65 protein-coding genes and 1 tRNA gene (1 of these 66 only partly in view) are annotated in these 55,731 nt (G+C 60.5%); 64 read left to right on the forward strand and 2 right to left on the reverse strand.

Annotated features, from left to right (window positions below; translation table 11 throughout):
• The 63 genes from NH14_RS29535 to dsbD all read left to right on the forward strand — a co-directional run.
• Positions 1–199: EF-Tu C-terminal domain-related protein (locus NH14_RS29535; protein WP_168727168.1), on the forward strand; the 199-nt coding region annotated here is incomplete at its 5' end.
• A gap of 70 nt (positions 200–269) precedes the next feature.
• Positions 270–345, forward strand: a tRNA-Trp gene (locus NH14_RS29540).
• Positions 346–382: 37 nt separating this feature from the next.
• Complete coding sequence (gene secE, locus NH14_RS29545; RefSeq protein WP_028222169.1) at positions 383–763, forward strand: preprotein translocase subunit SecE; 381 nt, start codon at positions 383–385, stop codon at positions 761–763.
• A 1-nt stretch (position 764) separates the two neighbouring features.
• The gene (gene nusG, locus NH14_RS29550; protein ID WP_027821101.1) at positions 765–1,322 is read left to right on the forward strand and encodes a transcription termination/antitermination protein NusG; all 558 of its coding nucleotides are present in this window, start codon (positions 765–767) and stop codon (positions 1,320–1,322) included.
• 189 nt (positions 1,323–1,511) lie between these two features.
• The gene (rplK, locus tag NH14_RS29555; protein ID WP_027821100.1) at positions 1,512–1,943 is read left to right on the forward strand and encodes a 50S ribosomal protein L11; all 432 of its coding nucleotides are present in this window, start codon (positions 1,512–1,514) and stop codon (positions 1,941–1,943) included.
• Positions 1,944–2,639, forward strand: a complete 696-nt coding sequence (rplA, locus tag NH14_RS29560; RefSeq protein ID WP_035534645.1) for a 50S ribosomal protein L1 — start codon at positions 1,944–1,946, stop codon at positions 2,637–2,639.
• A gap of 342 nt (positions 2,640–2,981) precedes the next feature.
• A complete protein-coding gene (rplJ, locus tag NH14_RS29565; RefSeq protein WP_035534644.1) occupies positions 2,982–3,479 on the forward strand; it encodes a 50S ribosomal protein L10 in 498 nt (165 codons plus the stop codon).
• Positions 3,480–3,554: 75 nt separating this feature from the next.
• Entirely contained in the window at positions 3,555–3,929 is a 375-nt protein-coding gene (gene rplL / locus NH14_RS29570) for a 50S ribosomal protein L7/L12 (protein WP_027821097.1), read from the forward strand.
• Positions 3,930–4,292: 363 nt separating this feature from the next.
• The gene (rpoB, locus tag NH14_RS29575) at positions 4,293–8,399 is read left to right on the forward strand and encodes a DNA-directed RNA polymerase subunit beta (protein WP_035534640.1); all 4,107 of its coding nucleotides are present in this window, start codon (positions 4,293–4,295) and stop codon (positions 8,397–8,399) included.
• A 21-nt stretch (positions 8,400–8,420) separates the two neighbouring features.
• Positions 8,421–12,671: a DNA-directed RNA polymerase subunit beta' gene (gene rpoC / locus NH14_RS29580; protein ID WP_035534638.1), complete on the forward strand. Its 4,251-nt coding sequence runs from the start codon at positions 8,421–8,423 to the stop codon at positions 12,669–12,671.
• A 240-nt stretch (positions 12,672–12,911) separates the two neighbouring features.
• The gene (locus NH14_RS29585; protein WP_035534636.1) at positions 12,912–13,187 is read left to right on the forward strand and encodes a hypothetical protein; all 276 of its coding nucleotides are present in this window, start codon (positions 12,912–12,914) and stop codon (positions 13,185–13,187) included.
• Between the two features lie 576 nt (positions 13,188–13,763).
• A complete protein-coding gene (gene acpS / locus NH14_RS29590) occupies positions 13,764–14,129 on the forward strand; it encodes a holo-ACP synthase (RefSeq protein WP_035534633.1) in 366 nt (121 codons plus the stop codon).
• A 20-nt stretch (positions 14,130–14,149) separates the two neighbouring features.
• Entirely contained in the window at positions 14,150–14,905 is a 756-nt protein-coding gene (fabG, locus tag NH14_RS29595) for a 3-oxoacyl-ACP reductase FabG (protein WP_035534630.1), read from the forward strand.
• A 15-nt stretch (positions 14,906–14,920) separates the two neighbouring features.
• Positions 14,921–15,517 carry a 3-hydroxyacyl-ACP dehydratase FabZ family protein gene (locus NH14_RS29600; RefSeq protein WP_035534628.1) on the forward strand — a complete coding sequence of 199 codons (597 nt, stop codon included), beginning with the start codon at positions 14,921–14,923 and terminating at the stop codon, positions 15,515–15,517.
• A 12-nt stretch (positions 15,518–15,529) separates the two neighbouring features.
• On the forward strand, positions 15,530–15,835 hold the full coding sequence (locus NH14_RS29605; RefSeq protein ID WP_035534626.1) for an acyl carrier protein: 306 nt from the start codon (positions 15,530–15,532) through the stop codon (positions 15,833–15,835).
• 42 nt (positions 15,836–15,877) lie between these two features.
• Positions 15,878–17,077 (forward strand): aminomethyltransferase family protein, encoded by a 1,200-nt coding sequence (locus NH14_RS29610; RefSeq protein WP_035534624.1) that lies wholly within the window; start codon positions 15,878–15,880, stop codon positions 17,075–17,077.
• Positions 17,078–17,281: 204 nt separating this feature from the next.
• Positions 17,282–19,150, forward strand: coding sequence for a beta-ketoacyl-[acyl-carrier-protein] synthase family protein (locus NH14_RS29615; RefSeq protein ID WP_084226012.1), 1,869 nt, complete (start codon positions 17,282–17,284; stop codon positions 19,148–19,150).
• Positions 19,151–19,191: 41 nt separating this feature from the next.
• Positions 19,192–19,779, forward strand: a complete 588-nt coding sequence (locus tag NH14_RS29620; RefSeq protein ID WP_161790904.1) for a beta-ketoacyl-[acyl-carrier-protein] synthase family protein — start codon at positions 19,192–19,194, stop codon at positions 19,777–19,779.
• The gene (locus NH14_RS29625; protein WP_035534619.1) at positions 19,760–20,827 is read left to right on the forward strand and encodes a hypothetical protein; all 1,068 of its coding nucleotides are present in this window, start codon (positions 19,760–19,762) and stop codon (positions 20,825–20,827) included. Before NH14_RS29620 ends, NH14_RS29625 begins: the two co-directional genes overlap by 20 nt.
• Before the next feature lie 100 nt (positions 20,828–20,927).
• Positions 20,928–21,599: an ABC transporter ATP-binding protein gene (locus tag NH14_RS29630; protein WP_237179820.1), complete on the forward strand. Its 672-nt coding sequence runs from the start codon at positions 20,928–20,930 to the stop codon at positions 21,597–21,599.
• Positions 21,583–22,269: a hypothetical protein gene (locus NH14_RS29635; RefSeq protein ID WP_152617363.1), complete on the forward strand. Its 687-nt coding sequence runs from the start codon at positions 21,583–21,585 to the stop codon at positions 22,267–22,269. Before NH14_RS29630 ends, NH14_RS29635 begins: the two co-directional genes overlap by 17 nt.
• Positions 22,266–23,594, forward strand: a complete 1,329-nt coding sequence (locus NH14_RS29640; protein ID WP_035534617.1) for an ABC transporter permease — start codon at positions 22,266–22,268, stop codon at positions 23,592–23,594. The genes NH14_RS29635 and NH14_RS29640 overlap by 4 nt, the downstream gene beginning before the upstream one ends.
• Positions 23,551–24,390, forward strand: a complete 840-nt coding sequence (locus NH14_RS29645; RefSeq protein ID WP_244143493.1) for an SDR family oxidoreductase — start codon at positions 23,551–23,553, stop codon at positions 24,388–24,390. Before NH14_RS29640 ends, NH14_RS29645 begins: the two co-directional genes overlap by 44 nt.
• A gap of 10 nt (positions 24,391–24,400) precedes the next feature.
• A complete protein-coding gene (locus tag NH14_RS29650) occupies positions 24,401–25,264 on the forward strand; it encodes an outer membrane lipoprotein-sorting protein (protein WP_035534611.1) in 864 nt (287 codons plus the stop codon).
• 40 nt (positions 25,265–25,304) lie between these two features.
• Positions 25,305–26,699 (forward strand): hypothetical protein, encoded by a 1,395-nt coding sequence (locus tag NH14_RS29655; RefSeq protein ID WP_035534609.1) that lies wholly within the window; start codon positions 25,305–25,307, stop codon positions 26,697–26,699.
• A complete protein-coding gene (locus NH14_RS29660; RefSeq protein WP_052148605.1) occupies positions 26,674–27,648 on the forward strand; it encodes an ACP S-malonyltransferase in 975 nt (324 codons plus the stop codon). Before NH14_RS29655 ends, NH14_RS29660 begins: the two co-directional genes overlap by 26 nt.
• Positions 27,649–27,698: 50 nt before the next feature.
• Positions 27,699–28,706, forward strand: coding sequence for a YcdU family protein (locus NH14_RS29665; RefSeq protein WP_035534608.1), 1,008 nt, complete (start codon positions 27,699–27,701; stop codon positions 28,704–28,706).
• 144 nt (positions 28,707–28,850) lie between these two features.
• Positions 28,851–30,698: a DNA helicase RecQ gene (recQ, locus tag NH14_RS29670; RefSeq protein WP_035534605.1), complete on the forward strand. Its 1,848-nt coding sequence runs from the start codon at positions 28,851–28,853 to the stop codon at positions 30,696–30,698.
• 347 nt (positions 30,699–31,045) lie between these two features.
• Complete coding sequence (rpsL, locus tag NH14_RS29675) at positions 31,046–31,426, forward strand: 30S ribosomal protein S12 (RefSeq protein ID WP_027797953.1); 381 nt, start codon at positions 31,046–31,048, stop codon at positions 31,424–31,426.
• 185 nt (positions 31,427–31,611) lie between these two features.
• On the forward strand, positions 31,612–32,082 hold the full coding sequence (rpsG, locus tag NH14_RS29680) for a 30S ribosomal protein S7 (protein WP_006053291.1): 471 nt from the start codon (positions 31,612–31,614) through the stop codon (positions 32,080–32,082).
• A gap of 149 nt (positions 32,083–32,231) precedes the next feature.
• A complete protein-coding gene (gene fusA / locus NH14_RS29685) occupies positions 32,232–34,334 on the forward strand; it encodes an elongation factor G (RefSeq protein ID WP_035534602.1) in 2,103 nt (700 codons plus the stop codon).
• Between the two features lie 86 nt (positions 34,335–34,420).
• Complete coding sequence (tuf, locus tag NH14_RS29690; protein WP_168727169.1) at positions 34,421–35,611, forward strand: elongation factor Tu; 1,191 nt, start codon at positions 34,421–34,423, stop codon at positions 35,609–35,611.
• Positions 35,612–35,791: 180 nt separating this feature from the next.
• Positions 35,792–36,103 (forward strand): 30S ribosomal protein S10, encoded by a 312-nt coding sequence (rpsJ, locus tag NH14_RS29695; RefSeq protein ID WP_027819357.1) that lies wholly within the window; start codon positions 35,792–35,794, stop codon positions 36,101–36,103.
• Between the two features lie 200 nt (positions 36,104–36,303).
• Positions 36,304–36,963 (forward strand): 50S ribosomal protein L3, encoded by a 660-nt coding sequence (gene rplC / locus NH14_RS29700; RefSeq protein ID WP_052148398.1) that lies wholly within the window; start codon positions 36,304–36,306, stop codon positions 36,961–36,963.
• Positions 36,963–37,583 carry a 50S ribosomal protein L4 gene (gene rplD / locus NH14_RS29705; RefSeq protein ID WP_028213350.1) on the forward strand — a complete coding sequence of 207 codons (621 nt, stop codon included), beginning with the start codon at positions 36,963–36,965 and terminating at the stop codon, positions 37,581–37,583. Before rplC ends, rplD begins: the two co-directional genes overlap by 1 nt.
• Positions 37,580–37,894 carry a 50S ribosomal protein L23 gene (rplW, locus tag NH14_RS29710; RefSeq protein WP_028206513.1) on the forward strand — a complete coding sequence of 105 codons (315 nt, stop codon included), beginning with the start codon at positions 37,580–37,582 and terminating at the stop codon, positions 37,892–37,894. Before rplD ends, rplW begins: the two co-directional genes overlap by 4 nt.
• Before the next feature lie 2 nt (positions 37,895–37,896).
• Complete coding sequence (gene rplB, locus NH14_RS29715) at positions 37,897–38,724, forward strand: 50S ribosomal protein L2 (protein WP_028222626.1); 828 nt, start codon at positions 37,897–37,899, stop codon at positions 38,722–38,724.
• A gap of 10 nt (positions 38,725–38,734) precedes the next feature.
• Entirely contained in the window at positions 38,735–39,010 is a 276-nt protein-coding gene (gene rpsS, locus NH14_RS29720; protein WP_027797286.1) for a 30S ribosomal protein S19, read from the forward strand.
• A 12-nt stretch (positions 39,011–39,022) separates the two neighbouring features.
• Complete coding sequence (rplV, locus tag NH14_RS29725) at positions 39,023–39,352, forward strand: 50S ribosomal protein L22 (protein ID WP_004199272.1); 330 nt, start codon at positions 39,023–39,025, stop codon at positions 39,350–39,352.
• 11 nt (positions 39,353–39,363) lie between these two features.
• A complete protein-coding gene (rpsC, locus tag NH14_RS29730) occupies positions 39,364–40,155 on the forward strand; it encodes a 30S ribosomal protein S3 (RefSeq protein WP_035531726.1) in 792 nt (263 codons plus the stop codon).
• A gap of 2 nt (positions 40,156–40,157) precedes the next feature.
• Complete coding sequence (gene rplP, locus NH14_RS29735; protein ID WP_035531725.1) at positions 40,158–40,574, forward strand: 50S ribosomal protein L16; 417 nt, start codon at positions 40,158–40,160, stop codon at positions 40,572–40,574.
• Between the two features lie 10 nt (positions 40,575–40,584).
• Positions 40,585–40,779, forward strand: coding sequence for a 50S ribosomal protein L29 (rpmC, locus tag NH14_RS29740; protein WP_035531722.1), 195 nt, complete (start codon positions 40,585–40,587; stop codon positions 40,777–40,779).
• A complete protein-coding gene (gene rpsQ / locus NH14_RS29745; RefSeq protein ID WP_028213346.1) occupies positions 40,776–41,048 on the forward strand; it encodes a 30S ribosomal protein S17 in 273 nt (90 codons plus the stop codon). Before rpmC ends, rpsQ begins: the two co-directional genes overlap by 4 nt.
• Positions 41,049–41,413: 365 nt before the next feature.
• On the forward strand, positions 41,414–41,782 hold the full coding sequence (rplN, locus tag NH14_RS29750; RefSeq protein WP_028213345.1) for a 50S ribosomal protein L14: 369 nt from the start codon (positions 41,414–41,416) through the stop codon (positions 41,780–41,782).
• A gap of 9 nt (positions 41,783–41,791) precedes the next feature.
• Positions 41,792–42,100, forward strand: a complete 309-nt coding sequence (rplX, locus tag NH14_RS29755) for a 50S ribosomal protein L24 (protein WP_035531718.1) — start codon at positions 41,792–41,794, stop codon at positions 42,098–42,100.
• 16 nt (positions 42,101–42,116) lie between these two features.
• Entirely contained in the window at positions 42,117–42,656 is a 540-nt protein-coding gene (gene rplE, locus NH14_RS29760; protein ID WP_035531716.1) for a 50S ribosomal protein L5, read from the forward strand.
• Between the two features lie 7 nt (positions 42,657–42,663).
• Positions 42,664–42,969: a 30S ribosomal protein S14 gene (rpsN, locus tag NH14_RS29765; protein WP_035531713.1), complete on the forward strand. Its 306-nt coding sequence runs from the start codon at positions 42,664–42,666 to the stop codon at positions 42,967–42,969.
• A 14-nt stretch (positions 42,970–42,983) separates the two neighbouring features.
• Complete coding sequence (gene rpsH, locus NH14_RS29770; protein ID WP_027819345.1) at positions 42,984–43,379, forward strand: 30S ribosomal protein S8; 396 nt, start codon at positions 42,984–42,986, stop codon at positions 43,377–43,379.
• Positions 43,380–43,397: 18 nt separating this feature from the next.
• On the forward strand, positions 43,398–43,928 hold the full coding sequence (rplF, locus tag NH14_RS29775) for a 50S ribosomal protein L6 (protein WP_027819344.1): 531 nt from the start codon (positions 43,398–43,400) through the stop codon (positions 43,926–43,928).
• A 12-nt stretch (positions 43,929–43,940) separates the two neighbouring features.
• The gene (gene rplR / locus NH14_RS29780) at positions 43,941–44,306 is read left to right on the forward strand and encodes a 50S ribosomal protein L18 (RefSeq protein WP_035531711.1); all 366 of its coding nucleotides are present in this window, start codon (positions 43,941–43,943) and stop codon (positions 44,304–44,306) included.
• A 14-nt stretch (positions 44,307–44,320) separates the two neighbouring features.
• Positions 44,321–44,839 carry a 30S ribosomal protein S5 gene (rpsE, locus tag NH14_RS29785; RefSeq protein ID WP_028206522.1) on the forward strand — a complete coding sequence of 173 codons (519 nt, stop codon included), beginning with the start codon at positions 44,321–44,323 and terminating at the stop codon, positions 44,837–44,839.
• A gap of 11 nt (positions 44,840–44,850) precedes the next feature.
• Positions 44,851–45,033: a 50S ribosomal protein L30 gene (gene rpmD, locus NH14_RS29790; RefSeq protein ID WP_006400644.1), complete on the forward strand. Its 183-nt coding sequence runs from the start codon at positions 44,851–44,853 to the stop codon at positions 45,031–45,033.
• A gap of 35 nt (positions 45,034–45,068) precedes the next feature.
• The gene (gene rplO / locus NH14_RS29795) at positions 45,069–45,503 is read left to right on the forward strand and encodes a 50S ribosomal protein L15 (protein WP_028222618.1); all 435 of its coding nucleotides are present in this window, start codon (positions 45,069–45,071) and stop codon (positions 45,501–45,503) included.
• A gap of 59 nt (positions 45,504–45,562) precedes the next feature.
• Complete coding sequence (gene secY / locus NH14_RS29800) at positions 45,563–46,909, forward strand: preprotein translocase subunit SecY (RefSeq protein ID WP_035531707.1); 1,347 nt, start codon at positions 45,563–45,565, stop codon at positions 46,907–46,909.
• An 8-nt stretch (positions 46,910–46,917) separates the two neighbouring features.
• Positions 46,918–47,136 carry a translation initiation factor IF-1 gene (gene infA, locus NH14_RS29805; protein ID WP_004521905.1) on the forward strand — a complete coding sequence of 73 codons (219 nt, stop codon included), beginning with the start codon at positions 46,918–46,920 and terminating at the stop codon, positions 47,134–47,136.
• A gap of 20 nt (positions 47,137–47,156) precedes the next feature.
• Complete coding sequence (gene rpmJ / locus NH14_RS29810; protein ID WP_027819338.1) at positions 47,157–47,273, forward strand: 50S ribosomal protein L36; 117 nt, start codon at positions 47,157–47,159, stop codon at positions 47,271–47,273.
• A gap of 35 nt (positions 47,274–47,308) precedes the next feature.
• Complete coding sequence (gene rpsM / locus NH14_RS29815) at positions 47,309–47,674, forward strand: 30S ribosomal protein S13 (RefSeq protein WP_035531705.1); 366 nt, start codon at positions 47,309–47,311, stop codon at positions 47,672–47,674.
• 28 nt (positions 47,675–47,702) lie between these two features.
• Entirely contained in the window at positions 47,703–48,107 is a 405-nt protein-coding gene (gene rpsK, locus NH14_RS29820) for a 30S ribosomal protein S11 (RefSeq protein ID WP_006052224.1), read from the forward strand.
• A 164-nt stretch (positions 48,108–48,271) separates the two neighbouring features.
• Positions 48,272–48,895, forward strand: a complete 624-nt coding sequence (gene rpsD, locus NH14_RS29825; protein WP_035531703.1) for a 30S ribosomal protein S4 — start codon at positions 48,272–48,274, stop codon at positions 48,893–48,895.
• Positions 48,896–49,019: 124 nt separating this feature from the next.
• Positions 49,020–49,997 (forward strand): DNA-directed RNA polymerase subunit alpha, encoded by a 978-nt coding sequence (locus tag NH14_RS29830; protein WP_035531702.1) that lies wholly within the window; start codon positions 49,020–49,022, stop codon positions 49,995–49,997.
• 153 nt (positions 49,998–50,150) lie between these two features.
• Complete coding sequence (gene rplQ, locus NH14_RS29835) at positions 50,151–50,543, forward strand: 50S ribosomal protein L17 (RefSeq protein ID WP_027797304.1); 393 nt, start codon at positions 50,151–50,153, stop codon at positions 50,541–50,543.
• Positions 50,544–50,800: 257 nt separating this feature from the next.
• The gene (gene cutA, locus NH14_RS29840; RefSeq protein WP_035531782.1) at positions 50,801–51,133 is read left to right on the forward strand and encodes a divalent-cation tolerance protein CutA; all 333 of its coding nucleotides are present in this window, start codon (positions 50,801–50,803) and stop codon (positions 51,131–51,133) included.
• A complete protein-coding gene (gene dsbD / locus NH14_RS29845) occupies positions 51,126–53,099 on the forward strand; it encodes a protein-disulfide reductase DsbD (RefSeq protein ID WP_052148395.1) in 1,974 nt (657 codons plus the stop codon). The genes cutA and dsbD overlap by 8 nt, the downstream gene beginning before the upstream one ends.
• Positions 53,100–53,192: 93 nt before the next feature.
• Here dsbD and hemB read toward each other — a convergent pair whose 3' ends face one another.
• Positions 53,193–54,191, reverse strand: a complete 999-nt coding sequence (gene hemB, locus NH14_RS29850) for a porphobilinogen synthase (RefSeq protein ID WP_035531700.1) — start codon at positions 54,189–54,191, stop codon at positions 53,193–53,195.
• 327 nt (positions 54,192–54,518) lie between these two features.
• The gene (gene yihA, locus NH14_RS29855; RefSeq protein WP_035531698.1) at positions 54,519–55,163 is read right to left on the reverse strand and encodes a ribosome biogenesis GTP-binding protein YihA/YsxC; all 645 of its coding nucleotides are present in this window, start codon (positions 55,161–55,163) and stop codon (positions 54,519–54,521) included.
• Positions 55,164–55,399: 236 nt separating this feature from the next.
• Between yihA and NH14_RS29860 the strand changes: the two genes are divergently transcribed.
• On the forward strand, positions 55,400–55,731 hold the 5' portion of the coding sequence (locus tag NH14_RS29860) for a c-type cytochrome (protein ID WP_035531697.1). The gene runs 340 nt beyond the window's last position; the window shows 332 of its 672 coding nt (coding positions 1–332); its start codon is at positions 55,400–55,402; the stop codon falls past the right edge of the window.

The raw sequence follows: 55,731 nt of genomic DNA on the forward strand, positions 1-55,731 counted from the left end.
GCAGTTCTACTTCCGTACGACGGACGTGACGGGCTCGATCGAGCTGCCGAAGGACAAGGAAATGGTGATGCCGGGCGACAACGTGTCGATCACGGTGAAGCTGATCGCTCCGATCGCGATGGAAGAAGGTCTGCGCTTCGCAATCCGCGAAGGTGGCCGTACCGTCGGCGCCGGCGTGGTTGCAAAGATCATCGAGTAAGTTTTTGCCAGTCTCGTTGATCGACTGAGTGGTTTCGGGGTTGGCGATGCCGCCAACCCCAAAATGGTTTAGGGGTATAGCTCAACTGGCAGAGCGTCGGTCTCCAAAACCGAAGGTTGGGGGTTCGATTCCCTCTGCCCCTGCCAACTTCTCGCGCTTCGGCGCGTTGTTCTTTAAGGTGTTATGGCGAATCCTTCCGTCGAAACTGTTAATACTTCCAGCGACAAGCTGATGCTTGCGGCGGGTGTATTGTTGGTTGTGGCCGGGTTCGTAGGGTTCTACTGGCTCGGTAGCCAGGAGTGGTATGTCCGCGGTGCAGCGCTCGCAGTGGGCGTGATCGCGGGGGTGGTAGTCGGTCTTCTCTCCGCGCCCGGCAAGAGCTTCATCGCGTTTGCCAAAGACTCGTACAAGGAAGTTCGCAAGGTCGTCTGGCCGACCCGCAAAGAGGCCACGCAAACGACTTTGGTGGTCTTCGGTTTTGTGCTGGTAATGGCCATCTTCCTCTGGGTTTGCGATAAATCCATTGAGTGGGTGATTTTCTCGGCGATTCTGGGTTGGAAATGATATGAGCGATACACCGGCATCCCCGAGCGGAAAACGTTGGTATGTGGTGCACGCCTACTCCGGCATGGAGAAGAGCGTGCAACGTGCGCTTCAGGAGCGCATCGATCGTGCCGGCATGCAGGACAAATTTGGCCAGATTCTCGTTCCGACTGAAGAAGTGGTCGAGGTGAAGGGCGGTCACAAATCGGTGACCGAACGTCGTTTCTTCCCGGGCTATGTCCTGGTTGAGATGGAAATGACGGACGAAACGTGGCACCTCGTGAAGAACACGGCAAAGGTGACCGGTTTTGTCGGCGGGGCGCGCAATCGCCCGAGCCCGATTTCGCCGCGCGAAGTCGAAAAGATCATGTCGCAGATGCAGGAAGGCGTTGAGAAGCCGCGCCCCAAGACCCTGTTCGAAGTCGGCGAGATGGTTCGTGTGAAGGAGGGTCCTTTCACGGATTTCAACGGCAGCGTCGAAGAAGTCAACTACGAAAAATCGCGCGTCCGGGTCTCCGTCACCATTTTTGGTCGCGCCACACCAGTCGAACTCGAATTCGGTCAGGTCGAAAAGCTGTAAATCGAATACGACGGATCGCATCTTTGGTGCGGTCCGTTTTTCCGCGCTTACGGTCCGCGTTATGACCGTAGAGGAGCGCCAGTAGTCAAGTCCGGCGGATGTGCCCGGTAGTTGGCACAGCGAAGATTGCGGTGAAAGCGCGCTATCACTCACCTGAACGCTCACGCGTTCCAATGAGGTTTTTTCAACATGGCAAAGAAAATCATTGGCTTTATCAAGCTGCAGATTCCTGCAGGTAAAGCCAACCCGTCGCCGCCGGTCGGTCCGGCACTGGGCCAGCGCGGCCTGAACATCATGGAGTTCTGCAAGGCGTTCAACGCGCAGACTCAAGCGATGGAACCGGGTCTGCCGATTCCGGTCGTCATCACGGCATTCGCGGACAAGAGCTTCACGTTTGTCCTGAAGACGCCGCCGGCTACGGTTCTGATCAAGAAGGCAGCGAAGGTCGACAAGGGTTCGGCCAAGCCGCACACCGACAAGGTCGCTACGATCACGCGTGCGCAAGCCGAAGAAATCGCCAAGACCAAGATGCCGGACCTCACGGCAGCCGATATGGATGCAGCGGTCCGCACGATCGCTGGTAGCGCCCGCTCGATGGGCATCGTCGTGGAGGGCGTGTAAATGGCTAAGGTTTCGAAGCGTCAAAAGGCACTCGCAGCCAAGATCGACCGCCAGAAGCAGTACCCGATCGGCGACGCACTGTCGCTCGTGAAGGAATGCGCCACGGCGAAGTTCGACGAGTCGATCGACGTCGCAGTCCAGCTTGGCATCGATGCCAAGAAGTCGGACCAGGTCGTTCGCGGTTCGGTTGTGCTGCCCGCAGGTACGGGTAAGTCGGTTCGCGTCGCTGTGTTCGCACAGGGCGAGAAGGCTGAGCAAGCCAAGGCTGCTGGTGCAGAGATCGTCGGCATGGAAGACCTCGCCGAACAGATCAAGGGCGGCAACCTGAATTTCGACATCGTGATCGCTTCGCCGGACACGATGCGCATCGTCGGTACGCTCGGCCAGATCCTCGGCCCGCGCGGCCTGATGCCGAACCCGAAGGTCGGCACCGTGACGCCGGACGTCGCTACCGCAGTCAAGAACGCGAAGGCTGGTCAGGTGCAATTCCGTGTCGACAAGGCCGGTATCATTCACGCGACCATTGGCCGTGCATCGTTCGAGCCGACCGCGCTGCGCAGCAACCTGGACGCGCTCCTCGAAGCGCTGACCAAGGCGAAGCCGGCCACGAGCAAGGGCGTGTACCTGCGCAAGATCGCTGTCTCGAGCACGATGGGCGTCGGCGTTCGCGTCGATCAGTCGTCGCTGGCTGCCTGATTGCCGCAATAAGCGTCGCAACAGTTTTGCCGCGCTGAGGTCTGGAACGAATTTTGCTGCAGATCGCAGCGCGGATTTAAAGGGCTTTGGGCGGTTGTGAGATGGCAGTTTGCATCGCACGACCGGTTGTCAAAGACCGTTGGTGGAGGCGCAGTAGTTGGGTGCTTCCTTAATGCAAGCCAACGCAGATGGCGAACCCGAAAAGGTTTTGAAGTGTTGATGTGAGCAAGGCAGGCGGCAACGCCTGACGATGCAAGCTGATTTACTCCGGACTGGTCGGTCGCCGTTGTTGAACGCGGCACTTGGCGCGAGAGCGTTGGGTGTCGAATCTGGAGGTTAACCGTGCCACTGAACAAAGAAGGTAAGCAGGCCGTCGTGGCTGAAGTCTCCGCGCAAGTCGCGAAGGCTCAGACCATGGTGCTGGCCGAGTATCGTGGAATCGCGGTTGGCGATCTGACCAAGCTGCGCGCGAAAGCGCGCGAGCAGCAGGTGTACCTGCGCGTGTTGAAGAACACGCTGGCGCGTCGCGCTGTCGAAGGTACCCCGTTTGCTCCGCTGGCAGAGCAGATGACTGGCCCCCTGATCTACGGCATCTCGGAAGATGCAATTGCTGCTGCGAAGGTCGTCAATGACTTCGCAAAGAGCAATGACAAGTTGGTCATCAAGGCTGGTTCCTACGAAGGCAAGGTGATGGACGTGGCAGGCGTGCAAGCGCTGGCCAACATCCCGAGCCGCGAAGAACTGCTCTCGAAGCTGCTGTTCGTTATGCAAGCTCCTGTCTCCGGCTTCGCGCGTGCTCTCGCCGCGCTGGCAGAGAAGAAGCAAGCAGAAGCTGCCTGATTTCAGGCAGTCGAACAAGCAAGAGCGAGCGAAGATCGCTAGCTGTTTCCGAATTCAAATCTGGAGTAATTTCAAATGGCAATCGCAAAAGAAGACATCCTCGAAGCCGTTGGCTCGATGTCGGTTCTCGAACTGAACGAACTGGTCAAGGCATTCGAAGAGAAGTTTGGCGTGTCGGCAGCTGCTGTGGCAGTCGCTGGCCCGGCAGGCGGCGGCGCTGCTGCTGCGGCTGAAGAGCAGACCGAATTCACGGTCAACCTGCTCGAAGCCGGCGCGAACAAGGTTTCGGTCATTAAGGCCGTTCGTGAACTGACGGGTCTCGGCCTGAAGGAAGCGAAGGACCTGGTCGACGGCGCACCGAAGCCCGTGAAGGAAGCGGTGCCCAAGGCTGCTGCTGAAGAAGCGAAGAAGAAGCTGGAAGAAGCCGGCGCGAAGGCTGAAATCAAGTAAGTTTCAGTGCGCTGTGCGAAGGCTGGCGGTTTTTACACCGCCGGCCTTTTTGTGCTTTGTGGAGACTGCGTTTTTGTGCTCGATTTTTGAGAATTGGGGGCGGGATGCGGGACCTAGAAGCCAAAGAAAAACGTCTTTCGCCGGGTGAAAACCCGCGGGCGCACGACGCTTCTCTTTGTCTTCTGAAGCGACTGCAGAAGGCAAGTTTGGTCGGGCAGCGGGCAAGTTATGACAAGCCGGTATCCGCTGCCGTCAGCCAGCGGTTGGTAGAGGCCAACCACCAAGCTTCCAGGGCTCGCGCAGCCATCGGGTCTCAGTCGGTGAACACTCGGGTCGTCCTACCCGCCGTGATTCGGAGATCGTATGCAATATTCCTTCACCGAGAAGAAGCGTATTCGCAAGAGTTTCGCGAAACGCCCCATCGTTCACCAAGTTCCTTTCCTGCTGGCTACCCAGCTTGAATCATTCAGCACGTTTCTGCAAGCAGAAACGGCGACCGCACAACGCAAACCGGAAGGTCTGCAGGCTGCGTTTTCGTCTGTTTTTCCCATTGTTTCCCATAACGGCTTTGCTCGTCTAGAGTTCGTGAGCTACATGCTCTCGCCGCCGGCATTCAACATCAAGGAATGCCAGCAGCGGGGCCTCACGTACTGTTCGGCGCTGCGTGCCAAGGTGCGTCTCGTTCTGCTCGACAAGGAATCGCCGAGCAAGCCGGTCGTGAAGGAAGTGAAGGAGCAGGAAGTGTACATGGGCGAAATTCCGCTCATGACGCCTACGGGCTCGTTCGTCATCAACGGCACTGAGCGTGTCATCGTCTCGCAGCTGCACCGCTCGCCTGGCGTGTTCTTCGAACACGACAAGGGCAAGACGCACAGCTCGGGCAAGCTGCTGTTCTCGGCACGTATCATTCCCTACCGCGGTTCGTGGCTCGACTTCGAGTTCGACCCGAAGGATGTGCTGTACTTCCGCGTCGACCGTCGCCGCAAGATGCCGGTCACGATCCTGCTGAAGGCCATCGGTCTCACGCCGGAACAGATCCTCGCGAACTTCTTCGTGTTCGACAACTTCTCGCTGATGCCGGAAGGCGCGCAGATGGAGTTCGTGCCGGAGCGTCTGCGTGGTGAAGTCGCGCGCTTCGACATTAGCGATCGCGAAGGCAAGGTCATCGTCCAGAAGGACAAGCGGATCAACGCGAAGCACATCCGCGACCTCGAAAACGCGAAGACCACGTTTATTTCGGTTCCCGAAGATTATCTGCTCGGCCGCGTGCTGGCGAAGAACGTCGTCGACGGCGACACGGGCGAAGTCATCGCGAACGCGAACGACGAAGTCACCGAAAGCGTGCTCGACAAGCTGCGCGAGGCGAAGATCAAGGACATCCAGACGCTCTATACGAACGATCTGGATCAGGGTCCGTACATCTCGTCGACGCTGCGTATCGACGAAACCGTCGACAAGATGGCTGCGCGCATCGCGATCTACCGCATGATGCGTCCGGGCGAACCGCCGACCGAAGAAGCGGTCGAGGCGCTGTTCAACCGCCTGTTCTACAGCGAAGAAGCGTACGACCTCTCGAAGGTGGGTCGTATGAAGTTCAACCGCCGCGTGGGCCGTGACGAAATCGTCGGCCCGATGACGCTGCAGGACGACGATATCCTCGCGACCATCAAGATCCTCGTCGAGCTGCGTAACGGCAAGGGCGAAGTGGACGACATCGACCACCTCGGCAACCGCCGCGTGCGTTGCGTGGGCGAACTCGCGGAGAACCAGTTCCGCGCGGGTCTCGTACGCGTCGAGCGTGCAGTGAAGGAACGCCTCGGCCAGGCCGAAAGCGAAAACCTGATGCCGCACGACCTGATCAACTCGAAGCCGATTTCGTCGGCGATTCGCGAGTTCTTCGGTTCGTCGCAGCTGTCGCAGTTCATGGACCAGACCAACCCGCTCTCGGAAATCACGCACAAGCGTCGCGTTTCCGCACTGGGCCCGGGCGGTCTGACGCGTGAGCGCGCAGGCTTTGAAGTCCGCGACGTGCACCCGACCCACTACGGCCGCGTGTGCCCGATTGAGACGCCGGAAGGTCCGAACATTGGTCTGATCAACTCGCTCGCTCTGTACGCGCACCTGAACGAATACGGCTTCCTCGAAACGCCGTATCGCAAGGTTGCAGACGGCAAGGTGACCGACCAGATCGACTACCTGTCGGCAATCGAAGAAGGCCGTTACGTGATCGCTCAGGCGAACGCGGCAGTGGCTGACGACGGCACGCTGACCGACGAACTGGTTTCGTCGCGCGAAGCGGGCGAAACGCTGATGGTCACGCCGGACCGCATCCAGTACATGGACGTGGCGCCGTCGCAGATCGTCTCGGTTGCAGCATCGCTGATTCCGTTCCTCGAGCACGATGACGCGAACCGCGCACTGATGGGTTCGAACATGCAGCGTCAGGCCGTGCCTTGCCTGCGTCCGGAAAAGCCGGTCGTCGGTACGGGCATCGAGCGCACCGTTGCGGTCGACTCGGGCACGACGGTTCAGGCGCTGCGTGGCGGCGTGGTCGACTACGTCGACGCAGGCCGTATCGTGATTCGCGTGAACGACGATGAAGCCGTCGCCGGTGAAGTCGGCGTGGACATCTACAACCTCATCAAGTACACGCGTTCGAACCAGAACACGAACATCAACCAGCGTCCGATCGTGAAGATGGGCGATAAGGTTGCGCGCGGCGACGTGCTGGCTGACGGCGCATCGACCGATCTGGGCGAGCTCGCGCTCGGCCAGAACATGCTGATCGCGTTCATGCCGTGGAACGGCTACAACTTCGAAGACTCGATTCTGATCTCGGAGAAGGTGGTTGCGGACGACCGTTACACGTCGATCCACATCGAAGAACTGAATGTCGTTGCACGCGACACGAAGCTCGGACCGGAAGAAATCACGCGCGATATTTCGAACCTTGCGGAAGTGCAGCTTGGCCGTCTCGACGAGTCGGGCATCGTGTACATCGGCGCGGAAGTCGAAGCGGGCGACGTGCTCGTGGGCAAGGTCACGCCGAAGGGCGAAACCCAGCTCACGCCGGAAGAAAAGCTGCTGCGCGCGATCTTCGGCGAGAAGGCGTCGGACGTGAAGGATACGTCGCTGCGCGTGCCCTCGGGCATGAGTGGCACGGTCATCGACGTGCAGGTGTTCACGCGCGAAGGCATCACGCGTGACAAGCGCGCGCAACAGATCATCGACGATGAACTGAAGCGCTATCGCCTCGACCTGAACGACCAGCTGCGCATCGTGGAAGGCGACGCGTTCCAGCGTCTCGCCCGCATGCTCGAGGGCAAGGTCGCGAACGGCGGTCCGAAGAAGCTCGCGAAGGGCACGAAGATCGACCAGGCTTACCTGGAAGACCTCGACCACTACCACTGGTTCGACATCCGCCTCGCGGACGAAGAAGCAGCGGCGCAGCTCGAAGCCATCAAGAACTCGATCGAAGAAAAGCGTCACCAGTTCGATCTGGCGTTCGAAGAGAAGCGCAAGAAGCTCACGCAAGGCGACGAACTGCCGCCGGGCGTGCTGAAGATGGTCAAGGTGTACCTCGCGGTGAAGCGCCGTCTGCAGCCTGGCGACAAGATGGCAGGCCGTCACGGTAACAAGGGCGTGGTGTCGAAGATCGTCCCGATCGAAGACATGCCGTACATGGCCGATGGCCGTCCGGCAGACGTCGTGCTGAACCCGCTGGGCGTGCCGTCACGGATGAACGTGGGTCAGGTTCTCGAAGTGCACCTCGGCTGGGCCGCGAAGGGTCTGGGCTGGCGTATCGGCGAGATGCTTGCGCGTCAGACGAAGATTGCAGAACTGCGTGAGTTCCTCACGAAGATCTACAACGAGTCGGGCCACAAGGAAGACCTCGACAGCTTCAGCGACGACGAAATCCTCGAACTCGCGAAGAACCTGCGCGAAGGCGTGCCGTTCGCAACGCCGGTGTTCGACGGTGCGACCGAAGAGGAAATGGGCAAGATGCTCGATCTGGCGTTCCCGGACGACATCGCACAGAACCTCGGCATGACGCCGTCGAAGAACCAGGTGCGTCTGTACGACGGCCGCACGGGCGAAATGTTCGAGCGTACGGTGACCGTGGGCTACATGCACTACCTGAAGCTGCACCACCTTGTCGACGACAAGATGCACGCGCGTTCGACGGGTCCGTACTCGCTCGTCACGCAGCAGCCGCTGGGTGGTAAGGCGCAGTTCGGTGGCCAGCGCTTCGGTGAAATGGAAGTGTGGGCGCTCGAAGCGTATGGCGCTTCGTACGTGCTGCAGGAAATGTTGACGGTGAAGTCGGACGACGTGACGGGCCGCACGAAGGTGTATGAGAACCTCGTCAAGGGCGATCACGTGATCGATGCAGGCATGCCGGAATCCTTCAATGTGCTGGTGAAGGAAATCCGCTCGCTCGGTATCGACATCGACCTCGACCGCAACTAATCGGACTACGGAGAGAAGGCAATGAAAGCTCTGCTCGATCTATTCAAGCAAGTCCAACAAGAAGAAGTTTTTGACGCGATCAAGATCGGTCTGGCCTCGCCGGACAAGATCCGCTCGTGGTCGTTCGGCGAAGTGAAGAAGCCGGAGACCATCAACTACCGTACGTTCAAGCCGGAACGCGATGGCCTGTTCTGCGCGAAGATCTTCGGGCCGATCAAGGACTACGAGTGCCTGTGCGGCAAGTACAAGCGCCTGAAGCACCGTGGCGTGATCTGCGAGAAGTGCGGTGTGGAAGTCACGCTGGCGAAGGTGCGCCGCGAGCGCATGGGCCACATCGAGCTGGCCTCGCCGGTCGCGCACATCTGGTTCCTGAAGTCGCTGCCGTCGCGTCTGGGCATGGTGCTCGACATGACGCTGCGCGACATCGAGCGCGTGCTGTATTTCGAAGCATACGTGGTGATCGAACCGGGCATGACGCCGCTGAAGGCGCGGCAGATCATGACCGAAGAGGATTACTACAACAAGGTCGAAGAGTACGGTGACGAATTCCGCGCCGAGATGGGCGCGGAAGGCGTGCGCGAGCTGCTGCGTGCGATCAACATCGACGAACAGGTCGAGACGCTGCGCACCGAGCTCAAGAACACCGGCTCGGAAGCGAAGATCAAGAAGTACGCGAAGCGCCTGAAGGTGCTCGAGGCCTTCCAGCGTTCGGGCATCAAGCCCGAATGGATGGTGCTCGAAGTGCTGCCGGTGCTGCCGCCCGAACTGCGTCCGCTCGTGCCGCTGGACGGTGGCCGTTTCGCGACTTCGGACCTGAACGACCTGTATCGCCGCGTCATCAACCGTAACAACCGTCTGAAGCGTCTGCTCGAGCTGAAGGCGCCGGAGATCATCGTCCGCAACGAAAAGCGGATGCTCCAGGAAGCGGTTGACTCGCTGCTCGACAACGGCCGTCGCGGCAAGGCGATGACGGGCGCGAACAAGCGTCCGCTGAAGTCGCTCGCCGACATGATCAAGGGTAAGGGCGGCCGCTTCCGTCAGAACCTGCTGGGCAAGCGCGTGGACTACTCGGGCCGTTCGGTCATCGTGGTGGGTCCGACGCTCAAGCTGCACCAGTGCGGTCTGCCGAAGCTGATGGCGCTCGAACTCTTCAAGCCGTTCATCTTCAACAAGCTGGAAACGATGGGCGTTGCCACGACCATCAAGGCTGCGAAGAAGGAAGTCGAGAACCAGACGCCGGTGGTGTGGGACATTCTGGAAGAGGTGATCCGCGAACATCCGGTCATGCTCAACCGTGCGCCTACGCTGCACCGTCTCGGCATTCAGGCTTTCGAGCCGGTGCTGATCGAAGGTAAGGCAATCCAGCTGCACCCGCTCGTTTGCGCGGCGTTCAACGCCGACTTCGACGGTGACCAGATGGCTGTTCACGTTCCGCTGTCGCTCGAAGCGCAGATGGAAGCGCGTACGCTCATGCTCGCTTCGAACAACGTCCTGTTCCCGGCCAACGGCGATCCGTCGATCGTGCCGTCGCAGGATATCGTGCTGGGCTTGTACTACGCCACGCGTGAAGCGATCAACGGCAAGGGCGAAGGCATGACGTTCACCGGCGTGTCGGAAGTGCTCCGCGCGTACGAGAACAAGGAAGTCGAGCTGGCCTCGCGCGTGAACGTGCGTATTACCGAAATGGTCCATAACGAGGACAAGTCGGAAGGCGCACCGGCATTCGTGCCGAAGATCTCGCTCTACGCGACCACGGTTGGCCGCGCGATCCTGTCGGAAATCCTGCCGCCGGGCCTGCCGTTCTCGGTGCTGAACAAGCCGCTGAAGAAGAAGGAAATTTCGCGTCTGATCAACACGGCATTCCGCAAGTGCGGTCTGCGCGAAACGGTGATCTTCGCCGACCAGCTGATGCAGTCGGGCTTCCGCCTCGCAACGCGCGCCGGTATTTCGATCTGCGTGGACGACATGCTCGTGCCGCCGCAGAAGGAAACCATCGTCGGCGAAGCCGCGAAGAAGGTGAAGGAGTACGACCGCCAGTACATGTCGGGTCTCGTCACCGCTCAAGAGCGCTACAACAACGTGGTCGACATCTGGTCGAACACGTCGGAAGCGGTCGGCAAGGCGATGATGGAGCAGCTCGCGACGGAACCGGTCATCGACCGCGACGGCAAGGAAACGCGTCAGGAATCGTTCAACTCGATCTACATGATGGCCGACTCGGGCGCGCGGGGTTCCGCCACCCAGATTCGCCAGCTGGCGGGTATGCGCGGCCTGATGGCGAAGCCGGACGGCTCGATTATCGAAACGCCGATTACCGCGAACTTCCGCGAAGGTCTGAACGTGTTGCAGTACTTCATCTCGACCCACGGTGCACGTAAGGGTCTGGCTGATACGGCACTGAAGACCGCGAACTCGGGTTACCTGACGCGTCGTCTCGTCGACGTTACGCAGGATCTCGTGGTCGTCGAGGACGATTGCGGCACGTCGAACGGCGTGGCGATGAAGGCCCTGGTGGAAGGCGGTGAAGTCGTCGAAGCGCTGCGCGACCGTATTCTCGGCCGCGTTGCGGTGGCGGACGTCGTCAATCCTGAAACCCAGGAAACGATCTACGCTTCGGGCGATCTGCTCGACGAAGACGCGGTGGAAACGATCGAGAGCCTCGGCATCGACGAAGTGCGCGTGCGCACGCCGCTCACCTGCGAAACGCGCTACGGCCTGTGCGCTTCGTGCTATGGCCGCGACCTCGGCCGTGGCTCGCGCGTGAATGTCGGCGAAGCCGTCGGCGTGATCGCGGCGCAGTCGATCGGCGAACCGGGCACGCAGCTCACGATGCGTACGTTCCACATCGGTGGTGCGGCATCGCGCGCGGCAGTCGCTTCGTCGGTGGAAGCCAAGTCGAACGGTACGGTCCGCTTCACGGCGACGATGCGTTACGTTACGAGCGCGAAGGGCGAGCAGATCGTCATCTCGCGTTCGGGCGAAGCCATCATCACCGACGATCACGGCCGCGAGCGCGAGCGTCACAAGGTGCCGTACGGCGCGACGCTGCTGCAGCTCGACGGTGCGCAGATCAAGGCCGGCACGCAGCTCGCGACGTGGGATCCGCTCACGCGTCCGATCATCACCGAGTACGGCGGTACGGTGAAGTTCGAGAACGTCGAGGAAGGCGTGACGGTGGCCAAGCAGATCGACGACGTCACGGGTCTGTCGACCCTCGTCGTGATCGACGCGAAGCGCCGCGGCTCGCAGGCTTCGAAGAGCGTGCGTCCGCAGGTGAAGCTGCTCGACGCGAACGGCGAAGAAGTGAAGATCCCGGGCACGGAGCACTCGGTGCAGATCGGCTTCCAGGTCGGCGCACTGATTACCGTGAAGGACGGTCAGCAGGTTCAGGTGGGTGAAGTGCTCGCACGTATCCCGACCGAAGCGCAGAAGACGCGTGACATTACCGGTGGTCTGCCGCGCGTGGCGGAACTGTTCGAAGCACGTTCGCCGAAGGACGCAGGTATTCTGGCGGAAGTCACGGGTACGACGTCGTTCGGTAAGGACACGAAGGGCAAGCAGCGTCTCGTTATCACGGACCTCGAGGGCAACCAGAACGAGTTCCTGATCGCGAAGGAAAAGCAGGTGCTGGTCCACGACGGTCAGGTCGTCAACAAGGGCGAAATGATCGTGGACGGCCCGGCCGATCCGCACGACATCCTGCGTTTGCAGGGTATCGAGGCGCTGTCGCGCTACATCGTGGACGAAGTGCAGGACGTGTACCGTCTGCAGGGCGTGAAGATCAACGACAAGCACATTGAAGTGATCGTGCGTCAGATGCTGCGCCGTGTTCAGATCACCGACAACGGCGATACGCGCTTCATCCCTGGCGAACAAGTCGAGCGTTCGGACATGCTCGACGAGAACGACAAGATGATCGCGGAAGACAAGCGTCCGGCAACGTACGAGAACGTGCTGCTCGGTATCACGAAGGCATCGCTCTCGACCGACTCGTTCATCTCGGCGGCGTCGTTCCAGGAAACGACCCGCGTGCTGACCGAAGCGGCGATCATGGGCAAGCGCGACGATCTGCGTGGCCTGAAGGAAAACGTGATCGTCGGCCGTCTGATTCCGGCCGGTACGGGTCTCGCGTTCCACAAGGCGCGCCGTGCGAAGGAGTCGTCGGATCGCGAACGTTTCGACCAGATCGCAGCGGAAGAAGCGTTCGAGTTCGGCACGCCGGAAACCCCGGCTGCAGAGCAGCCGGAGCAGCCGCACACGACGGACGAGTAAGCTGCTGGCGAACATGTTTCGCCATTGGCTGAAAATGTCGGATGAAATCCGCCCGGGTCAACCGGGCGGATTTTTTTTTTGCCTGCACGAACCGGAGCGCGATGCATTGTCATGCTGCTCCGAACACCCGGGTTCCCGGCGCGGACGGGCCACGCGTGCTAATGTGGCGCCTCGCGCGGCCCGCGCGTCTGTGGGACGGGCTTTGTCGTGTAACTTTCACCCATTCCGGAGGCGTGAATCATGTGGGTTGTTGGCGTTGGTCTGATTTTGAATCTGGTGGCGTCGGTCGGCATCTTCTCGTATTTGCTGCACCACGTTGGCATCCAGCCGGCTGCGACGTTCTTTGCGATCTTCCTGGTCGTCTGGGCATTCATCATCATCGGATTCATCATGCAGGTCGCAGGAAAGGTGCGTACCGGCGCGCTGCTGATTTGCATAGGCTCGCTGGTTTTTGTGCCCGTCGGGCTAGTCGCGATTATTGGCAGCATTCGGGTGGCGCGCAGGAGCGCAATCTGAGGCCATAACTCGCTCTCGATGCCACATTCGTGGCATCGAGTATTTCCCAGCCCTGGCACGCGATAAATATTTCAACATCCTAAATAAAAGTATAACTACTACAACGGTTGACGTTATTTCTGACGTATTTTGGTTTCCAAAAATAAAATCAAACTATCCAGTCATCTTTTTAATTCTTCTCTTTATTGCCAGGCTCGGGATCGATCTCCGGAATCGTCTTATTCAGATAGTGAATTAGGTGTCAATGCGTACGTCGATTTGTGCATTGTGGCGGATACACCGAGGGCGTATTCCTAAGTGAGGGGGTGCTCTTTAAGGACAGTTTTCTGTTGAGGAAAATCAAATCGCGAGTCAAATCGCAGGAAATTTACAATTCCCTATTCTCTTGCGGTCATCTAACGACTAAAGTTGCGCAATGCTGTAGTTCACACCAGATGACACGCATGCTTCCGGATGGCAGATTTTTGAGCATTGAGCCGGAAAGCATTTTGCGATAACAAAGCGACAACGACCAAACCATGTTGGCGGTCACTACAGCATCAAATCAAATAAAGTGCACGGGGTATATCGTTAGATATGCGAATTGGTATAGACATCGTTGAAACGGGGCGAATCGCGCAAGCGATTGAGCGCAGCGGCGAAGCATTCGTCGGCCGTTTGATTTCCGCGCAGGAAATGCTCGAACACACCGAGCCCGCTAATGTCGAGCGTCTCGCCGGTATTTGGGCCGCCAAGGAAGCCGCGGTAAAAGCACTTGGAACGGGATTTCGCGGCGGCATCACCTTTCACGATATCAAAATCCTTCACGATCCGCTTGGCAAGCCCTATTTCGAATTTTCGGGTGAGTTCGACAGGGTGATGCGGCTCGAAAAACTGAAGACATCCATTTTGACAATCTCGCATTGCAGATCACATGCAGTCGCGGCGGCTGTGCTCGATTAATAAACCTGCAACAAAAAATTATGGCCATCTATTCAGAACTTGAAGGTAAGACCGTGGTTGTGACGGGCGCCAGCGGCGACCTCGGTTTGGCGATTTGTCGCAAATACCTCGCGCTCGGCAGCAATGTGATCGCGCTATACAACAACACGAAGGCCAGTCTCGACGAGCTCGCGGCCGAACCCGAAAGCGCAGGACGATTGACCATCGCGAAATGCGATGTCGCAAACCGCGACGACGTCGAGCGCTTGCGCGGCGAACTGGAGCAGCACCTCGAAGCCATTGACGTTCTCGTCAATAACGCCGGAATCAATAAGGACAACCTGGTTTCCACCATGACGTTCGAAGAGTTTGACGAGGTGGTGCGCGTCAACCTCCATGGGACGTTCAACATGACCCAGGGAATGATGAGACTGATGAGGCACGCGACGCAAGCCAGCATCGTGAACGTAACTTCCGTTGCAGGGGTGACGGCGAGTTTTGGTCAGTCCAACTACAGTGCCGCCAAAGCGGGCATTTCCGGATTCACGCGCTCGGTTGCGAAAGAACTCGCGTCAAAAGGAATCCGGGTCAATGCCATAGCTCCCGGCATGATCGAATCCCGAATGGTCAAGAAGGTGCCGCGCCATATCGCCCGGACCATTTTCGACGCGATTCCGTTGAACCGCTTCGGGCGCCCGGAAGAGATTGCCGAGGTGGTCGCGTTTCTCAGTTCCAACGCCGCAAGCTACATCGTCGGCCAGACGCTGGTGGCCGACGGTGGCCTTGTAATGCGCTAATTTGCGGAAATTTTCATGTCCAAACTAGATCGTAGTTTGCTGCCCGCGCAGCAGTTGTTTGAGATCGGCGTGTGGCGCTCCCCCATATTCATGGTGGACCGTATTGCCGATATCGTGGTCGGCTCCAAGCCGAGCATTACTGCCGTCAAGCACGTCACTTTCAACGAGGCCTATATTGCCGGCCACTTTACCGACAATCCGGTCATGCCGGGCGTGATGATCGCGGAGATTTTCGGCCAGGCAGGCGAGTACTGCGCCTTCTTTAACGACGTCTGCGCGGCGTACGAGAAGGAGACGGGGCGTGTCGCCAAACGATTCGAAGACGTTGCGGAAATAATTAGTACGCCAGAAGGTAAGCGCATCATAAAAGAACAGAAATCGCAGGTGATCGGGTTTCTGGCTGCACAGAATGTCAAGTTCAAAAGGGTGGTCTATCCGGGCGACACGATTTATGCCGAGTGCCGGCTGGCGTTCACCGATACCCAGGGGTTCAACCACTTCAACGTGGAAGCGCGCGTTGGGCGCCACGTCGTTGTAGAGGGAACCATTATCAATTTCCGGACCTACCGGGACAAGCTCGGTAGCAATGTTGCTGCCGGAATCTCACGATAAAGAGCGAAAAAAATGACCAATTCAACGATCCTGGACGATGTCGAGCGACGCAAGGCCGTGCTCGAAAAACTCAAGGCGGGGCTGATTCAGCGTCTCAATCTTCCGCAGACCGTCGAGCAGATCGACGACGACACGCCGCTGTTTGGTAGCGGCCTGCGCCTCGACTCGGTCGATGCAACCGAAGTGTTCGTGCTGCTCGACGAATCCTTTGGCATCCGCGTGTCGGAGGGCGACGAGCCTTCCTATCTGCGAAGCATCAATACGCTTGCGTCGTTCATTCTGGAACGCACCAAAGACGCACAAGCTAACGCAGCCTGACGAAAGTCCGATCCAAACTCGACGCAAAGAGACGAGCAAGCTATGACGAGCCTGAAAGACATGCATATCAGCCACGGCGCAAAGATGGGCGTGCGCAATGGTGTTGAAATTCCGCTGAGCTACGGTGATACCGCGCGCGAAATCGCTGCCGCCCGCAAGCACATTCTGCTGACCGATTACTCCCATATGGGCATCGCCGAAATCTCCGGCGAAGATGCCTACGAAGTGCTCAATACGATCGTTGGCGGCGACGTTTCCGCGCTGCGCGACGAGCAGGGCATGTACACGGTGATGCTGGACGCGGACGGCAAGATCGTCACCGACGTCTACATCCTGTGCGATGAAGAGCGCTTCATCGTCGTTACGGAATGGCTGACGGGCAATCAGCTGCGCGACCTGATGCAGGCCGCTGTCGATCGCTGCAAGGACGAATTCAGCGAAATCGACGGGGTGAAATCGCTCGATGGCGAACGTGGCGCGCTGCATTTCGAAGGCCCCTACGCATGGGAACTGATGGCCGGGATGTTCGGCATGGACGTGATCGGCCTGCCGTTCCACGAATACATGTATGTCGGCGACGATGAAATTCTGTTCCGTGCGGGCAAGCACGGCGAGTTCTCGTACAAGCTCATTGTGCCGGTCGGACGACTCGTCGATGTATGGCAACAGGCCGTGGAAGCCGGCAAGAAGTTCGATATGGCCGTTGGCGGCCTCGACTATCAGCGCCAGGTGCGGATCGAGAATCCGTGCTGGGATCCCGCGGTGCTCGCTGAATTCTCGCGCTGCCCCGTGGAGCTCCAGATGCAGTGGGCGCTGCGTTACACGAAGGACGATTTCGTCGGCAAGGCTGCGCTCGAACAACGTCTTGCCGAGGGCGTGGCCCGTCGTGCGGTGGGATTCGAGCTCCAGGGCGAGCACGCCGCAGCCGCGGCACAAGGCGACGCCATCTACTGCGGCGACCAGAAGATCGGCGAGGTGATGGTGTGCGGCACGGTCACGGAAGACGGCCGGCATGTCGGTCGCGCGATGTTGGACCAGGCGCTGGCTTATGCGGATATCGGTCCGCTGCGTGTGGTGACGGCGAAGGGCGACGCCCAGCTCAGGACCACTGCGATTCCGTTCCTGCGCAACTTCAGCTTCATGGTCAACCCGTCGGAGCACAGCTACGTCGATCCGGCGAAGCCGAAGCACTTGCTCGAGCAAATCGAGCGCAAGAAGCAGGCAATGGCAGCGGCCAACTAAGCGCGGGACGACGTAGTTCAAGCAAGCATCGGGCGGTCGTGAGGACTGCCTGATCGATCCGCCTGCCGGGGAGTGCAGGCGGATCGACGCGAAGCCAGAGCGAGCAGCGGTCAGGCGAGTTTGCATCGGACTACATATCAATTTATGCCATTATCGGGGTACCCGGAAATACTGGGCCCGGGTAGAGATAAGGTGGAAAAATATATGCAAACGCAGCGTAAGCGGGTTGTAGTCACGGGGATGGGGCATATGTCGTCCATCGCCGATAACGTGGACGAATTCAAGGAAGCGCTTCTCAATAAGGTCTGCGGGATTCAGCCGAGCGAACACTATCAGCCCTGGTTCGATGGTGCGAACGCGTCGGAAGTGTTACGCGAGGTCGTCTACGAGGACTTGCCGGCCGAGCTTGCGGAATTGCTCGACAAGGCTGCGCTGTGGGCCTACAAGGTCGGCCACGAAGCGCTCAAGCGTGCGAATGCTGCGTCGGCGGAATTGCGGGCGAAAACGGGTTTGATCATCGGCATCTCGTCTGCGGGCACCGAAGCCTATATGCCCATCCTGGAAGAGAACTACGAAATTTTCTCCCTCAGGAAGATGGTTGTTTCCGGTAGTTTCGCTTCGCCCAGCGCGATCGTTTCGGCGCTGCTCGGCCTGAAGGGCGGCTTCGAACTGGTGGCCACCGCGTGTACTGCGAGCACCAACGCAATCGGCATGGGATTCGACCAGATTCAGAACGGCAAGAATCCGGCTGTTCTCGTCATTGGCACCGAACCGCTCTATCTGCCAACCTTTGCAGGTTTTTACGCGCTGCACGCGATGAAGCGCAGCCCCGCGAGCCCGTTTTCGGGCGAACCGGGCATGTCGATCGGCGAAGGCGCGGGCGCGCTGATGCTCGAGGAGTACGAGCACGCGGTCGCGCGTGGCGCGACCATTTACGCGGAAATAGTTTCGTACGCAACGTCCGGTGATGCGTACCACGAAACGGCTCCCGACCCGCGTGCCGAAGGCGCTGTCCAAGTGATGCGCTCAGCGCTGAACAATGCCGGACTCCAGCCGCATGACATCCAGTACATCAACGCCCACGGAACCGGGACGGACGCCAACGACCGTTCCGAGACGCTGGCGATGAAGAAGGTGTTCCCCACTATCGCGAATATTCCGGTGAGCTCGACGAAGGCTTATGTGGGACACAACATCGGATCGGCCGGCATCATCGAATTGATTGCCTGCTACCTGACGCTGCCAGAAAAGAAGATTCTGCCGACGCTGAACTTCACCGTGCCGCGTCCCACCTGCGACCTGAACTACGTGCCCAACGAGTTTCAGTCCGCGGACGTCGGCGTGTTCATGAAGAACAACTATGCGTTCGGCGGCAACAACTGCTGCATTATTTCCAGCACTCGTTCGGGTATCGTGCCGGCAACGTCGTATGAGTCGAAGCGGGTTGGGATCACCGGCATGGGCGCGGTTGCCTCGGCGGGGCATGACATCGGGGAAATCTTCGAAGTCGTCTGGAGCGGCAAGTCGTCTGGACGCAAGGTCCGGCTCACTGGTGAGGTCGAGGAGAGTCATTCGTTCGCGGGTCTCGTGGATCACCCGTCCGTGCGCAACGAAGTGAAGCGACACCTCCTGAGCATTTTCAGCCCGGAAGTAGTCGAAACGCTTGGTGACCGGGAGATCTGGGTGCACGCGGTCGACGACCTCGATCCGCGCAAGTATCTGCGTCGCTTCGACGAACGCAAGGCCAACCCCATTTGTACCTTCGCGCTGCTGGCCCTGACTCAGGCGCTCAAGGGCGCGAACCGGAAGATCCGGCGCGACGGTCACGATCTGGGGCTCGTCCTGGGCATGGCGAAAGGCCCGCGCACGACTGTCGAAACGTACATGCGCAGCATGATTCCGGAGCCCACGAAAGTCCGCACGTCGGAATTCCCGGGCGCGCTGATGAATGCGATCGCCACGTTCTGTTCGATCACGGAAGGCATCAAGGGCTACAACACGACGCTGGCGACGGGCAACAACGCGGCCTTCGGCGCGCTGGGCTATCTGGCCGGCCATGGCAGGGGGTATTGAGCGTCGGCAATTCGCAGCCGTTTTCAGCGCAGAGCGGCGGCATGTTGCCCGCGGATGGCGCTTGCGCGCTCCTGCTCGAAGCCGGGGACGAAACGCCCGGCGCGACGACGTCGTCCAGGATGCACATCGCAAGTTGTGTGTCGTATCAAAGCAGTGGGGAAGCGGGTGGCGCGATGTCAGCGGATTTTCGCGGGATTGCCACCACGATGGAGCGGGCAATCGAGGCAGCGGGGCTCAAGCCCGAGGACATCGCATGCGTGGTTCCGCACGCCAATGGCGCACTGGCGAGCGACAAATCCGAGGCGATGGCGATCCTGAAGATCTGGGGCAAAAAGGGCGTGCCTGTCGTGATGTACAAGGCTCAAACCGGCTACATGTCGGTCTGTAGCGGGTTGCTCGATCTGATTGTGATTTCCGATGCGCTTGAAAAGCAGGAAGTGGTTTCCGCTCAAACGCAACTACCCTTCGACGACACGCTGCAGGTCGATGTTCATGCCAATCGCAATGCGCTGCCGCTCGCTGGCGGCCCGATTTTGAAGACCACACTCGGTCTCGACGGCTCCGTTGTTGCGTGTGTCTTGACGCGAGGGCCACTGTCCGGAGGTTTGCATGAACTGCGTGGTTCCTGATAGTGCGATCGGCGTGTTCGGGATAAGCATGGTGGAAAGCGGGCATGCGTTCGTGCCCTTCGAACCGAGCTGGTTCAACGCCAACGAAGCGCGTTTTTTCAAACGGGCGCAGCGGCGTCAGGTGCAACAGGAATGGCTTTTCAGCCGGTTCGGCTTGCCGGACACGGAAGTGGACAGCGAACAGATGCGCCGGGCCGCGTATCGCGAAGCACTCAACGCCGTTGCGAAGGTTTGCCGAAATGCCTTCGACCAGGTCGGCAGGAAGCTGGAAACGCAGATTCGCAAGCAGCGGTCCGCATTCGTTTATTTCGATGCGTGGGGAGAGACGGCGACGTTGGAAGGCGCGAACAGCTGGCGGGACGTCATCAGTCTCGATCTGCTTCCGAAGCCGATCCTTCGAGACTATGGATTCCGGGACTTCTCGTGCAAGGTGCGAGGAGAACGTAACGGCTTCATGCACGCGATTCGTTTGGCGTCCGATCTGCTGAATTCCAATGAGATGGATACGGTTGTGGTAGCGGGGTTGTTTCGAAGCTTGCCTCTCATGGTGCTGTCTTCAGCGGCGGAGCGCGTGGCGTTGCACGGCGGCACGCGAGCGAAGCTCGGCACGCCGTGTCCGAGCGTCGAGCGCGCCGGCTGTGTCGTGCTGCGCCGGCGTCCCGCGCAAGGCATGTCGATCGCGATCACGTCGTATAGCCAGTTGCCGGAGCAACAGCAGCTTGCGCGCGAGCATCTCGCCCGCGCGTGGAAGGAGCGCGGCAACGAGCGCACTGCATACGTTCTGGCCGGCCTGCATCCGAGTGCCGCCATGCGAGAACTGGAGCGCGAGGCCTATGCGGCATCCGCGATTGGCAAGCGCTACCTCTCGGTTTGCGACGTCTATGGCGACAGCGGATGCATGAATCCCATGCTCGCGCTTTCCTATTTGACCAGCGCGCCGGAGTGGCGAGCGGGCAGTCACGCGTTGATCAGCGCGGACGACGGGCGAGGCGGTGTCTGGGCAATGGAATGCTGGAACGGTTCGCATGAGGCGAGGGGTAATGAATGAGGAATGCTGACGATCGCTCGCTTGATGCAATTCGCGACCAGCGGGCGCCATGGGAGATTCGATCATGACGATTGACGTGCAACCTTTGCCGATCGTCCACATGCAGGGCGCGGGAAAGTGTTACGGAACCGGTGCCGGTGCAGTGCATGCGCTGAGAGGCATCGATCTCGTGATACGGCCGGGAGAATTCGTCGCGTTGTGCGGACCGTCGGGCAGCGGCAAGAGCACGTTGCTCAATCTGATGGCCGGCATCGACGCGCCTACCGAAGGGCGCGCATTGCTCCTGAACCACGATTTCGGAAGTCTGAGCGACGTTGCGGCGGCTGCGCTGCGCGCGAAGACGATCGGCTTCGTATTCCAGTTTTTCAACCTGCTGCCGGTCCTCAGCATATTCGACAACGTTTACTACCCGTTGATGCTCAACGGACACAGCCGTGCTGAGGCGCGTGACGAAGTGATGTCGATGCTCGAGCGCGTGGGTCTGATCGCGCATTACAAACGCCGGCCGGGTGAGCTTTCCGGTGGACAGCAGCAGCGCGCCGCCATTGCGCGTGCGCTCGTGAAGCGTCCCGCTCTGGTCGTTGCCGATGAGCCGACAGGCAATCTGGATACGCATACGGGCGAGGAGATCGTCGACTTGTTGCTCGACATGAACAAAGAGTTGCAGACGACGTTCGTGATCTCCACCCACTCGCTGCAACTGAAGGACCGGGCGCGACGCGTCATTGAGATCGAGGATGGGAGGCTCAAGCGAGATGGGCAGCAAAACTAGGGCGATATTGCGCGGCGCCATCGTCGCGACGCTTTTCGCGAGCGCGCAAGCCATGGCGGATACCCCGCGCAGCGATGCGGCGCAAAGCGTGGCGATGCTGTCCGCCCTGAGCAAACAGAGCGCGGACGATGCTCGTGCGCAGGCGATTCTTGCGATCGCGCAGCGCGTGTCGGGCTCCGACCTCGATCGCGCAGTGTCGGCGCTCAGGACGACGCTCACGCGCAATCCGGCGGACCTCGACGCGAAGATGTACTACGGGTACGGCCAACTGCGCCTGGCGCTGCAGTATCTCGACAAAAAGAATTTCCTGCAGGCGGCCGAGCGCGCGAAGCAGGGGTTTTTCTATGTCGACGAAGCGGCGGAGAGCGCGCCGGACAACTGGAGGCTGCGCTATCTGCGCACGCGAGTGGACGCCTTCTCTCCGCCTTCGAATGGACGCTGCGTGGTTGCGCTCAAGGACATCGAGTACCTCGATGGAGATGCGGCGGTGCCGCGCGACCTGATGCCGATGATCGGGTTCATGCAGGCGCGTGCGCAGGACGCGTGCCGCAAGAGCTGGTCGCTGGCGAGCGGCAATCCTGAGCGGGCGTCTAATGCGCCGCCGCCGCCGCCGCTTACGCCGGTCGAGATTGCCCGCGTGCTGGAACCGGTCGTGAAGGAGCAGCGATGAGCACCGCAATGTTTTATCTGTCGAACGCCGTGATGGTCTACGCCCTCGCGGTAGCGCTCGGCGCGTGCCTCTGGCGCCGCACCGACATTCAATATGTTTTTTTGAATCTGTTTCGCCAGCGCAGGCGTTCGGGCATGACGCTGCTCGCCATCGTCCTCGGTGGTGTCGCGGTCTTTCTGTTCGGCGGTTTTGTCGACTACTCATTCTGGGCTTTGCGCGAGCAGACGATCCGCACCAATGTCGGCCACATCCAGCTCTACGAGAAAGGCTATCTCGAGAGCGGCGCGGCGGTTGGCACCATGACGCATAGCATTTCCAACTATGACGAGGTCGCGCAAATCCTGCGCACCGATCCGGTAATCGGGCCGCACATCAAGACCGTGACCGGCCGCATCGAATTTTCGGGAATCATTTCCCGTTATGAAAGCGGGGTGTCGACCTTTTTCACGGGTGTGGGCGTGGAGCCCGAGACCTCGCTCGAAATCGGCGCACTCGATCGCGTGGTGTCGGGAAGCGACCTCTCGCGTATCCAGCCGCAGGGTGTGACGATCGGCTCGGGCGTTGCCGCGGCGCTGAAGGCGCAGTACGACGACTACACCGATCTGCTCGTGGTGACGCCCGGTGGCGGGCAAAACGCGATGTCGGTGCAGGTTCGCGGCATTTTCTCCTCGGGCATCAAGGAGTACGACGACACCAACATCAAGCTGCCGCTCAAGACCGTGCAGCGGCTGCTGCAGACCTCGAACGTGAGCCGGATCATCATCCTGCTCGACGACACGGACTATACCGATGCAGCCATGCGGCGCATCGACGAAATCGTCAAGGCGCGCAATCTGCCGCTCGAAGCGCGTTCGTGGTCCGATCTTGCCGTGTATTACCACCAGGTCGTCAATCTGTTCGAGGGCATTTTCTTTTTCATCAAGGCGCTGGTCAGTGTGATCGTCGTCTTCATGATCGGCAATACGTTGATGATGAGCGTCATCGAGCGCACCCGGGAGATCGCGACGCTGCGCGCGCTTGGTCTCACGAAGCGCCACGTGGGGCGGCTCTTCATGCTCGAGGGCATCGTGATCGGCCTGCTCGGTGCGCTGATCAGCGTCGTGCTGGGGATCGGTCTCGCGGAGCTGATCAACATCAACGGCGTGCCCATGCCGCCTTCGCCGGGCTACACCCAGGGATATCTGGCCTTTGTCAGGTGGGCCGGCGATTACCACTTGTTCTGGTTTGCGTGCGCGCTGCCGCTGGTCACCGCCGTGATTGCTTCGATCATGCCTGCGCGGCGTGCTGCGAATCTCGTCATTGCGGAAGCATTCCGATTTGTTTGAAGTGCATATCAATATTTGTCGACTATCAAGGGAGAAGTCAATGAAGAAGCAACGAGTTTTGATTACTGGAGCGGGCCGTGGCATTGGTTTCGCAATTGCGCGGGTGCTGGCCGCGGAGGGCTACGATCTGGTGTTGAACTACCGTTCGGAGCAAGGTAAGTCGATTGCGAATCTGCAGCGATTCATCCAGAGCGATGAGGCGAAAGGTATCGATATCAGGCTTGCCAAGGGTGATATTGCGGAGACCCGCGATGTCGAGAACATGATGAAAGCGCTGCGCGCCGACGGCGTGGATCAAATCGACCATCTCGTGCTGAATGCCGCCGCATCGCCCTTCAAGCCGTTCCTCGAGATGAACAAGTTCGACTGGAAACTGCTGCTCAACAGCAACCTCGTTGGCAACGTTGCGTGTGTAAACGAAGTGGTTCCGATGATGAAGAATGGCGGCACGATCTGCATTCTCTCAAGCATGGGCAGCCGCGTGGTCATGCCGAAGTATCCGCTCGGCATCATGAAATCGGCGCTCGAGAATCTCGTGCGTTACCTCGAAGTCGAACTGTACGACCGCAACGTGCGCGTCAACGGCGTCTGCGCGGGTCTCGTCAATACGGACATGGGTCCGATTCTCAAGGAAATGTGGCCGGAAGCGGTTGCGCGTTTCGAAGCGGGCAAGCGCCGTTGGGCAATCGAACCCGAAGAGGTTGCTGAAATCGTGGCGTTCCTGATGTCGCCGAAATCGTCGGCTATTCGCGGTTCGACGGTGCTGGCCGATCTCGGTGGCGGGCTCGCAGCCTGAGGGGGCACCGATGAAGCACAAGAATGTAGCGCTGGTTGCGGCGTTGCTCGTGGGGGCTGCATCGGTCGCGTTGGCGGACAACGCGATACCGCTCGCGCTGCCGGCATCTACCGCAGCCCAGTTGTCCGCCCCGACGGCGCCGAACGAAAGCGGCGCCCCCGTGCAGCAGGACGCTCAGGCCCAGCAGATCATTCGCGCGGCCGACCGCATCCGCGCGCCGAACGAGTCGTTTCGCTACACCGTGAAGCTGAACGAGTTTCAGAGCGGCAAGAGCGTGATGCAGCAGACGCTCGACATCTCCATGCGCTTTTACAAGCCGGAGGAGCGTGCGAAGAAAGGCGACGCACGTGCGCTCGTGCGCTTTGTCGAGCCGGTCAAGGACAAGGGCAAGGCCATGCTGTCGGACTACGAAAAGATGTGGTATTACGCGCCGGATCTGCGCCGGCCGATACCGATCTCCAAGCAGCAGCGGCTCATTGGGCAGATCTCGAACGGCGACGTCGTTGCAGCGGATTTCGATTATTCGTATGTCTCGCAGTTGCAGGGCGAGGAGCCTTGCGGCAAGACGGTGTGCTATCGCCTCTCGTTGCAGCGGCGCTGGCCGTTCGTGACGTACCCGAAGATCATGTACTGGGTCGAGAAGAATACGTTCTATCCGTGGCGGGCCGACTTCATGTCCGATTCCGGCGTGGTGATCAAGCGCTCGTATTACAGCGACTATCGAACGGAGCTTGGGCAGATGCGTCCACATCGGATCATCGTCGAGGATTCGCTTCGTAAGGAAAACTATACGACCATGGATTATTCCGATGTGCGTTTCGAGTCGCTGCCGGAAAGCTATTTCCAGGTCGACTACCTCATGCGGATGAACTGATCCGCCCGAGCCGCTGTGAACATGACATGACAGGACAGAGATGGGGAAGAACCGGGTTGCATTAACGTGTTTTGCCGCGCTGGGGGCACAGTGGTTCGCGACGCCGGCGCATGCGCTCGACTGCGCCTCCGCGCGCGGCTATGTGGGCCTCGAGGGCGTCGACACGTTCACGCGCGACAGCTTGTGGGGCGACGACGCGTTCCGCAGGAATTTCGCCTTCGATGGTTACGCCAGCGGAACGGTTTCGTGCCAGTTCTCCGGGCAGATCAGCGCGAAGGCAACGGCAGGCGCGCAGTACGCGGCGGGTACGGAAAATCCCGGCACGCTCGACGGCAAGAAGGACAGCGGTCTTGCCGTCCTCAACGAGGGGTACGTTACCTGGAAGCCCTCCGAGCAGATCTTCCTCGACGTCGGCAAGATCCAGCGCAATAACGGCAATCTGTTTTCGCAGAATCCGCTCGACGTGGTTCGCAATACGTCGGGAAATCTGCGTTCGACGCTCGTCAACAATGGCGACACGAACCGCTATGGGTTCTACCGCGAAGGGTCGGTGGGCGTGGGCGCAACGGCTTACAACGACCACGGCACGATCGACCTCGCTTACTTGCCGAAGCTTGCGACCAATAACGACCAGGCGCAGTCCGCGGAAAAATGGAGCTCGCTCGAGCGCACCAACTCCAACAATCGCTTTTACGCGGCATACACGTCTTCGGCACTGAGCAATTTCAACCCCACCGTCGCGGCGGTGGTGGGCGACTACAACGTGCTCGGGCTGGGAACCAGCGGTTATTTGACGGACAACCTCATGCTGGGCGTGCAGGCGTCGGTCAGCAAGGGGCAGCGCTGGCGCCATTTGAACATGGCCAAGGCGGCGGCCATCCGCTCATATGAGAACGTCGGCGATCCTTTTTCAATCGACCGGACCGGCATGCGCACCGATATTGCCGTTGGCCTGCGCTACACCGATTCCGAGCGCACGGAATACGGCATCGAGTACTACGGCCAGAGCCAGGGTTATAGCCGCAACGAATGGAAGAGCTACTTCGATACGGTCACGTTTATCAACGGTGGCTATGCAAAAGGCTTGCCACCGCCGGTTGCCAACAATCTGGCGTCGGGCTACGACCAATATTCGAGTCTCTTCGGCTCGGAGACGGATAACGCGAATCGCGGGGGCAACCTGCTCGGCAAGCATTATGCGACCGTCTTCGTCAGTTCGAAGAAGCAGGCGATTCGCAAGCTTGACTGGACCGCGTCGGCGACGGCGAATCTGGTCGACGGCAGTGCGTACGTCAACGCACGAGTGAGCACCTACGCAAGCAATCATGTCGAACTCTACACGGGCGTATCGATGAGTTTCGGATCAATGCGTTCTGAATTCGGGCAATTCGGCAGGAGAGGGTATGTTTATGCAGGAACGCGAATCATCGTATGAGCGTGTGATCTCAGATCACGTTTTTCTGTTTCCGGGGCAGGGAAACCCGGCCATTGGCATGGGAGCCGAGGTATGCGACGCGTCGCCCGCCACGACCGCGGTGTGGGACTGCGCAAGCGACTTCTCCGGGGTCGACGTGCGCAAGCTGTGTCGCAGGGGGCCGATGACCAAACTTACGCGCACGCGCTTCCAGCAGCTTGCGGTGACCACGGTGAGCGTCGCGATGTTCGAGCGCCTGCGCGAGAGCATGGCGATTGAGCGGCCTGTTTTTGCCGGGCATAGCGCGGGCGAGTATGCCGCGCTCTATGCCGCGGGCGCCTTCGATATGCCAACGCTCTTCAAGGCGATTACCGCGCGCGCCAACCTGATGGAGGAAATGGCAGAGGCGAGCGACGGCGCGATGTACGTCGTGAAAGGCATCGAGCGGTCCGCGCTGCAGCGTTTGCTCGACGAGGCGGGCGTTGGTGAACGCGTGCAGATCGCCAACGATAATTCACCGCGTCAGCAGGTGCTTTCCGGAACGGCATCGGACGTCAAGGCGATGATCGGAGAGGTGCAGCGCGGTGGTTACGACGTTGTGAAGCTGTCGGTCAATGGCGCGTGGCACAGCCATCTGATGGCGCCAGCCGTGCCGCGTTTGCGCGAGGCGCTTCGCGCGCTTGCGGTTCGCAAGCCCGTGCATCCGGTGTATATGAACCTGAGCGCCGGCCGCGAAGAGGACGTGGACGTCATCGTCGAAAACCTGTGCGGCCACCTGACTCAAACAGTGCGCTGGCGTGAAACGATGGATGCGATGCTCGCGCGCGGCTGCAAGCGTTTCGCCGAGATGGGGGCGAAAAAAATGCTCACGCACATGCTCGCGTCGCACTACGCCGTGGGCGCGCAGCTCGACATTTCGTGCTTCGACGACTGGTCCGCGCAATGCGAGCCAGCCGAGCCAGTTTGCTGAGCGAGGTTGCGATGCTGCCGAGCTCTTCTGAATACATCAGGCGTCGCGTGATGGCGACCGCCGCCGTGACTGCCGTGATCGGCACCGTACTGGTGTCTTCGCTGACGCGCAACGCACCTGGCCTCTCGATCGTGCAGGCGATTGCCGGGCTAGGCATGATTTCCGCGTCGGTTTTTTTTGCCATTGCCCGGGACAGTGGCGGCTATTGGTTCTACACGATTCGCGCCGGCAAAGTCTTCGATCAGAATCCGCAATGGCCGGCCGACAGCGAGGACAGGACGTGGCGCGGCGCGCTGATGCGAAGTCCCTGGCTGGCGGCGGCCGTGGGCTTTGCGTTTGCGGCGCTCAGTTGCGCGCTGGCGATGACGCTCGTTCCGCAGCATCTCGTTCTTTATGCCTGGTGCTACACCCTGGTGCTGCTGCCTGCCGCGACGGCGGGCTTTTCGCTTATGGCGGCGCATGCGGGGGCTCAGGATGCGCTGCGGATTCTCGGCGGCAAGTCCGCGTCGCCGTCGCCGCACCGCGCGCGGCGACTGATCACGGCCGATCTGTTTTTCGCTGTTGTCACCAATTTCGCGTTGGTGCTGCCAGTGCGGCACAAGCCCGCCTACTCGCTGGAGCACGGTTACGGCTACGCGCCGTTCGTGGTGGCCTTTGCAATCTTGCTGGTGATTGTGTGCGCGTTCATGATTGGCTTTGCGTCGCGGTCAAGGCGCGCCACTTTGACGGGCGAACTGCTGATGGGCAAAGCGGATGCCCGGTTCATCCGGCTCGCCGGAGCACCGAGCCGCTGGTTCGGCGTGTCCGCAATCGGTCGTTATACGCTCTATCTCGTATCCACCGTCATCTGGGCGGCGCTCGTATGCGCGGCATTCGAGAAGTGGGCGCCTGGGGCGGGCTTCGTGCCGCTTTATTGCGTTGCCCTCGTGCCGCTGGTGTTCATGTATGCGGGCGAGCGTTGCGTGTCGATGCACCGTGATCTGACTGAAGCCCGGGACGGCGAGCGTCGTGTGCTGTTGACGTTTAAAGACGTGAAACTGGCATTGCCCACGGATTAGCGTTGCCCGGCCGCGCGCGGGCCGCGTCGGGCCGCGCGACAGCCTGTCCCTCTGCCGCATGGCCAATGTCGCGGAGATTGGCGGTCGCGGCAGGTGGGGGTTGGTAAAATGCGGCAACCCCGCCTCATCACGTGTGCCGCCTTCATGTCCCGTTCCCTCGAAATTCTCAACGAAGTCTTCGGTTATCCCGCCTTTAGAGGGCAGCAAGCCGAGATCGTCGAGCATGTCGCAGCGGGCGGCGATTCCCTGGTGCTCATGCCCACGGGCGGCGGCAAGTCCCTCTGCTATCAGATCCCGGCGCTCGTTCGCCACGAGGCGGGCCACGGCGCCGGCATCGTGGTGTCGCCGCTCATCGCGCTCATGCAGGACCAGGTGGCCGCGCTCACCGAAGTTGGTGTGCGCGCGGCGTATCTGAATTCCACGCTCACCGGCGCCGAGGCCGCCGCTACCGAGCGCGCACTGCGCGAGGGCGACATCGATCTGCTCTATGTTGCGCCCGAGCGGCTCATGACGCCGCGTTTTCTCGATCTGCTCGAGCGCGCGCGCATCGGCCTCTTTGCGATCGACGAGGCGCACTGCGTGTCGCAATGGGGGCACGACTTCCGGCCCGAGTACATTCAGCTCTCGATCCTGCACGAGCGTTTCCCCGATGTGCCGCGCATCGCGCTTACCGCTACCGCGGACGCGATCACGCGCGACGAGATCGTGCACCGGCTCGCGCTCGACGACGCCCGCATCTTCGTATCGAGCTTTGACCGGCCGAATATCCGCTACCGCATCGTCGAGAAGGACAACGCGCGCACGCAACTGCTCGATTTCATCCGCGCGGAACATATGCGTGCGGACGGTACGACCGATGCCGGTGTCGTCTATTGCCTCTCGCGCCGCAAGGTGGAGGAGACCGCGGAGTGGCTGAAGGGGCACGGCGTGCGCGCGTTGCCGTACCACGCCGGAATGGAGTTCGAGGTGCGCCAGAAGCACCAGGAAATTTTCCAGCGCGAGGAAGGCGTGGTCATGTGCGCGACCATCGCGTTCGGCATGGGCATCGACAAGCCGGACGTGCGTTTCGTCGCGCACCTCGACCTGCCCAAGAGCGTGGAAGGCTATTACCAGGAAACCGGGCGCGCGGGCCGTGACGGGCTGGCGGCCAATGCGTGGATGGCCTACGGCCTCGGCGACGTCGTGCAGCAGCGCAAGATGATCGACGAGTCTGACGCCGACGAGCAGCACAAGCGGGTCCAGACGGGCAAGCTCGACGCGCTGCTTGGCCTGTGCGAGACCGCAACGTGCCGGCGCGTGCGCCTGCTCGCGTACTTCGGCGAGGCGAGCAAGCCCTGCGGCAACTGCGACACCTGTATCGAGCCGCCGGCCACGTGGGACGCCACGCGCGAGGCGCAGATGGCGCTTTCGTGTGTTTTTCGTGCGCAGCGCGCGAGCGGCTTTAACTTCGGCGCCGGCCATCTGATCGACATTCTGCGCGGCAACCGCAACGAGAAGATCATGCAGCGCGGGCACGAGAAAATTTCGACGTTCGGCATCGGTTCGGCGCTTTCTGAAGCCGAATGGCGTGCGATTTTCCGGCAACTGGTGGCGTTCGGCTATCTCACCGTCGATCACGACGGCTTTGGCGCGCTCGTGCTGACCGAGGCAAGCAAGCCCGTGCTCAAGGGTGAGCAGCAGGTCACGATGCGCCGCTACGTGAAGCCCACACGCACCCGCACCTCGTCGAGCCGCACCAGCGAGCGCGCCGATCCGACCCTCGGCATGAGCCCGCGCCAGCGCGCGCGCTGGGAGCGCCTGCGGCTATGGCGCACCGATACCGCGAAGAGCGAGGGCGTGCCCGCCTACGTGATCTTTCACGACGCCACGCTGGCGGAGATCGCCCGCAACGGCCCCGAGTCGGTCGACGAATTGCGCGATATTCCGGGTATCGGCGCGCGCAAGCTCGAGCGTTTCGGCGAGGAGCTGGTCGAGGTCGTCGGCGACGATTGAGCGCGCGGGTGGGGCGGCACATCGCCGCGCCATCGGTCCGGCGAGCTTGCTGCGTCGCTTCCCGCGTCGCTTCCTGTGTGTCACGCAACCGCCACATTCTCCGTCGTCCGAAATGTCGCAAGCCATTGACTCGCTTGGCATTTTCGGATTATTATGCTGGGCTCCGGTTTCTGGGGTGCTTTCGCACGCCGGTCGTGGTGACGAAATCTCACCAGTGGTGAGAATCTCGCATCGGCTGATCGGCGCAAAAACGCCTCTCATTTTCAGAATCCGGAGTTCGATACGCATGGTTTTCCGCTTTGCCCGGGAATAAATGCGTCGATTTTGTTCAATTTCAGGAATAAACAATGCCAACCATCAATCAACTGGTTCGCAAAGGCCGCGCTTCGGAAGCTACGAAGAGCAAGTCGCCGGCCCTGCAGGACTGCCCGCAGCGTCGCGGCGTGTGCACCCGTGTGTACACGACGACGCCGAAGAAGCCGAACTCGGCACTTCGTAAAGTCGCCAAGGTTCGTCTGACGAACGGCTTCGAAGTCATTTCGTACATCGGCGGTGAAGGCCACAACCTGCAGGAACACTCGGTTGTGCTGATCCGCGGCGGCCGTGTGAAGGACTTGCCGGGTGTGCGTTACCACATGGTTCGCGGCTCGCTGGATACCCAGGGCGTCAAGGATCGTAAGCAGGCTCGTTCGAAGTACGGCGCAAAGCGCGCGAAGGCTGCGAAGTAAGAGTCAAGTGTCGTCGTGCTCGCGAGAGTGCCGGCGATAAAAGCGACAGGTGCCGGATTGGCCGGTGCTGTCGAGTAAGTGGTCACCCGACCAGGCTGGTAAGTCGTGAGATGAATCGGGTTAGTTGGTGGCCGCGGAGCGTTGGGTTCACTCCACGCTTCAACTGAAAAGTTAAAGGAAGAAACATGCCGCGTCGTCGCGAAGTCCCCAAGCGGGAAGTGTTGCCGGATCCGAAGTTCGGCAACGTTGATGTAGCCAAGTTCATGAACGTGCTGATGCTCTCCGGCAAGAAGTCGGTTGCCGAGCGTATCGTGTACGGCGCTTTCGAGCAGATCCAGACCAAGGGTGGCAAGGACCCGCTGGAAGTGTTTACTGTTGCGCTCAACAACGTGAAGCCGGTGGTGGAAGTGAAGAGCCGCCGCGTTGGTGGTGCGAACTATCAGGTTCCGGTCGAAGTGCGCCCCTCGCGTCGTATGGCATTGGCGATGCGTTGGCTGCGTGAAGCCGCGAAGAAGCGCAGCGAGAAGTCGATGGCCCTGCGTCTGGCAGGTGAACTCTCCGAAGCGGCCGAAGGCCGTGGCGGCGCGATGAAGAAGCGCGACGAAGTTCACCGGATGGCAGAAGCGAACAAGGCGTTCTCGCACTTCCGCTTCTAAGAGAAAGCCCCTACCGGGGTTTGCTCAAAAAGCGGAAAAAAATCCGGGCGGGTGCGCTTATCGAGCGCCTCGCCCGTTTGTGTTCAGACGCGTTGGGAACGATCCGGTCGGGATCGACTCCGGCGCGCACCTCCCCATAGAGGATCAAAGTGGCTCGCAAGACTCCTATCGAGCGCTACCGCAATATCGGTATTAGCGCTCACATCGACGCCGGCAAGACGACGACGACCGAGCGCATTCTGTTTTACACCGGCGTGAACCACAAGATTGGTGAAGTTCACGACGGCGCTGCGACCATGGACTGGATGGAGCAGGAGCAGGAGCGTGGCATCACGATTACCTCCGCTGCTACGACCGCGTTCTGGAAGGGCATGGGCGGCAACTATCCCGAGCACCGCATCAACATCATCGACACCCCGGGCCACGTCGACTTCACGATTGAAGTCGAGCGCTCGATGCGCGTGCTCGACGGCGCATGCATGGTTTACTGCGCAGTGGGCGGCGTGCAGCCGCAGTCGGAAACGGTGTGGCGCCAGGCGAACAAGTACAAGGTTCCCCGTCTCGCGTTCGTCAACAAGATGGACCGTACCGGCGCGAACTTCTTCAAGGTCTACGACCAGCTGAAGAACCGCCTCAAGGCAAACCCGGTTCCGGTCGTGGTGCCGATCGGCGCCGAAGAAAGCTTCAAGGGCGTCGTCGACCTCCTGAAGATGAAGGCGATCATTTGGGACGAGGCCTCGCAAGGCACGAAGTTCGACTACGTCGACATCCCGGCAGAACTCGTTGACACGTGCAACGAGTGGCGCGAAAAGATGATCGAGTCGGCTGCTGAAGCCAGCGAAGAGCTGATGGAAAAGTACCTCGGCGGCGAAGAGCTGTCGGAAGCCGAAGTCGTCAAGGCGCTGCGCGACCGTACGATCGCGTGCGAAATCCAGCCGATGCTGTGCGGCACCGCGTTCAAGAACAAGGGCGTGCAGCGTATGCTCGACGCCGTGATCGACTTCCTGCCGTCGCCGGTGGACATTCCTCCGGTCAAGGGCGAACTCGAAAACGGTGAAACGGCCGAGCGCCGCGCAGCCGACGACGAGAAGTTCTCGGCACTCGCGTTCAAGATCATGACCGACCCGTTCGTCGGCCAACTGATCTTCTTCCGCGCGTACTCGGGCGTCGTCAACTCGGGCGACACGGTGCTGAACTCGACCAAGGGCAAGAAGGAACGCCTCGGCCGTATTCTGCAGATGCACGCGAACAACCGCGAAGAAATCAAGGAAGTTCGCGCAGGCGACATCGCCGCTGCGGTCGGCCTGAAGGAAGCGACCACGGGCGACACGCTGTGCGACCCGGCAAACCCGATCGTTCTGGAACGCATGGTGTTCCCGGAGCCGGTGATTTCGCAGGCCGTCGAGCCGAAGACCAAGGCTGACCAGGAAAAGATGGGCCTCGCCCTGAACCGCCTGGCGCAGGAAGACCCGTCGTTCCGCGTCCAGACGGACGAAGAATCGGGCCAGACCATCATTTCGGGCATGGGCGAACTCCACCTCGAAATTCTGGTCGACCGCATGAAGCGTGAATTCAACGTGGAAGCGACCGTCGGCAAGCCGCAGGTTGCCTACCGCGAAACGATTCGCGCAACGGCGAAGGACGTGGACGGCAAGTTCGTCAAGCAGTCGGGTGGTCGCGGCCAGTACGGTCACGCGGTCATCACGCTCGAGCCGAACGAGCAGGGCAAGGGCTACGAGTTCCTCGACGAGATCAAGGGCGGTGTGATTCCTCGCGAATTCATCCCCGCGGTCGACAAGGGTATCCAGGACACGCTGAAGGCTGGCGTGCTGGCGGGCTTCCCGGTCGTCGACGTCAAGGTTCACCTGACGTTCGGTTCGTACCACGACGTTGACTCGAACGAAAATGCGTTCCGCATGGCCGGTTCGATGGCGTTCAAGGAAGCCATGCGCAAGGCGCAGCCGGTCATCCTCGAACCGATGATGGCTGTCGAAGTCGAAACGCCGGAAGACTACATGGGCAACGTGATGGGCGACCTGTCGGGCCGTCGCGGTATCGTCCAGGGCATGGAAGACATGGTTGGCGGCGGCAAGATCGTTCGCGCCGAAGTGCCGCTGTCGGAAATGTTTGGCTATTCGACGTCGCTGCGCTCGCTCACGCAGGGCCGCGCAACGTACACGATGGAATTCAAGCACTACGCAGAAGCACCGCGTAACGTGGCCGACGCGATCATCAGCGCGAAGGCGAAGTAAGCATCGGCGCAAAAGCGAACCGGGCATAGGCGCCTGGTTCGCATCGCTCAGTCACCGATTCACAACTTTTTTGAAAGAAGAGAAACATGGCAAAAGGTAAATTCGAACGGACCAAGCCGCACGTGAACGTGGGCACGATCGGTCACGTTGACCACGGCAAGACCACGCTGACGGCAGCGATCACGACGGTTCTCACGCAGAAGTTCGGCGGCGAAGCCAAGGCGTACGACCAGATCGACGCAGCGCCGGAAGAAAAGGCGCGTGGCATTACCATCAACACCGCGCACGTCGAGTACGAAACGGCTAACCGCCACTACGCACACGTCGACTGCCCGGGTCACGCTGACTACGTGAAGAACATGATCACGGGCGCGGCACAGATGGACGGCGCAATCCTGGTGTGCTCGGCCGCTGACGGCCCGATGCCGCAAACGCGTGAGCACATCCTGCTCGCCCGTCAGGTTGGCGTGCCTTACATCATCGTGTTCCTGAACAAGTGCGACATGGTCGACGACGCCGAGCTGCTCGAGCTGGTCGAAATGGAAGTGCGCGAACTCCTGTCGAAGTACGACTTCCCGGGCGACGACACGCCGATCGTGAAGGGTTCGGCCAAGCTGGCGCTGGAAGGCGACAAGGGCGAGCTGGGCGAAGTGGCGATCATGAACCTGGCCGACGCACTGGACACGTACATCCCGACGCCGGAGCGCGCAGTTGACGGCGCATTCCTGATGCCGGTGGAAGACGTGTTCTCGATCTCGGGTCGCGGCACGGTGGTGACGGGTCGCGTCGAGCGCGGCATCGTCAAGGTCGGCGAGGAAATCGAAATCGTCGGTATCAAGCCGACGGTGAAGACGACCTGCACGGGCGTGGAAATGTTCCGCAAGCTGCTCGACCAGGGTCAGGCGGGCGACAACGTGGGTATCCTGCTGCGCGGCACGAAGCGTGAAGACGTGGAGCGTGGCCAGGTTCTGGCGAAGCCGGGTTCGATCACGCCGCACACGCACTTCACGGCTGAAGTGTACGTGCTGAGCAAGGACGAAGGCGGCCGTCACACGCCGTTCTTCAACAACTACCGTCCGCAGTTCTACTTCCGTACGACGGACGTGACGGGCTCGATCGAGCTGCCGAAGGACAAGGAAATGGTGATGCCGGGCGACAACGTGTCGATCACGGTGAAGCTGATCGCTCCGATCGCGATGGAAGAAGGTCTGCGCTTCGCAATCCGCGAAGGTGGCCGTACCGTCGGCGCCGGCGTGGTTGCAAAGATCATCGAGTAAATCGGGTAGAATACCCGGCTCGCTGTAAGCAGTAGAAGTTGACGTATGGAGCGGGAGTAGGCGCTAAAGCGCCAACTCCCGCCGACAGGACCGGCCTGCGGCTCTCCGCCGCAGGCCGGTCCTGCGCTCTTTATATTGTCCGGCGGCGCAAGTCCGCCTCGCTCTTTTCAAGGAATTGTCATGCAGAACCAAAAAATCCGTATTCGCCTGAAGGCCTTCGACTATCGCCTGATCGATCAATCGGCTGCCGAAATCGTCGAAACGGCGAAGCGGACGGGTGCAATCGTTCGCGGTCCGGTGCCGCTGCCGACGCGCATCCAGCGTTTCGACATCCTGCGTTCGCCGCACGTCAACAAGACCTCGCGCGACCAGCTCGAAATCCGCACCCACCTGCGCCTGATGGACATCGTCGATCCGACGGACAAGACCGTCGACGCGCTGATGAAGCTGGACCTGCCGGCTGGTGTGGACGTCGAAATCAAGCTGCAGTAAGAGTCTCGAGCGCGGCCGGGATAGCCTGATCGCGCTAAGTCTTTGATTGCTTGCGGAAATCGTGAGAGGACGTTATACTTGACGTCTTTTCGCGCATTTGCGCAAAAAATCGGTGTGTCCCTTTCTGGCCTTTACCCTGAAAGCGCGCCGGTACTTTGTAAATTAGCCCCGACCAATCGCAGTCGGGAATGGAGAAAACGATGAGCCTTGGACTCGTAGGTCGCAAGGTTGGCATGACGCGTATCTTCACGGCTGACGGGGATTCGATTCCCGTGACCGTGCTGGACGTGTCCGACAACCGCGTGACGCAGATCAAGACTGTTGAAACCGACGGCTACACGGCCGTTCAGGTTGCGTTCGGTACGCGCCGTGCATCGCGCGTGACGAAGCCGCTCGCAGGTCATCTCGCCAAAGCTGGCGTTCAAGCCGGTGAAATCCTCAAGGAATTCCAGATCGACGCCGCCAAGGCTGCCGAACTGTCCGCTGGCGCCGTGATCGGTGTGGAACTCTTCACGGAAGGCCAAAAGATCGACGTGCAAGGCACCTCGATCGGTAAGGGCTACGCCGGTACCATCAAGCGTTACAACTTCAGCTCCGGCCGTGCTTCGCACGGTAACTCGCGCTCGCACAATGTGCCGGGTTCGATCGGTATGGCGCAGGATCCGGGTCGCGTGTTTCCGGGTAAGCGCATGACCGGTCACATGGGCGACGAGACCGTAACGGTGCAAAACCTCGAAATCGCCCGTATCGACGCAGAGCGCAAGCTGCTGCTGGTCAAGGGTGCCGTGCCGGGTGCTAAGGGCGGCAAGGTTTTCGTGACGCCGGCCGTCAAGGCGCGCGCCAAGAAAGGAGCGCAATAATGGAACTGAAGCTCCTGAACGCTAATGGTCAAGAAGGTGCTGCAGTCAACGCGTCGGATGTCGTGTTCGGCCGTGACTACAACGAAGCACTGATTCACCAGATCGTTGTCGCCTACCAGGCGAACGCGCGCAGCGGTAACCGCGCGCAGAAGGATCGTGAGCAAGTCAAGCACACCACCAAGAAGCCGTGGCGCCAGAAGGGTACGGGCCGTGCTCGTGCCGGTATGTCGTCGAGCCCGCTGTGGCGTGGCGGTGGTCGCATCTTCCCGAATTCGCCGGAAGAAAACTTCTCGCACAAGGTCAACAAGAAGATGCATCGCGCAGGCCTCTGCTCGATCTTCTCGCAGCTGGCCCGCGAAGGCCGCATCTCGGTCGTCGAAGAGCTCTCGCTCGAAGCGCCCAAGACGAAGCTGCTGGCCGAAAAGTTCAAGGCCATGGGTCTCGAATCCGTGCTGGTGATCACCGACACGGTCGACGAGAACCTGTATCTCGCGTCGCGCAACCTGCCCCACGTGGCAGTCGTTGAGCCGCGCTTTGCCGACCCGCTCTCGCTGATCTACTTCAAGAAGATCCTGATCACGAAGGCAGCGGTCGCCCAGATCGAGGAGTTGCTGTCATGAGCGAGATTCGCAAGAACGATCATCGTTTGATGCAGGTCCTGCTCGCACCGGTGATCTCCGAAAAGGCGACGCTGGTTGCGGAGAAGAACGAACAAGTCGTCTTCGAAGTCGCGCCGGACGCGAACAAGCAGGAAGTCAAGGCTGCTGTCGAGCTGCTGTTCAAGGTGGAAGTCGAGTCCGTCAATGTGCTGGTCCAGAAGGGCAAAGCCAAGCGCTTTGGTCGCTTCAACGGCAAGCGCAAGGATGTGAAGAAGGCGTACGTCTGCCTGAAGCCCGGCCAGGAAATCAACTTTGAAGCGGAGGCCAAGTAATCATGGCAATCGTGAAAGTTAAGCCGACCTCGCCGGGTCGCCGCGCGATGGTGAAGATCGTCAACAAGGATCTGCACAAGGGCGCGCCGTACGCACCGCTGCTCGAAAAGCAATCCGTGAAGGCGGGCCGTAACAACAACGGTCACATCACGACGCGTCACCAGGGTGGCGGTCACAAGCAGCACTACCGTGTGATCGATTTCCGTCGTACGAAGGATGGCATCCCCGCGAAGGTGGAGCGTCTCGAGTATGACCCGAACCGTAGCGCGAACATTGCGCTGGTTCTGTACGCAGACGGCGAGCGCCGCTACATCATCGCGCCGAAGGGCGTGACGGTTGGCACGCCGCTGATGTCGGGTTCGGAAGCGCCGATCAAGGCGGGCAACGCCCTGCCGATCCGCAACATTCCGGTCGGTACGACGATCCACTGCATCGAAATGCTGCCGGGCAAGGGCGCGCAGATCGCGCGTTCGGCTGGTACGTCGGCCATGCTGCTGGCACGTGAAGGCGTCTACGCGCAGGTTCGTCTGCGTTCGGGCGAAATCCGTCGCGTGCACGTAGAGTGCCGCGCAACGATCGGTGAAGTCGGCAACGAAGAGCACAGCCTCCGTCAAATCGGTAAGGCTGGCGCGAACCGCTGGCGCGGTATCCGCCCGACGGTCCGTGGCGTTGCAATGAACCCGGTCGACCACCCGCACGGTGGCGGCGAAGGCAAGACTGCGGCTGGTCGCGACCCGGTGAGCCCGTGGGGCACGCCGACGAAGGGCTATCGCACCCGCAGCAACAAGCGCACGACGAGCATGATCGTCCAGCGCCGTCACAAGCGTTAAGGAGTAGGCAATGGCACGTTCTATTAAGAAAGGTCCGTTCTGCGACGCCCATTTGCTGAAGAAGGTTGAGGCGGCTGCAGCGACGCGCGACAAGAAACCGATCAAGACCTGGTCGCGTCGTTCGACGATCCTGCCGGACTTCATCGGCCTGACGATCGCCGTTCACAACGGCCGTCAACACGTTCCGGTGTATGTCACGGAAAACATGGTCGGCCACAAGCTTGGCGAGTTCGCACTGACCCGTACGTTCAAGGGTCACGCGGCCGACAAGAAGGCCAAGAAATAAGGGGCAATCAAGATGGAAGTGAAGGCAATTCATCGCGGTGCCCGCATCTCGGCGCAGAAGACGCGTCTTGTGGCTGACCAGATCCGCGGTCTGCCGGTTGACAAGGCACTGAACGTTCTGACGTTCTCGCCGAAGAAAGCGGCTGGCATCGTGAAAAAGGTTGTGCTCTCGGCGATCGCAAACGCGGAACACAACGAAGGCGCCGACATCGACGAGCTCAAGATCAAGAGCATCTACGTCGACAAGGCTGCTTCGCTGAAGCGTTTCACCGCGCGCGCCAAGGGCCGCGGCAACCGCATCGAGAAGCAATCCTGTCACATCACTGTGACGGTCGGGAATTAAGGAGCCATACGATGGGACAGAAAATTCATCCGACTGGCTTCCGTTTGGCCGTCAGCCGCAATTGGGCTTCGCGTTGGTACGCGAACAACAACAATTTCGCGGCGATGTTGAAGGAAGACATCGGTGTTCGTGAATACCTGAAGAAGAAGCTGAAGAACGCTTCGGTGGGCCGTGTTGTGATCGAGCGTCCGGCAAAGAACGCTCGCATCACGATTTACAGCTCGCGCCCGGGTGTGGTGATCGGCAAGAAGGGCGAGGACATCGAACTCCTCAAGGCCGAACTCCAGAAGCGCATGGGCGTTCCGGTTCACGTGAACATCGAAGAAATTCGCAAGCCGGAAACCGACGCGCAGCTGATCGCCGACTCGATCACGCAGCAGCTCGAGCGCCGCATCATGTTCCGTCGCGCAATGAAGCGCGCGATGCAGAACGCGATGCGTCTGGGTGCCCAGGGCATCAAGATCATGAGCGCCGGCCGCCTGAACGGTATCGAAATCGCGCGTACCGAGTGGTACCGCGAAGGTCGAGTGCCGCTTCACACGCTGCGTGCCGACATCGACTACGCAACCTCGGAAGCGAAGACGACGTACGGCATCATCGGCGTGAAGGTTTGGGTCTACAAGGGCGACACGCTCGGCCGCAACGACGCACCGGTGGTGGAAGAAGTCGCCGAAGAAAAGCGTCCGCGCCGCAATGCGCGTCCGGGCGATCGTCGTCCGCGTCGTGATGGCGAAGGTGCACCGGGTGCCCGTCGTGGCGCACCGCGCCGTGGCGCCGCAGGCGACGGCAAGAGTGGAGAATAACGATGCTGCAACCGAAACGCAGGAAGTATCGCAAAGAGCAGAAGGGCCGTAACACTGGTATCGCAACGCGCGGCAACGCCGTTTCGTTCGGTGAGTTCGGTCTGAAGGCTATCGGTCGTGGTCGTCTGACCGCGCGTCAGATTGAATCGGCACGTCGTGCAATGACGCGCCACATCAAGCGCGGCGGCCGCATCTGGATCCGTATCTTCCCGGACAAGCCGATCTCGCAAAAGCCGGCGGAAGTGCGTATGGGTAACGGTAAGGGTAACCCTGAGTACTACGTCGCTGAGATCCAACCGGGCAAGATGCTGTACGAAATGGATGGTGTGTCCGAAGAACTGGCCCGTGAAGCCTTCCGTCTGGCTGCAGCCAAGCTGCCGCTGAAGACGGTCTTCATGGTTCGCCAGCTCGGCGCCTAAGGAGTGAATGATGAAGGCTTCTGAACTTCACCAGAAAGACAAGGCCGCGCTCGACCAAGAGCTGTCGGACCTCTTGAAGGCGCAATTCGGCCTGCGCATGCAACTCGCGACCCAGCAGCTCACGAACACGAGCCAGCTGAAGAAGGTTCGTCGCGACATCGCACGTGTGCGGACCGTCCTGACTGAGAAGGCGAACCAGAAATGAACGAAAGCGTGAAAACCTCGCTTAAGCGGACGCTGGTCGGCAAGGTCGTCAGCAACAAGATGGACAAGACGGTCACCGTCCTGGTCGAGCGCCGCGTCAAGCACCCGATCTACGGCAAGTACGTCGTGCAGTCGAAGAAGTACCACGCTCACGACGAGTCGAACACGTACAACGAGGGCGACCTCGTTGAAATCCAGGAAACTCGTCCGGTTTCGAAGACGAAGGCCTGGACCGTGTCGAAGCTGATCGAAGCAGCACGCGTCATCTAAAGAGCCGTTTCAGATGATGCAGTACCCCGGGGCCGCGGTTCCCAAAGCCACCGGGGTAGAGAAGTTGTTGAAATCGCTAAAGATTTCGCTTGCGAGACCAAGATTATCGAGTTATAGTCTTGGTCTTCCCTCTTTATGGGCTCGTTGTTGGCAAAGCAACGGGCAAAAGTAGTGGGGGAGGTGGTTCGGGCGCCAGTCCGGATCTGCAAGATTCACCGGAATGCGATGGCCGGTTTCGTTTGCCGTCGCTGCTGTTCTAACCCAAGCAGCTGAGCGGTCGTTCTAGTGGCGGCGCGGCTGACGGGACCAAGACTGACCGGATGTGCCATGGTGGCGCAACCGGATTAAGTTGGGAAAGATAAACCATGATCCAGACCGAAACTCGGCTTGAAGTAGCCGACAACACGGGTGCGCGTGAAGTCATGTGCATCAAGGTGCTCGGCGGCTCGAAGCGTCGTTATGCCAGCATTGGCGACATCATCAAGGTGAGCGTCAAGGAAGCAACGCCGCGCGGGCGCGTGAAGAAGGGCGAAATCTACAACGCTGTTGTGGTTCGTACCGCCAAGGGCGTGCGCCGTCAAGACGGCTCGCTGATCAAGTTCGATGGCAACGCCGCCGTGCTTTTGAATACCAAGCTTGAGCCGATCGGCACCCGCATTTTCGGGCCGGTTACGCGTGAGCTGCGTAGCGAACGATTCATGAAGATCGTTTCGCTGGCGCCGGAAGTGCTGTAAGGAGTCGCGATGAACAAGATTCGCAAGGGTGACGAAGTTATCGTCATTACCGGCAAAGACAAGGGCAAGCGCGGTGTCGTGCTGGCCGTGGGCGAAGAGCGCGTTACTGTCGAAGGCATCAACATCGCGAAGAAGCATGTGAAGCCGAACCCCATGAAGGGTACGACGGGTGGCGTGGAAGCCAAGGCAATGCCGCTGGCTATCTCGAACGTCGCATTGGTCGACGCGAACGGCAAGCCGTCGCGCGTGGGCATCAAGGTCGAAGGGGACAAGAAGGTTCGTTTCCTGAAGACGACCGGTGCTGTCCTGAGCGCCTGACGCTGCGGAGTAAAAAATGGCACGTTTGCAAGAATTTTATAAAGAGAAGGTCGTCCCCGGCCTGATCGAGAAGTTCGGTTACAAGTCGGTCATGGAAGTGCCGCGCCTCACCAAGATCACCCTGAACATGGGTGTCGGTGAAGCCGTCGCTGACAAGAAGGTCCTCGAGCACGCCATTGGCGACCTCACGAAGATCGCCGGCCAGAAGCCTGTCGTGACGAAGTCGCGCAAGGCAATCGCCGGCTTCAAGATCCGCGAAGGTTACCCGATCGGCACGATGGTTACGCTGCGTGGCAATGCCATGTACGAATTCCTGGACCGTTTCGTGACGGTTGCGCTGCCCCGCGTGCGCGACTTCCGTGGTGTGTCGGGCAAGGCGTTCGACGGCCGTGGTAACTACAACATCGGTGTGAAAGAGCAGATCATTTTCCCCGAAATCGACTACGACAAGATCGACGCGCTGCGTGGGCTGAACATCAGCATCACGACGACTGCGAAGACCGACGAAGAAGCAAAGGCACTGCTCGCCGGCTTCAAGTTCCCGTTCAGAAACTGAGGTTACCGTGGCTAAACTGGCACTGATTGAACGTGAAAAGAAGCGCGCTCGTCTGGCAGCGAAGTTCGCGCCGAAGCGCGCAGCGCTGAAGGCGATCATCGACGACCAAAGCAAGTCGGAAGAAGAGCGCTACGCAGCTCGCCTCGAACTGCAACAACTGCCGCGCAACTCGAACCCGACCCGCAAGCGTAACCGCTGCGCGATCACGGGTCGTCCGCGTGGTACGTTCCGCAAATTCGGTCTCGCACGTAACAAGATTCGTGAAATCGCGTTCCGTGGTGAGATCCCTGGCATCACCAAGGCGAGCTGGTAATAGGAGAAACATAAATGAGCATGAGTGATCCTATCGCCGATATGCTGACTCGCATCCGCAATGCGCAGATGGTCGAGAAGGTTTCGGTTGCTATGCCCTCGTCGAAAGTGAAGATTGCCATTGCGCAGGTTCTGAAGGACGAAGGTTATATCGACGACTTCGCGGTGAAGACCGAAGGTGCGAAGTCGGAATTGAACATCGCGTTGAAGTACTACGCTGGCCGTCCCGTTATCGAGCGCATCGAACGCGTCTCGAAGCCGGGCCTGCGCGTGTACCGCGGCCGCAACGACATCCCGCAGGTCATGAATGGCCTGGGCGTTGCGATCGTTTCGACGCCGAAGGGTGTGATGACGGACCGCAAGGCGCGCGCTACTGGCGTCGGCGGCGAAGTTATCTGCTACGTCGCTTAAGACCTAAGGAGAAGAAACATGTCTCGAGTAGGTAAGAGCCCGGTCGCGCTGCAAGGCGCAGAAGCGACGCTCAGCGACGAGAAGATTACCGTCAAGGGCGCGCTGGGTACGATTTCGCAAGCTGCGAACCGCCTCGTGAAGGTGGTGAACGAAGACGGCGTGCTCAAGTTTGAGCCGACCGACGACAGCCGCGAAGCCAATGCGATGTCGGGCACGATGCGCGCGATCGTCGCGAACATGGTGCAAGGCGTGACGAAGGGTTTCGAGCGCAAGCTGACGCTGGTTGGCGTCGGTTACCGTGCTCAAGCGCAAGGCGACAAGCTGAACCTGTCGCTGGGTTTCTCGCACCCCGTGGTGCACCAGATGCCCGAAGGCGTCAAGGCTGAAACCCCGTCGCAAACGGAAATCGTGATCAAGGGGATCGACAAGCAGAAAGTTGGCCAGACCGCTGCCGAAGTGCGCGGTTATCGCCCGCCGGAGCCATACAAGGGCAAGGGTGTGCGTTATGCCAACGAGGTTGTGATCCTCAAAGAAACGAAGAAGAAGTAAGGGTGCGCAATCATGGATAAGACTCAATCTCGCCTGCGCCGCGCTCGTCAGACGCGTCTCAAGATCGCTGAGCTGCAGGTCGCGCGCCTGGCCGTGCATCGCACGAACACGCACATTTATGCGCAAGTGTTCTCGCCCTGCGGCACCAAGGTGCTGGCCAGCGCGTCGACGCTTGAAGCCGAAGTGCGTGCGCAACTGGCTGACAAGTCGGGCAAGGGCGGCAACGTCGCCGCTGCCTCGCTGATCGGCAAGCGTATTGCAGAAAAGGCTAAGGCCGCCGGCATCGAATCCGTCGCCTTTGACCGCTCGGGTTTCCGCTATCACGGCCGCGTCAAGGCGCTGGCTGATGCTGCGCGCGAAGCCGGGCTCAAGTTCTAAGGAAGGAATTCGTCATGGCAAAGATGCAAGCGAAAGTTCAGGCTGACGAACGCGACGACGGCCTTCGCGAAAAAATGATTTCGGTCAACCGCGTGACCAAGGTTGTGAAGGGTGGCCGTATTCTCGGCTTCGCCGCACTGACCGTGGTTGGCGATGGTGATGGCCGCGTCGGTATGGGCAAGGGCAAGTCGAAGGAAGTGCCGGTTGCTGTCCAGAAGGCGATGGAACAAGCGCGTCGCAACATGTTCAAGGTGCCGCTGAAGAACGGCACGCTGCAACACGAAGTGCACGGCAAGCATGGCGCATCGGTCGTCCTCCTCGCTCCGGCGAAGGCAGGTACGGGCGTGATCGCCGGCGGCCCGATGCGCGCCGTGTTCGACGTGATGGGCGTGCAGAACGTCGTGGCCAAGAGCCACGGTTCGACGAATCCGTACAACCTCGTTCGTGCAACGCTGGACGGTCTGCGCAAGCAGTCGACCCCGGCCGACATCGCGGCGAAGCGCGGCAAGTCCGTCGAAGACATTCTGGGCTAAGGGTGGGCACCATGTCTGAAAAAACTGTCAAGGTTCAGCTCGTCAAGAGCCTGATTGGGACCCGCGAATCGCACCGTGCCACCGTGCGCGGTCTCGGCCTGCGTCGCCTGAACTCGGTCTCCGAGCTGCAGGACACGCCGGCAGTGCGCGGCATGATCAACAAGGTCTCGTACCTCGTCAAGGTCATCGCTTAAAGCGCGCCCGGACCAAAAGACTCCAGGAGTTGAAAATGGAATTGAATAACCTGAAGCCGGCAGAAGGCGCGAAGCACGCAAAGCGTCGCGTTGGTCGCGGCATCGGCTCTGGCCTCGGCAAGACCGCTGGCCGTGGTCACAAGGGTCAGAAATCGCGTTCGGGCGGCTTCCACAAGGTCGGCTTCGAAGGCGGTCAAATGCCGCTGCAGCGTCGTCTGCCCAAGCGTGGCTTCACCTCGCTGACGAAGGAATTCGTTGGTGAAGTGCGCCTCGCGGATATCGAGAAGCTGCCGGTCGACGAAATCGATCTGCTGGCTCTCAAGCAGGCAGGCCTCGTTGGCGAAATGACCCGCAGCGCGAAGATCATCGCTACCGGCGAGATCAAGCGCAAGGTCGTGGTCAAGGGCCTGGGTGCGACGAAGAATGCGCGTGCTGCAATCGAAGCAGCAGGCGGTTCTTTTGCCGAGTGATTGTGGGTGGTGCGTGCGGGCTTGCCCGCCGTCACTAACATCTGCATCGGAGAAGCTACTTGGCTAACAGCCCGAGTCTCGCAAAAACCGGTCGCAGCGCTCCGAAGTTCGGCGACCTGCGCCGGCGTGCAATGTTCTTGCTGCTGGCGTTGGTCGTTTATCGGATCGGAGCGCACATTCCGGTTCCCGGTATCGACCCGGACCAACTGGCGAAGCTCTTCCAGAGCCAGTCAGGCGGCATCCTGGGCATGTTCAACATGTTCTCGGGTGGCGCGCTGTCTCGCTTCACGATCTTCGCGCTGGGTGTGATGCCGTATATCTCGGCGTCGATCATCCTGCAGCTGATGGCGATCGTCTCGCCGCAGCTCGAGGCGCTGAAGAAGGAAGGGCAGGCTGGACAACGCAAGATCACGCAGTACACGCGGATCTTCACGGTGGTGCTGGCAACCTTCCAGGCTTTCGGCATCGCGGTCGCGCTGGAAAATCAGCCTGGCCTCGTGATTGATCCGGGCATGGTGTTCCGCCTGACGACGGTGGTGACGCTGGTGACGGGCACGATGTTCCTGATGTGGCTTGGTGAGCAGATCACGGAACGCGGGCTTGGCAACGGCATTTCGATCATCATTTTCGGCGGGATCGCAGCGGGCTTCCCGAATGCGATTGGTGGTCTCTTCGAACTGGTTCGCACCGGCTCGATGGGTCCCATCTCGGCGATCATCATCGTGGTGCTGATCGCAGCCGTGACGTATCTGGTGGTGTTCATCGAACGCGGCCAGCGCAAGATCCTCGTGAACTATGCGAAGCGTCAGGTTGGCAACAAGATTTACGGTGGGCAGTCGTCGCACCTGCCGCTCAAGCTGAACATGTCGGGCGTGATTCCGCCGATCTTCGCATCGTCGATCATCCTGTTCCCGGCAACTATCCTGAACTGGTTCAGTTCGGGGTCGCGGACCGGCTGGTTCGCGGACACGCTGCACAACGTGGCCGAAGCCCTCAAGCCTGGCCAGCCTGTGTACGTGTTGCTGTACGCGTTGGCGATCGTCTTCTTCTGCTTCTTCTACACCGCTCTGGTGTTCAACAGCAGAGAAACGGCCGACAACCTGAAAAAGAGTGGCGCGTTCGTACCTGGCATCCGCCCGGGCGACCAGACGGCACGCTATATCGACCGCATCCTCACGCGTCTGACGCTGGCCGGTGCGATCTATATCGTGTTCGTTTGCCTGCTGCCCGAGTTTCTGGTGCTGCGCTGGAACGTGCCGTTTTATTTTGGTGGTACGTCGCTGCTGATCATTGTCGTCGTCACAATGGACTTCATGGCGCAGGTGCAGTCGTACGTGATGTCGCAACAATATGAATCGCTGCTCAAGAAGGCCAACTTCAAGGGCGGCGGCGTCCCGATGCGTTGAAAGGACCTATGGCCAAAGACGATGTAATCCAGATGCAGGGTGAGGTCATCGAAAACCTCCCCAACGCAACCTTCCGGGTGAAGCTGGAAAACGGCCATGTCGTTCTCGGGCATATTTCCGGAAAAATGCGGATGCACTACATCCGCATTCTCCCGGGCGACAAGGTGACGGTTGAGTTGACGCCTTACGATCTGTCGCGTGCGCGGATCGTGTTCCGGGCGAAGTGATTTAGAAAAAGGGTAATATCATGAAAGTGATGGCATCGGTAAAGCGCATTTGCCGCAACTGCAAAATCATCAAGCGCAACGGCGTCGTTCGCGTGATCTGCAGCTCGGACCCGCGCCACAAGCAGCGTCAAGGCTGATTAGCGCGCTTGCGCTTTTTGTTTGAGGAAAAACAATGGCTCGTATTGCAGGGGTTAACATCCCGAACCACCAGCACACTGAAATCGGCCTGACGGCAATTTTCGGTGTTGGCCGCACGCGTTCGCGCAACATCTGCGTCGCCGCGGGTGTGCCGTTCAACAAGAAGGTCAAGGACCTGGACGACGCGGATCTCGAAAAGCTGCGTGAGGAAGTGGGCAAGTTTGTCGTCGAAGGCGATCTGCGCCGTGAAGTGACGATGAACATCAAGCGCCTGATGGACCTCGGCTGCTACCGCGGCGTGCGCCATCGCAAGGGCCTGCCCCTGCGTGGCCAGCGTACGCGCACCAACGCACGTACGCGCAAGGGTCCGCGCCGCGCAGCACAGTCGCTGAAGAAGTAAGCGGAACTGACAGTTACAGGAAAACGTAATGGCTAAGGCTTCGAACAACTCCGCGGCGCAACGCGTTCGCAAGAAGGTCAAGAAGAACGTCGCCGAGGGCGTGGTTCACGTTCACGCGTCGTTCAACAACACCATCATCACGATCACCGATCGTCAAGGCAACGCGCTTGCCTGGGCAACCTCGGGCGGTCAGGGCTTCAAGGGCTCGCGTAAGTCGACCCCCTTCGCAGCTCAGGTCGCAGCCGAGTCGGCTGGCCGTGTCGCGATGGAATACGGCGTCAAGAACCTCGAAGTGCGTATCAAGGGCCCCGGTCCTGGCCGCGAATCGGCGGTGCGCGCGCTGCATGGTCTTGGCATCAAGATCACCGCGATCTCCGACGTGACGCCGGTCCCGCACAACGGCTGCCGTCCGCCGAAGCGCCGCCGTATCTAAGGCGTCGCTTGAGCCGAACGCCTGAGCCGCCGGTTTCGGCGTCCCAGGCTCTCGGCGTTATTGAATTGACTAAGCCCACCGTTCGGTTCAAAGAGCCGAACTAGCGTAAAACCGCGGGTTCGCCCATTCAGGTTTTGCGTGATTAATTATCGAAGGAAAGCAACGTGGCACGTTATATCGGCCCGAAGGCCAAGCTGTCCCGCCGTGAAGGCACCGACCTCTTCCTGAAGAGCGCACGCCGCTCGCTCGCCGACAAGTGCAAGCTCGACAGCAAGCCGGGTCAGCACGGCCGCACCTCGGGCGCCCGCACGTCCGACTACGGCACGCAGCTTCGCGAAAAGCAAAAAGTGAAGCGCATCTACGGCGTGCTCGAGCGCCAGTTCCGCCGCTACTTCGCGGAAGCGGAGCGTCGCAAGGGCAACACCGGCGAAAACCTGCTGCAACTGCTCGAGTCGCGTCTCGACAACGTCGTGTACCGCATGGGCTTTGCATCGACCCGCGCTGAAGCGCGTCAGCTCGTGAGCCACAAGGCTCTCACGCTGAACGGCGTCGTCGCGAACATCCCGTCGATGCAAGTGAAGGCAGGCGACGTCGTTGCAATTCGCGAAAAGGCGAAGAAGCAGGCGCGTATCGTCGAAGCGCTGTCGCTCGCAGAGCAAGGCGGCATGGCAGGTTGGGTGTCGGTCGACGCGAAGAAGTTCGAAGGCACGTTCAAGGGCATGCCTGAGCGCAGCGATATCGCTGGCGACATCAACGAAAGCCTGATCGTCGAATTGTATTCGCGTTAATCGGATTGACGGCCGGGGTAACCTCTGTGCTTCGCGCAGGAGGTGGCCTCGGCTGTTTTTTTCAGGTTGTTGCCATCTCAGCCTTATCGGTGTAACGAGCCGAGGGTATTGAAAAGGAAAACCTATGCAAACCAGTTTGTTGAAACCCAAGATCATCGCTGTGGAATCGCTCGGCGAGAACCACGCGAAAGTGGTCATGGAGCCGTTCGAACGCGGTTATGGCCACACCTTGGGTAACGCGCTCCGGCGCGTGCTGCTGTCGTCGATGGTGGGCTATGCGCCGACCGAAGTGACGATCGCAGGCGTCGTGCACGAATACTCGACGCTCGATGGTGTGCAAGAGGACGTGGTCAACCTGCTGCTGAACCTGAAGGGCGTGGTGTTCAAGCTGCATAACCGTGACGAAGTGACGGTTACGCTGCGCAAGGATGGCGAAGGCGTTGTCACCGCTGGCGACATCGAACTCTCGCACGACTGCGAAGTCATCAACCCGGATCACGTGGTTGCGCATCTGACGAAGGGCGGCAAGCTCGACGTGCAGATCAAGATCGAGAAGGGCCGTGGCTATGTGCCGGGCAACGTGCGCCGCTACGGCGACGAGTCGGCCAAGATCATCGGCCGCATCGTGCTGGACGCGTCGTTCTCGCCGGTTCGCCGCGTGAGCTACGCCGTCGAAAGCGCGCGTGTCGAGCAGCGTACCGACCTCGACAAGCTCGTGATGAACATCGAAACCAATGGCGTGATCTCGCCTGAGGAAGCGATCCGCCAGTCGGCGCGCATCCTCGTGGATCAGCTGTCGGTGTTCGCTGCTCTGGAAGGCACGGAAACGGCCGCGGAAGCGCCGTCGCGCGCACCGCAGATCGACCCGATCCTGCTGCGTCCGGTGGACGATCTCGAACTCACGGTTCGCTCGGCGAACTGCCTGAAGGCCGAGAACATCTACTACATCGGCGACCTGATCCAGCGCACCGAGAACGAGCTGCTCAAGACCCCGAACCTGGGTCGCAAGTCGCTCAACGAGATCAAGGAAGTGCTCGCTTCGCGCGGTCTCACGCTCGGCATGAAGCTCGAAAACTGGCCGCCGGCCGGGTTGGACAAATAAGTCGACAAGTAAGAAGTCTGGCACGGGCGCGGATTTTCCCGCATTTTTCCTGTAGAATCCGCGTCTTGCCTTTTTCACGTACCGGCCCGTGCCTGAGTTTGATTCTCTGGCGATAGAAGAGCTGGACCAAAACTTTGTTTCAAGGAAATTGAAATGCGTCACCGTCATGGTCTGCGGAAACTGAACCGCACGAGCAGCCACCGTCTGGCAATGCTCCGTAACATGTCCAATTCGCTCATCGAGCACGAAGTCATCAAGACGACGCTGCCGAAGGCAAAGGAACTCCGTAAGGTTGTCGAGCCCCTCATCACGCTGGGCAAGAAGCCGTCGCTCGCAAACCGTCGTCTGGCGTTCAATCGCCTGCGCGATCGTGACTCGGTCACGAAGCTGTTCGACGTGCTCGGTCCGCGCTTCGCGAACCGTCCGGGCGGCTACCTGCGTATCCTGAAGTTCGGTTTCCGTGTTGGCGACAACGCACCGATGGCTCTGGTCGAACTGCTCGACCGTCCGGAAGTCGCGGAAGAGAACGTCCAGGAAGCGGAATAAGCTTTCAGTCGCTCGGCGCAGTTGTCATTGCGTAGCGAGCGGCGCGCAGAAAAGCCAGGCCTAGCCTGGCTTTTTTGTTTTCGGCGCGGGATTAAACGGCGTGGGCATACGTTCGCTGGATATCGCCGCCGTGTCGTCGCTTCGCTTGCTGATGGCGCATAAGCGAAGCCAATCGGCACCGGTGGTACGATAACGTTCTGCCTCAGGCGCCCTCGGCTCTCGCGCCGTGGGGGCGGGGCACCATGACGGAGCTTGTCGTGACCCTCAATGTAATCCTGATGTTGACCACCTTGCCCGACGAGGACGCTGCCGAAAAGCTGTCGTCGACGGCGCTCGAAGCCCATCTCGCGGCCTGCGTGACGCGGCTCGGCCCGGTCCATTCGCAGTATCACTGGCAGGGCAGGATCGAGTCCAGCGACGAAGTCCAGTTGCTTTTCAAGACGAGTCTCGCGCGCGCGGCCGAACTCGAACAGTTCATCCAGACCCAGCATCCTTACGAGACGCCCGAGATTCTCTCGTGGCAGGTCACGGCGTCGAGCGCCTACGGCCAATGGGTCAATGCCGAGACACAGCGTCCCATTCATGTTTAAGCGTTTCGATCGGCGCTCGCGCGCCGCGCCGTACACCTCGTTTCTGGCTTTTTTCGCACTCGTCGGCTGCGTGCTGCCGTTGCTGTTCGGCGCAGCCACCGCCCGTGCCGACGACAATTTTCTGCCGCCCGATCAGGCCTTCACGTTCAGTGCGAGCGAGGAGCCAGGCGTCGTCGACGTTCATTTCAAGATTGCCGATGGCTATTACATGTATCGCGAGCGCTTTGCATTTGCGACGCGCGACGGTGCGGCCACGCTCGGCGATGCGCAGATACCTCCAGGGCACGTGAAGTTCGATACGACGTTCAACAAGAACGTCGAGACTTATCGCAAGGAAATCACGATTCGCGTGCCCGTGAAGCAGGCGAGCGGGGCATTCGATCTTGCGGTGACCTCGCAGGGATGCGCCGATGCGGGTATTTGCTATCCGCCGGCGGAGCATGTCTATCACGTGAGCGGCCCGGCGCTTCAGGCTGCGGCAGGTGGACAAAGCATGGTGGGCAACGGTGCGCCTGCCACGCCGGCTACACCATCGGCATCGGCGGATGACGCGCAGCAGCCCTGGTACGAACGCGCGACGAGCGCGGATTACGCGCAATCGCTGCTGCAAGGCGGCGGCTTTTTCGGCGTGGTCGGTTTGTACTTTCTCGCGGGCGTCGTGCTGAGCTTGCTGCCCTGCTCGTACCCGATGATTCCGATCCTCTCGGCCATCATCGTGGGTGAGGGCGCGCAGGTCACGCGTGCACGAGGCTTTGCGTTGTCGTTCGTCTACGTGCTCGGCATGGCGCTGGTTTATACGGTGCTCGGCATTGCCGCCGCGCTGGTCGGGCAAAGCCTCGGCGCGTGGTTGCAGAACCCGTGGGTGCTCGGCGTGTTCGCCGGGCTGCTGACCGCGTTCGCGCTCATGCTGATCGCCGGTTACGACCTTGCACTGCCGCAGCGCTGGCAGGATGGCGCGTCTCGCGCGTCACAGGGCCGCTCGGGCGGCAAATTCGCGGCTGTTGCCGTGATGGGCGCGCTGTCCGCGCTGGTGGCGGGCGCCTGCATGACCGCGCCGCTCTTCGCGGTGCTAGCGTTCATCGCGCACACGGGCAACGCCGTGCTCGGCGGCGCGGCGCTTTTCGCAATGGGCATCGGCCTTGGCGTGCCACTCATGATCATCGGGCTCGGTGCGGGCACACTGCTGCCGCGCGCGGGCACGTGGATGGATGGCGTGAAGGTCTTCTTCGGCATCGCGCTGCTCGCGGCCGCGCTGTGGATCGTATGGCCGGTGCTGCGCGCGAGCGCGCAAATGCTATTGGCCGCGCTCTGGCTCCTGCTCGCCGCCGCCGCGCTGGGACTCTTTACGCCGAACGCGGGCGCCTCCAATGTTTGGCGGCGTTTAGGACGCGGCGTAGGCGCCGCGTTCGCGATCTGGGCCGCTACGCTCATCGTCGGCCTTTCGGCGGGCTCGGCCGATCCGCTGCGTCCGCTCGCCGTGCTGGCCGCACGCACGGGTGGTGCCACGGGCAACGGCGGGGCGCAGACCGGGGCGGCGGAAGCCGACGCGCTGACCTTCGCCCCAGTGCGCTCGTCGGCGCAACTCGACGCGATGCTCAAGACGGCGGGCAAGCCCTCGATGCTCGACTTCTACGCCGACTGGTGCGTAAGTTGCAAGGAGATGGAGAATCTCACGTTCAGCGATCCGCGCGTGCAGGCGCGCCTTGCGCAACTCGGGTTGCTGCGCGCCGACGTGACGGCCAATAACGCCGACGATCAGGCGCTGCTCAAGCGCTTTGGCTTGTTCGGCCCGCCGGGCATCATCTTCTTCGATGCAAGCGGCCAGGAAGTCCTGCGCGTGGTGGGCTACGAAAACGCGGATAAATTCCTCGCCCGGCTCGATCGCGTTGTGGCGCAGGGGCAGTCGCCGGCGCCTTCGGCCAAGCCTGTGCAATCGGTGCTTTCCACGCTCACGGGCAGGTCGTAAGCACACCGCACGACGCATCGAGCGTCCGCGCAAACAAAAAGGCACGTCGCGGACGTGCCTTTTTCATGTGCCAAGCACGAAGCCGCTCGACGCTTACTTCTGCGCGCGCAACAGGCGGGCGGCGTCGAGGGCGAAGTACGTGAGAATGCCGTCGGCTCCCGCGCGCTTGAACGCGAGCAGCGACTCCATCATCACCTTGTCGTGGTCGAGCCAGCCGTTTTGCGCGGCGGCCTTGAGCATCGCGTACTCACCGCTCACCTGGTACACATAGGTCGGGAAGCGGAACTCGTCCTTCACGCGACGCACGATGTCGAGATACGGCATGCCGGGCTTGACCATCACCATGTCGGCGCCTTCCTCGATGTCGAGGCGCACTTCGCGCAGCGCTTCGTCCGAGTTCGACGGATCCATCTGGTAGGTCATCTTGTTGCCCTTGCCCAGATTCGAAGCGGAGCCCACGGCGTCGCGGAACGGTCCGTAGAACGCCGAAGCATACTTCGCCGAGTACGCCATGATGCGCGTATGGATGTGGTTCTCGCTCTCGAGCATCTCGCGGATCGCTCCGATGCGGCCATCCATCATGTCCGAAGGCGCGACGATATCGACACCCGCTTCGGCCTGCGCGCGGGCCTGCGCGACGAGGATCTCGATGGTTTCGTCGTTGATGACGTAGCCGTTTTCGTCGATCACGCCGTCCTGGCCGTGGCTCGTGTACGGGTCGAGCGCAACGTCGCACAGCACGCCCAGCTCTGGAAAGCGCTTCTTGAGCTCGCGCACGGCGCGCGGAATCGTGCCGTCGGGGTTGGTCGCTTCGATGCCGTCGGGCGTCTTCAACGCGGGATCGATGGCGGGGAAGAGCGAGAGCACGGGAATGCCCAGTTCGACGCATTGCTCGGCCACGCCCATGAGCAGATCGACCGAGACGCGTTCGACGCCGGGCATCGACGGCACGGCTTCGCGCACGTTGGTGCCCGCGACCACGAACACGGGGTAGATCAAGTCGTTGGTGGTGAGGAGGTTTTCGCGCATCAGGCGGCGCGAGAAGTCGTCGCGGCGCATGCGGCGCGGACGATGGTGCGGATAGAAGCTCATGTCGGCAGGGATATCTTGAAACGGAGCGCGCCTGGGCGCGCAGGAAACTTTTCAGGACAATGGTATATCATACCGATCGAGCGAGGCGCCTGGCGCCGGACTCCCCGCTTCTCCTCCCTGAGCGGGTGCCTGTCGTTTTTCGATAAGGCTGTTTAGCCCGCCGGCATTTGCGGCGGGTTTTTTTATGTGCCGTCGAAACAGGCGATGCCGGTGCGCGGGCGAGGACGCGCGGCGTCGCGCGTCCCGCTATGTGAGCTAAAGCACGTAGCGCACCGAAAGTGGACAGCGAAGCGCCGGGCCTGGGTTCACGGCGCGAGCGCGCCGGCTTTAAGCCTCTGCGGATTCGGCCTGGGGCGCGATCCAGCTTTCGATGACCGCGTGCGCCTCGTCGAGCCCCACGCGCTTGAGCGCGGAAAAGAGCTGCGCGCTCAGCTTCCCTTTATAGCCCTGCTTGCTGTACTCGTCGAAAGCCTTATTCGTCGTGCGCAGCGCGAGAACGCTTTCTTGACGCGTCAATTTGTCGCATTTCGTCAGAAGCGCGTGGATGGGCTTTCCGGTCGGCGCGAACCACTCGATCATGCGCCGGTCCAGCTCGGTGAGCGGCCGGCGCGCATCCATCATCAGCACGAGGCCGGCAAGTTGCGCACGCGTTTGCAGATAGAGCGAGAGCAGTTGCTCCCAATGGGCCTTCGCGGCTTCCGGCACTTCGGCATAACCGTAGCCGGGCAAATCGACCAGATAGCCAGCGGGATCGTCGGCGCGGCCCACGCCAAAATAGTTGATGTGCTGCGTGCGGCCCGGAGTTTTCGAGGCGAAGGCGAGGCGCTTCTGGTTGCACAGCAGGTTGATCGCCGTGGATTTGCCTGCGTTCGAGCGGCCGGCGAACGCAACCTCGGGCCGCGCGGTGGCGGGCAGGTCGCGCAGATGATTCACCGTCGTGAAGAAACGGGCTTGGTGCAGCAGGAAGGCCATCGGTAGGACCACATGTGAAGTAGCGAGGCGGGAGGGTCCGCCAGGCCCGGAGGTGCCGGGAACGATCTGAAGATATCGGGGGGAGGCCCGACTGGCGCCGTGGCGCCTTGCGCGCTATTGTACAATGCGACGGTTTACTGAATACCGGGAAGGCCAGCGCGAGGCTTTCCAGGTAGAGCGGTCGCTGTCGTGTATTTGCAGAACCTGATTCCCACAAGACGAAACAAGGTGCGCGAATGAATCGATTGGGCAAGTCCTTGAAGGTACTCCAATTTGCGATAGGTGCGACAGCAGCAGGTCTCGTAGCAAGTGTTTCGATGATGGCGACGGCAGCCGAGCCGGCTCCAGCCAAGCTCGATCTGGCCCGGGGGCAGGCCATCGCGGCGCAGGTCTGCGCCGCCTGTCATGGCGCCGATGGCAACAGCAGCGGCGGCGCCTATCCCAAACTCTCCGGCCAGCACGCCGATTATCTCGTCAAGCAGCTCAAGGATTTCAAGCCACAGCCCGGTGGCAAGCCCCCTGCGCGTAATAATCCAATTATGGTTGGCTTTGCCAGCGCGCTTAACGA

The organism is Paraburkholderia sacchari (genome assembly GCF_000785435.2).
Classification (GTDB): Bacteria; Pseudomonadota; Gammaproteobacteria; order Burkholderiales; family Burkholderiaceae; genus Paraburkholderia; species Paraburkholderia sacchari.

Coding starts and splice junctions, on each gene's coding strand:
- secE (WP_028222169.1), top strand. CDS start 383: ATGGCGAATCCTTCCGTCGAAACTGTTAATACTTCCAGCGACAAGCTG.
- nusG (WP_027821101.1), top strand. CDS start 765: ATGAGCGATACACCGGCATCCCCGAGCGGAAAACGTTGGTATGTGGTG.
- rplK (WP_027821100.1), top strand. CDS start 1,512: ATGGCAAAGAAAATCATTGGCTTTATCAAGCTGCAGATTCCTGCAGGT.
- rplA (WP_035534645.1), top strand. CDS start 1,944: ATGGCTAAGGTTTCGAAGCGTCAAAAGGCACTCGCAGCCAAGATCGAC.
- rplL (WP_027821097.1), top strand. CDS start 3,555: ATGGCAATCGCAAAAGAAGACATCCTCGAAGCCGTTGGCTCGATGTCG.
- rpoB (WP_035534640.1), top strand. CDS start 4,293: ATGCAATATTCCTTCACCGAGAAGAAGCGTATTCGCAAGAGTTTCGCG.
- rpoC (WP_035534638.1), top strand. CDS start 8,421: ATGAAAGCTCTGCTCGATCTATTCAAGCAAGTCCAACAAGAAGAAGTT.
- NH14_RS29585 (WP_035534636.1), top strand. CDS start 12,912: ATGTGGGTTGTTGGCGTTGGTCTGATTTTGAATCTGGTGGCGTCGGTC.
- acpS (WP_035534633.1), top strand. CDS start 13,764: ATGCGAATTGGTATAGACATCGTTGAAACGGGGCGAATCGCGCAAGCG.
- fabG (WP_035534630.1), top strand. CDS start 14,150: ATGGCCATCTATTCAGAACTTGAAGGTAAGACCGTGGTTGTGACGGGC.
- NH14_RS29600 (WP_035534628.1), top strand. CDS start 14,921: ATGTCCAAACTAGATCGTAGTTTGCTGCCCGCGCAGCAGTTGTTTGAG.
- NH14_RS29605 (WP_035534626.1), top strand. CDS start 15,530: ATGACCAATTCAACGATCCTGGACGATGTCGAGCGACGCAAGGCCGTG.
- NH14_RS29610 (WP_035534624.1), top strand. CDS start 15,878: ATGACGAGCCTGAAAGACATGCATATCAGCCACGGCGCAAAGATGGGC.
- NH14_RS29615 (WP_084226012.1), top strand. CDS start 17,282: ATGCAAACGCAGCGTAAGCGGGTTGTAGTCACGGGGATGGGGCATATG.
- NH14_RS29620 (WP_161790904.1), top strand. CDS start 19,192: ATGTTGCCCGCGGATGGCGCTTGCGCGCTCCTGCTCGAAGCCGGGGAC.
- NH14_RS29625 (WP_035534619.1), top strand. CDS start 19,760: ATGAACTGCGTGGTTCCTGATAGTGCGATCGGCGTGTTCGGGATAAGC.
- NH14_RS29630 (WP_237179820.1), top strand. CDS start 20,928: ATGCAGGGCGCGGGAAAGTGTTACGGAACCGGTGCCGGTGCAGTGCAT.
- NH14_RS29635 (WP_152617363.1), top strand. CDS start 21,583: ATGGGCAGCAAAACTAGGGCGATATTGCGCGGCGCCATCGTCGCGACG.
- NH14_RS29640 (WP_035534617.1), top strand. CDS start 22,266: ATGAGCACCGCAATGTTTTATCTGTCGAACGCCGTGATGGTCTACGCC.
- NH14_RS29650 (WP_035534611.1), top strand. CDS start 24,401: ATGAAGCACAAGAATGTAGCGCTGGTTGCGGCGTTGCTCGTGGGGGCT.
- NH14_RS29655 (WP_035534609.1), top strand. CDS start 25,305: ATGGGGAAGAACCGGGTTGCATTAACGTGTTTTGCCGCGCTGGGGGCA.
- NH14_RS29660 (WP_052148605.1), top strand. CDS start 26,674: ATGCAGGAACGCGAATCATCGTATGAGCGTGTGATCTCAGATCACGTT.
- NH14_RS29665 (WP_035534608.1), top strand. CDS start 27,699: ATGGCGACCGCCGCCGTGACTGCCGTGATCGGCACCGTACTGGTGTCT.
- recQ (WP_035534605.1), top strand. CDS start 28,851: ATGTCCCGTTCCCTCGAAATTCTCAACGAAGTCTTCGGTTATCCCGCC.
- rpsL (WP_027797953.1), top strand. CDS start 31,046: ATGCCAACCATCAATCAACTGGTTCGCAAAGGCCGCGCTTCGGAAGCT.
- rpsG (WP_006053291.1), top strand. CDS start 31,612: ATGCCGCGTCGTCGCGAAGTCCCCAAGCGGGAAGTGTTGCCGGATCCG.
- tuf (WP_168727169.1), top strand. CDS start 34,421: ATGGCAAAAGGTAAATTCGAACGGACCAAGCCGCACGTGAACGTGGGC.
- rpsJ (WP_027819357.1), top strand. CDS start 35,792: ATGCAGAACCAAAAAATCCGTATTCGCCTGAAGGCCTTCGACTATCGC.
- rplC (WP_052148398.1), top strand. CDS start 36,304: ATGAGCCTTGGACTCGTAGGTCGCAAGGTTGGCATGACGCGTATCTTC.
- rplD (WP_028213350.1), top strand. CDS start 36,963: ATGGAACTGAAGCTCCTGAACGCTAATGGTCAAGAAGGTGCTGCAGTC.
- rplW (WP_028206513.1), top strand. CDS start 37,580: ATGAGCGAGATTCGCAAGAACGATCATCGTTTGATGCAGGTCCTGCTC.
- rplB (WP_028222626.1), top strand. CDS start 37,897: ATGGCAATCGTGAAAGTTAAGCCGACCTCGCCGGGTCGCCGCGCGATG.
- rpsS (WP_027797286.1), top strand. CDS start 38,735: ATGGCACGTTCTATTAAGAAAGGTCCGTTCTGCGACGCCCATTTGCTG.
- rplV (WP_004199272.1), top strand. CDS start 39,023: ATGGAAGTGAAGGCAATTCATCGCGGTGCCCGCATCTCGGCGCAGAAG.
- rpsC (WP_035531726.1), top strand. CDS start 39,364: ATGGGACAGAAAATTCATCCGACTGGCTTCCGTTTGGCCGTCAGCCGC.
- rplP (WP_035531725.1), top strand. CDS start 40,158: ATGCTGCAACCGAAACGCAGGAAGTATCGCAAAGAGCAGAAGGGCCGT.
- rpmC (WP_035531722.1), top strand. CDS start 40,585: ATGAAGGCTTCTGAACTTCACCAGAAAGACAAGGCCGCGCTCGACCAA.
- rpsQ (WP_028213346.1), top strand. CDS start 40,776: ATGAACGAAAGCGTGAAAACCTCGCTTAAGCGGACGCTGGTCGGCAAG.
- rplN (WP_028213345.1), top strand. CDS start 41,414: ATGATCCAGACCGAAACTCGGCTTGAAGTAGCCGACAACACGGGTGCG.
- rplX (WP_035531718.1), top strand. CDS start 41,792: ATGAACAAGATTCGCAAGGGTGACGAAGTTATCGTCATTACCGGCAAA.
- rplE (WP_035531716.1), top strand. CDS start 42,117: ATGGCACGTTTGCAAGAATTTTATAAAGAGAAGGTCGTCCCCGGCCTG.
- rpsH (WP_027819345.1), top strand. CDS start 42,984: ATGAGCATGAGTGATCCTATCGCCGATATGCTGACTCGCATCCGCAAT.
- rplF (WP_027819344.1), top strand. CDS start 43,398: ATGTCTCGAGTAGGTAAGAGCCCGGTCGCGCTGCAAGGCGCAGAAGCG.
- rplR (WP_035531711.1), top strand. CDS start 43,941: ATGGATAAGACTCAATCTCGCCTGCGCCGCGCTCGTCAGACGCGTCTC.
- rpsE (WP_028206522.1), top strand. CDS start 44,321: ATGGCAAAGATGCAAGCGAAAGTTCAGGCTGACGAACGCGACGACGGC.
- rpmD (WP_006400644.1), top strand. CDS start 44,851: ATGTCTGAAAAAACTGTCAAGGTTCAGCTCGTCAAGAGCCTGATTGGG.
- rplO (WP_028222618.1), top strand. CDS start 45,069: ATGGAATTGAATAACCTGAAGCCGGCAGAAGGCGCGAAGCACGCAAAG.
- infA (WP_004521905.1), top strand. CDS start 46,918: ATGGCCAAAGACGATGTAATCCAGATGCAGGGTGAGGTCATCGAAAAC.
- rpmJ (WP_027819338.1), top strand. CDS start 47,157: ATGAAAGTGATGGCATCGGTAAAGCGCATTTGCCGCAACTGCAAAATC.
- rpsM (WP_035531705.1), top strand. CDS start 47,309: ATGGCTCGTATTGCAGGGGTTAACATCCCGAACCACCAGCACACTGAA.
- rpsK (WP_006052224.1), top strand. CDS start 47,703: ATGGCTAAGGCTTCGAACAACTCCGCGGCGCAACGCGTTCGCAAGAAG.
- NH14_RS29830 (WP_035531702.1), top strand. CDS start 49,020: ATGCAAACCAGTTTGTTGAAACCCAAGATCATCGCTGTGGAATCGCTC.
- rplQ (WP_027797304.1), top strand. CDS start 50,151: ATGCGTCACCGTCATGGTCTGCGGAAACTGAACCGCACGAGCAGCCAC.
- dsbD (WP_052148395.1), top strand. CDS start 51,126: ATGTTTAAGCGTTTCGATCGGCGCTCGCGCGCCGCGCCGTACACCTCG.
- hemB (WP_035531700.1), bottom strand. CDS start 54,191: ATGAGCTTCTATCCGCACCATCGTCCGCGCCGCATGCGCCGCGACGAC.
- yihA (WP_035531698.1), bottom strand. CDS start 55,163: ATGGCCTTCCTGCTGCACCAAGCCCGTTTCTTCACGACGGTGAATCAT.